We start from the raw sequence: 57,671 nt of genomic DNA on the forward strand, positions 1-57,671 counted from the left end.
AACGGGATGTTTGTCGAGGTATCCGTAAAATTGATGCTTCCGCCTACGCAGGTTGCCGTGGCAGATGCCGTAAAGTCGGCGACCGGTGGCGTAACTGGACAGCTTCCGATAACATCCAAAGCAAATCCATCATCGGCACCGCCGAAATAAGCATAGAATTGATTCGGGGTACCGCACGACACGGCCAAAAGATCATCCACGTGGGCACTGTCCTGCTCCCCGCCCATATAGGCAAAGAACGAAGGCGGTGTCCCGCAGGCAGTAGCGCTGAGTTCCTCGACACCGGCACTGTCGTTATCCCCGCCCATATAGGCAAAGAACGAAGGCGGTGGAGCGCTGCAGCTTGTATTCATCAGGATATCGACGGTCACATTATCGTCTGTGCTTCCGAAATACGCATAGAAATGCGGTGGCACGGGGCACGAAGTTATCCCAAACCGATCGGTTGATGCGCCTGCAGCGTCACCTCCATGGTATTGGGAATACGATGATGCGGCGGACAATATCAATGCCACGAATACAATTATATAATGGTTAATTGTTTTCATCATCTAATTTGAATTTAAAATTGTTGTCATTTTTAATATGATATCCATCAGGATACCGGCTCAAATTAAATGATTACCTCACGCCTCTTCCTCCGAAACTCGGGTATCTTGTAGCATCTACAGTAGTAACACTGGCCCTGTCTGAAGTACGGACCCTGACAGCAGCATCGATATAACTTCCGCCCCTGAATCCTGTTCCGGCAGCAGTTGTTGGAGAAGGCCATGTCGATTGATTGGCATCACCGTTTGGCGCAATTGTACCATCACCATTATTTCCTGTAAAAGTTACGCCTGAGGTGGTGGTATTCACAATATGCTCCCATACATTTCCACCCATTTCCATAGCGCCATAAAAACCTGCGCCTGCAGAAGATCTTCCCGAAGTTCCGGAAGCGAAAGCCCCTACTCTTACAGGTCCGTAAACTCCATTTCCGCTTCCTACACCAAATGCACACATTCCATTAGACACCGGTGTGAAAGTTTCGTTTGGCAGGTAGTCATTGATTAATCCGCCTAAAGAACTGTAAACCTGTGTCAGATCAGTAGTTCCCCATGGATATTCTCCCGCTACGCGCGGCATGCTGCCACGGCATACCTTCTCGTATTCCAATTCTGTCATAGGACGCAAAGCAGCCCAATCAAGATAGGCTGACAAATCTCCCCAGCTTAAGTTATTGGCAACAATGCTTTGCCCGTCATCACTGTTGTTTTCGACACCTGCAGAAGCATCACAGGCATAAACCGCCGGAATGGCCGCATTATTCCCCGGAGTGGAAATGATGATTCCGTTCCTGTATGCAAAACTGCCAAACATGACGTAAGTGCCTGTTGGGCTGATCGGGTCACTGAAAGTGTGGGCTTTTTGCTGATCATAAGTCAGTGAATTCAGGTATTCAACATATTGCAATTGAGAGATTTCATTTTTCATGCAATAGAAAGAATTATAACCTGTAGGATAAGTATTTGGGATAGTCGCTGAACCACCGCCGATAGCCGCAGCCGAGATACCCGAAGCCTGTGAAGTTGAATTCACGGTGATGCTGTTGTAAGTCCCGGTGCTGGTACCGTCGCCAACCTCGAAATTTCCCTGGGGCACGTTTACCATTTCAATTCCATAAACCTTATAGTTATAGGTTCCTGCAGGAATGGTCATTTTTAAGGTAACCTGTGTTGGTGCCACTGTGCCGCCACCCAGCGAGCTTCTTCTTACGAATACACCCCTTCCGTCAGTAACGGGATCTACCTGTAAAGGTGAGGATGTCGAGTGATCTGCGCCAGCTGTGCTTAAACCTGCATGGGCCCATACACGGGTATTACAATCCTGGTATTTTATAAAAACCCAAACCGCGTCCCAGTTGGCAGGAGCTACATTGGCATTCCAGCTGTTTTCCCAGCTAATGGTAAAAGTGATGTTTGACCCAACAACCGACGTGCCGGTAATCTGTACATTATTTGCGCGGGATATTCCGACCGCAAACAGGAGCATGAAGCTCAGGGTAATTCTTGAAAATAAAGTCTTGGTTTTCATCTTATTCTTTTTTAAAGTTATAAGACAAAGCTAGGTGAGAGATGCGCGTGCTGAAATACGTACTAATTCGTATATTGAGTTGCTGATTGCTGAGTTGCTGAGTTGCTGAGTTGCTGAGTTGCTGAGTTGCTGAGTTGCTGAGTTGCTGAGTGCAAAAATAAAACATTCAGGCAACACCGGATTAAATCTGAAGTTTTTACGTCCGGATACGACAGACCGCGCGAGGGATGGAAGCGGCATCCTTTTTTAATCCCGGAGGGTTAAAAAAGATAGAGCGGACAGCCCGGCCCGCAGGGACGCGCCATAATCTGTATTCCCTGAGCAGTGGTAAGGGTGGTGATTTGTTAGATCAGTTTATTGTTTTTAGCCTTCTCGACCGCTTCCAATTTATTGTGGACCTGCAATTTGGTGTAGATATTTTCTATATGCTTGCGGACCGTACTGGGCGACAAAAACAGGTTTTCTGCAATATTGTTATAATTCAACCCTTTGCTGAGCTGCTCCAAAACCTCAATTTCGCGTTGTGAGAGCTTGATGTCTTCCGTACCCGATTTTTCAAAAGGTACCGGGTCACGCAGTAATTTCAATGTCTTGAAAGCGATGGACGGATGCATGGCCGCCCCGCCGTTCATCGTTTCAATAATCCCCTGGTATAAATCCTTCGGGTTGATTTCCTTGAGCAGGTAACCGTCGGCACCGGCCTTGATGGCGTTGAAGATGTTCTCGTCATTATCAAACACGGTCAGCATGATGATCCTGATGTGCGGGTATTTTGACTTGATGATCCCTGTGGCTTCGATCCCGTTCATTTCCGGCATTTCGATATCCATGAGGATCAGGTCGATATTGCGGTTTGCCTGTAGTTTTTCCAATAAATCCTGGCCGTCGCAGGCCACGCACCTCACGGCAAAATCGTCGAAGAACGAAAGTTTCTCCTGGACGGTCCTGATCAGGAACGAATTGTCATCGGCTATGGCTATCTTAATCATACTAGGTGTTTAATGCTTCTTTTTGCAGGTTGATGCTGACGCGCGTCCCGGTTCCGGGTGCAGAATCGATCTCTGCAGCCCCGCCGATGCTGCGGATGCGTTTTTTCATATTGTGCAATCCGTTTCCGTTGATGGCCGTTTCCATATCAAAACCGTTTCCGTCATCGATAATTTCGATGCTTATCCCGTCTTGATTTTCAGCAATCCGGACCAAAATCTCTGTAGCATTCGAGTATTTAATGGCATTGTTCACGGCTTCCTGGATGGTCCGGTAAATGTTCATCCCAACAATCGAAGAGCAAGCAAGGTGGCTGAGTTTTTCATCAATTTCAAAACGAAAATGAATGCTTTCCGCAGCGATTTTCGCTTTCTCAATAAAATTCATGATCCGCATATGCAGGTCTTCAAATGTAATGGCATCGCTGTTCATCGCCCAGATCGTGTCGCGCAGTTCGATAATTGTGGATTGTGTAAACCCGCTGATGTTGTCAAGCTTGCCGTTCAGTTTTGAATCCTTGAGATCGAAAGCAAATTTCAGGTTATCGACCGATGAAATGATAAAGGTCAATTGTGCCCCGATATTGTCATGTAAATCGCGGGAGATGCTCAGGCGTTGTTCCTGCAACTTATTCTGCATTTCAATTTTCGCAATCGCTTTTTCAAGACGGTGTTCCTGTTCCTGCTGCTTGTTGCGCAATTTCTGCTGCCTGTAAATCAATGCTGCGCCGGCAATGGTGGTGATTACTAAAAACCCTAAAATCATCAGCCAGAGGTTCCGCTGCTTGGCTTCAACTTCCTTCAGGAGCAGTAATTTTTCTTTTTTCTCGGTCTGGTATTTGGCATCGAGTTCAAAAATCGCTTTGGTTTTTTCCTTTCTGAAAAGGCTGTCTTTTCCGATACTGTAAAGGTTGGCATATTCATACGCTTTTTGAAAATGGCCTCCTTTGGCATAGGCTTTCGCCAGATTCTCATTGGCCATAGTTTCCACCAGTTCCGCATCTGATTTTTTCGCGGATGCTTTGGCTTTTTCTGAAACCGCTATACTTTCCGCAAATCTCTTTTGCTTGATAAGGCATTGGGCATAAGCATTTCCGGTGTTGGCGACTTCAAACCAGTTTTCGAATTTCTCGTGCTGCGCAATTGATTGCTTATAATATTTATCTGCGATATCGAATTGGTGCAGGCTGTCATACACCATCGCCATATTCCCTATCGGATAAGCGGTGTAACGGTCATACCCTAATTTCTGGTAGCCTTTGCGGGCCATTTCGGAATATTTCAGCGATTCCTTATACCGGGAAAAATTGATCAGGATCGATCCCAGGTTTCCCGACGACACCGTAATCCCGAATTCGTCTTTTGCCTTGACATAAAAATCATAAGCCTTGCGGTAGTACGTCAGCGCTTTCTTATAATCCTCATGCGTTTTATACACAATGCCGATGTTCGTATAGGTCATCGCCTGCTTGCTGATGTCGTTCTTCTTGTCGTAATAATACAGCGCCTTGAAATAATTGTTCAGCGCCTGCTGGAAATCGCCTTTAGTATCAAAAGCAATCCCGATATTGTTGTAAGAATCGGCGATGCCAAGGGAATCCCTGATCTTCATGCGGGATTGCAAAGATTTTCGGTGGTAGACTACGGCAGAATCCAGTTCGCTCCGGAACTGGAACGTGTTGGCGATCGCATTATACGCCATCGCGATACAGGAATCACTCTTGATTTTCTTAGCCATTGCCAATGCCTGTTTCCCATACGAGAGCGCCTGGTCGAGATCGCTGTAACTGTACTCGTCGGACAAATAGCAGAGCGTATGGAATTTCTGCTGCCCGGTTTGCTTTTTCAATGCAATCTTCAGGCTGTCGGTTTTGGAAGTTTGGGGATTTTGCGGATGCATCCATGATGCCGTGAGGAACAGCACCAGTGCAAATAATGATTTCATGTGAAATGTTTTGGCTTTCCCCATAAAAGTATTAAAAAATTCTCAACGCAAAAGTTTCCTGCCTCATTCTATCAGATTGTTTTTGGCTAAAGTGTCCAGCAGTTGGTATTGGAGCGAAAGGATCTCTGCTCCTATCCGTTTTTGCGAAGTACGCAGCGTTTCCTTTAAATCATCGGCCATTTGTATACGCCCATCCTGGCTCGCCTGGTTTTCGAGTAATGTAACAATCATCGATTCATAAGCGGCGGTCTTAAGCTGGTGCGCTTTTTTTGATTTCCTGAAATCAGCAAACACAAGCCCGATAAGCACGAGATTGACCAACAGCAAGGTAAGAAGGAAAGGTGTCATAAGCTGAAAATTAAATAATCAATCAGGAAAAAATGTCCTCTTCAAAGCAGGAATGTCATTCCGTTTGAAAAGGACAAATCACACAAAACAAGTAGCTTGATTCCGGAGCGGCCATGCCATTACACAAAGCACGGCAGTCCGGGAAAAGTATTTTTAGAATTCTAAGTTGAACGCACCATTGGTAATTGCTTTAGTAGCACCCGCGTCACTTGTTCCGGTAAAATTAAAAGTACCTACAATCTTAGCGTCAGTCAATTCTGAAACGGTGATAGAACCCATCACGGCGTTTCCTTCAGTTGGAGCCACATAAGTGACAGAAGCTTGTGGATTCTGGATGTTGGTATCAACATAAGATCCAATAATAGAAATCAGATTTTCACCACCAATTTGGTAAGTACCTGTGGCTGAAACGCCATGCAATGTCAGGCTGATTGCCTTACCCGAGGCGTCAGCACCAAGCATCGTAATCGTGGTAGTTCCACCGGCAGTTATCTGGCTTACCTGCGTTCCCTGCGTCATTGATGTAAAAGAACTACCGCCAACTTTTGCGGTGATAGTACCAACCGAAGCTGTTCCGCCTCCGCCGCCATCACTGTCGCTGCTGCATGACAATGCCAGGAACATTACGGCAATAAGGCTCATTTTTGAGATCATTTTGAGTGTTTTCATGATAAATGAATTTTGTTAGTTATAAGGCAAAATTGCATTTATCCGGAAGGTGAATCAATACGGCATATGTCGTATTTTTAGTTTTCGGTCTCAGTCTCAGTTGGCAGTTCATGACAAGGTCAATAAAAAAATTACTAATAGACACTTTTTATTTACTCCTATTAGCACTGCCTACCGCGACTGAGACTGAAAACTAAATAAGCTTATTGCTCTTCGCCTTCTGAATCGCCTCCAGCTTATTATGCACCTGGAGCTTGGTGTAAATATTCTCGACATGCTTGCGGACCGTTCCTAACGAAAGGATCAGGTTGTCCGCAATATTGTTGTATTTAAGGCCTTTGCTGAGTTGTTCCAAAACCTCGATTTCGCGTGCGGTGAGCTTGATTTCCTCAGCGTCCGATGGGGTATCGAACTCGATCGGATTGCGGAAAAGCTTCAGCGTTTTCAGCGCGATGGAAGGTGTCATCGTGGCACCGCCGTTCAGGGTTTCAACAATGCCCTGGTTCAGGTCGGCGGGCGTGACATCCTTGAGCAGGTAGCCATCGGCACCGGCTTTGATCGATTTGAAGATGTTTTCATCATTGTCAAAAATCGTGAGCATGATGATTTTAATGTGCGGGTATTTGTTCTTAACGATTCCTGTAGCTTCGATACCGTCCATTTTTGGCATTTCGATGTCCATCAATATCAGGTCGATGTTGTGGTTGTTCTCGAGCTTTTCCAAAAGTTCGATCCCGTTTACCGCAGTATATTTACAGGACAGGTCTTCAAAGAAGGACAGTTTCTCGGCGACCGCCTTCTGCAAAAAGATATTATCATCCACAATGACTATTTTAACCATGATCTTAAATTTTAACTGTTTTTGTTTTTGAGTAAAATACTGATTGTTGTTCCTTCAGAAACGGCGGTCCTGATTTCAAAAGTGCCGCCAATATCCTCGATCCGCTTGCGCATGTTATGCAGGCCGTTGCCATTGCTGATGTTTTCCGGATCGAATCCTGTTCCGTTATCGGTGATGGTGATCGATATGTTTCCGTTTTCTGCGGAAGCGTCAATGGCAATATTTTCGGCACCCGCATATTTAATGGCGTTGTTCACCGCCTCCTGGATCGTGCGGTAAATGTTCATGCCCTCGATGGAACTGAGTGTGAGGGTGTTTAATTTTTCATCGATATCGAATGAAAAATGAATGTCCTCTTTGGCCATTTTCGCCTTTTCGATAAAGTTCAGGATGCGCACCTTCAAATCCTCAAACGCAATCGCACTGTTGTTCATCGCCCAGATCGTATCTCGAAGCTCGACAATAGTGGACTTCGTAAACTCGCTGATGCTGCGCAGTTTGTCACTAAGCCTGATGTTCTGGATGTCAAAACCATGCTTGATGTTATCGACCGAGGAAATGATGAAGGTGAGTTGCGCCCCGATGTTGTCGTGCAGGTCGCGGGAAATGCTCAGGCGCTGTTCCTGCAGTTTATTCTGCGTCTCGATTTGCGCAATGGCGGTCTTGAGGCGGAATTCCTGTTTTTGCTGCTTGTTCTTCAATTTCTGCTGCCTGTAAATCAGCAACGATATGATGATTACAAAAAAAGTAAGGATGGAAATCCCGATCAGCAGTGTGGTTTTCCGGCGTGTTTCCGCGCGTTCCTCTGCCAGGAGCTTTTCCTTTTTCGCGGTCTGGTATTTGGTTTCAAGTTCAGCCGTGTGCTTTAAAGTGCTCAGGCGCGTAAGGTGCTCGCTGAGTTTTTTATTGATTTCCTGATAATATAACACGCTGTCGGGCTGTTTCAGGTAAGCGAAAGTCGGAATCAGTATATCGAGTGTGTAATACAGGCTTTCATCTTTTTTCTCGCGCAGGAATTTTGCCTTGATTTCGGTCAGTAATTTCAACGCTTCCTGGTATTTTCCGGATTTCAGGTAACTCCTTGCAATGCTGATTTTGAGGTTGTCCTGATCGTGGTCCGAGTTTACGGTTTTGGCTACGGCTTTTGATTTCTCATACAGCGCCGTGGCGCCGGCTGCATTTTGCTGACGGGTTTTCAGCAGGCCCATATTCTGATAAAGGGTCGATATCGCTTTCTGGTTGCCTGAGATTTTGCAGTTTTTCAGGCTCTTTTCAAACGCCACCCTGGCTTTGATCGTGTCGTTCAATCCCATATAGGCTTTCCCGAGGTTCCCATAAAATTCACAAAGGCGGTCGGGCAGCTTGTTTTTCTCTGCGTAAGCGATCGCGGGATTCAGGTATTGGAGCGCTTTGGAATAATCACTCAAACGCACCATCAGCAGGCCGATGTTGCTTTGGGCGACAGCCTTATTCTTATCATCTTTTACACTTTCAAAATAGGCCAGCGCTTCGAGGAAAGCCTTCATCGACTTGGTATATTCCTGCTTGTCGCGGTAGACATTTCCCAGATTATTACTGATTTTAGCCACACCGAACGCATCTTTACGGTGTTTGCGTATGGTGTAAGACCGCAGGTAATTTTTCTGCGAATTGTCGAGGTCGCCGTTGTTGAAATATACCGACCCGATATCGCTGTAAATTTGCCCGAGCAATGTCGAATCGGCTAATTTCTGCGCTTCATATTCCGCTTTTTTACCATAAGCCAATGCCGAATCCACTGAAACGGTCGAATAGTACCACGTGAGGTCAGAATAAACCGAAGCTGTTTTCTTCGCATCCGGATTGTCCTTCAGCGAAGCTTTCAATTTATCGATCATGACTTGCGCGTTCTGGGCTTTACATGGAATAAAGCACCAAATGAAGAAAATAAAAAAGTATTTTTTAAGCATTGTCGTCTTTGTTTTGTAAAGAAATCATTACTGTCGTTCCGGCATCTTTAGCTGATTTTATATCAAATTCCGCCCCGATTTCCTTCATGCGTTTTTTCATATTCCCCAAACCGTTGCCGCGGTCGGTGGCCTTTGTATCAAAGCCGATGCCGTTGTCGCGGATTTGGATCACGATCCTGTCTTTTTCCGATTTTGCCTCAATGACAATTTTCGTGGCTTCGGCATATTTGATCGCGTTGTTCACCGCTTCCTGTATCGTACGGTACATGTTGATGCCCTGCAATGAGGACAGTTTCATTTCGTTGATCGACTCGTCAAGATGGAATGTATAAGCGATGCTTCCTTTTGCGGTTTTTGCCTTTTCCAAAAAGTTGAAGATCCGCGAGCGCAATTCCTCAAAACTGATTTCAGCATGGTTCATCGCCCAGATGGTATCGCGCAGTTCGAGGATTGTCGACTTTGTAAAATCACTGATGTTGTCCAGCTTGTCATTGAGTTTCGTATTCTGCAGGTTGAACCCGAACTTCACATTATCCACCGAAGAAATGATGAAAGTAAGCTGCGCTCCGATATTGTCATGCAAATCGCGCGAGATGCTCAGACGCTGTTCCTGGAGTTTATTTTGTGTTTCAATCTGCGAGATGGCGGCTTTTAACTGGAATTCCTTTTCACGTTGCCCGGCCTTGAGTTTCTGTTGGCGATAAATCAGGTATGAGAGTACGGCCAGGAAAAAAACCAACGCAGCAAGCATGATGATCGCATTGGTTTTCTTTTTGGATTCGGATGATTTCTTAAGCAGCTCTATTTTGTTCTGGGCCAATTGTTTTTCCTTGATTGCCGTTTCGTATTTCACCTGTGCATCCTTGAAATATTTCTGCTTTTCCCTGCCCAGGATGCTGTCTTTGTGTACAACAAACAACTTATGGTTTTGTAATGCTTTTTTAAAGTCTCCGGTTTTTTCATAAGCCTGGGAGAGCTCATTGTAAATTTCGGCAATGTCGTCGCGGCGGTCAAGTTGCCGGCCTTCGTTTAAAAGTTCATTCAGCAGTGAAATCGCTTTTGCAGGTTGTCCTTCAAATAAATAAATCCGCGCGAGGCTTGCACGGATGGGGTACATTTCAGAAGTATTCTTCTTATATTTTTTGCCCAGGGCGATAGCTTCTGTCACCATTTGCTTTGCTTCCGGCATTTTATCCTGAATCACTTTGAGTGCAATCCCGGGCCGCAATATATCAAACCTGAGGCTTTCCAGCTTTGTAGAATCGGCCAGATGGATGCCTTTATTGTAATATTTTTCGGCTTCGGTATATTTGCCCTGATCCGTGAGCAGTGAGGTAAGATGTGCATATGACCGCAACAAGCCCTGCGGATTGTCGCGCTTGCCACCCAGGGCTATTGCCATTGCCGAGCGCGCCATTTGCTGGGCCTTGTGATTCTCGCCAATGGTTTCATACAATTCCGAAATGTTGTTGAATATCTCCACCTTGATGTAACGATATTGCGTCGTATCTACATTCCTGGCCGCATCGAGCAGGTTTTTGATGGCAAGGTCGTATTTGCCCTGTACCTGGTAAATATTGGCAATATTATTTTTGGAAATCACCACCCCGATACCGTCTTTCTGGCTCGCAAAAATGGAATCGGCAAGGTGGAAATATTGCATCGCATGCGCAAAATCTTCCATATTGTAGCAGGTTTCGGCATACTGACTGTAGGCACAAGGCAATTGCCCGTCAATCTTATTGTCGATGCAGTATTTTTCGGCTTTTTTAAAATCGCGGTAAGCGCCGTCATAATCCCGGATGAAGTTTTTCTGTTCGATCAGCTTGACGAGATAAGCCGCAATATGGTATTTGTCTTTACGCTTTTCGGCTTTCTTAATGCCATTCAAAATGTGCTGCAGGGCTTTTTCCGGATTTTTTTCACGGTCACGTTCATACCAATGGTAGACGCTGTCCGGATCATTGCCTTGTGAAAAAGCCATAACCGGTAACAGTAAAAAAAGTAGCAGCGTTTTCATCATAAATATAAATGTGTCCTATAAAAATAGGGAATTTAGCTTTCTGGTTTGTTTTTCAGCAAATCGTTTTTGGAAAGGATGTCGAACAATTCATAATTGAGCTTAAAAATATCCTCATTCAATACAATCCGGCTTTTCTTCAGGTTCTCATTCAGCTCGTCCGAAAGTCGGAGCTGGCCTGATTGTGCCAGTTGCTTCCGCGTAATCTGCACAATGATTTCTTCCAGAGCTGCAATCTTTTCTCCGAATTTTTTCTTTTCCCTGCGCGAATACACCGCAAGGTAGATCATGGCAAAAAATAACAGCAATATCATGGAAATCAGTAAAAAAATCATAACAAAGGGGATTGGTGGATAATTGTTTTTGTTTTAAGGTCGTAAACAAATGTCACCTTTCCTTCGCCAAAATGAAATACGCAGTTATACGTATTTTGCCCTATGACTTCATCAATTGCGCTTTCGGAAAATGCATATGGTAAATATTGGTACGCCCGTCGACGGTCCTGATGAAATACAATTCCTCGTTTTGCTCATCATACCACGGCGACCCGTCGAAGCTGCCGCTATTGATGCTGCTGCCGAGGTTTACCGGCTCAGACCAGTTCTTCCACGTATCGTCAAGGCGGTGCGTCACAAAAATATCGTAATCACCATAATTGCTGAAACCATTGCTACTGAACAACAGCGTTTTATTATCCGACAACAATCTTGGCATACTTTCATCGGCGGCGCTGTTAATGGTTTTGCCCATATTCTGCAGGAAGCCGTAAGAACCATCCTCTTTTTTGTTTGAAAAATACAAATCGGCGCCACCCTGCGTCATATCGGTTTCAATGCCCATGATGATGGTTTTGGCATCGTCTGTAATGGTCATTTCAGAAGTATCGTCGTAATTGTTGTAGGCCGTGACTTTCAGTATTCCTGACGGCTCGAAAGCATCGCCGTTGCGTTTGTAAAATGCATAACCCGTTTCACCTGTACCGCGGCTGTAGGATTTACCGCCTTTGAGCGCCCAGTCGCTTTTGATGCCATAGATATAATTAAACTGATTGTCATCGTTCAGCGCATTCATTTCCTGCACGGGTGCCGACCATTTGCCGTTGCTTCTTACACAGGAGTAAATAATTTCTTTTGTATTGGTAAAATCCGTGAAATACAATTTCTGCCCGTCGGCGGTAAGCATGGGATTGGCAGGCAGTAATTCGCCGATATCAATCTTTTCGGATTTAGCCAAAGACTGGAATTCAGGCAAAATATTGATTGGCGCCTCAATAGGCGTTTCCGAATCCGAAATCCCGATCGCATCGACCTGTTTCTGCCCAGGAACCAATGCAAAACTGAAATCCACCCTGACGGCAACAACGCCGCTTACTGCCTGTTCCAGTATCGCATGCTCTATGCCCGGATTCACATCGACTTCGGGTGCGGTCTGGATTTTCCTGCGTTTGCGGTTGTAGTAATATTTGCGGTCGGCTGGAGATTGGGAAGTATACAAGTCCCTTTTCCAATTGACCTTGCGTGACCAGACGGTTTTATATTTGCCCGATCCGTCGTCTACCGCAATCCTTACTACGCAACCGGAATTCATATTTTCGAATACGGCAACCTGCTTTACGGTTTGCGGTTTTTCAAATCCCACCTCAACCGTTTCATAACCGTCGAGTGCGTTCTTGGGCATCCAGGCGTTCGCGCTTGGGCCGGCTTGCGGAAAAGCATCGGATTTGCCGAGGATGCGCTTGATGCCGTTTTGTTTTCCACCTAAATCAGACGAAAATTTAATCAGTTTGGATGCCCATTGGACTTGCTGTGCATGCACCGAAAAAGCAGAGATTAAACTTAAAAGGAGTATTTTACTTTTCATCTTTCATTCATTTAAAAAAAGGGCTGACAAACAGAATTCATCAGCCCCCACCATAAAAAACATAACCCAAAAAACTAATTGTTGACTTTGATTTTTTCTACTTTTTTGCCTTTGAAAGCAAAAATGTATTCGCCGTCTTCTGTTATGTCTATACCGTCACCATATTGCGGGCTTCCGCCTTTTCCTTTGGACTGGACCGATCCTTTGGTCTCGCCATTGGTCATATCGATGCCGTAAATGATGTTTTTGCTGTTACGTTGGTCACGCAGGAAATAATTGTCGCCGATATGGTAGAAATAATCCACGCCTTTGATTTTTTCCGATGCATAAGCGCGGCTGCCGTCTTTTTTGTTGTAAGAAGCCAGTCCTTTTTCAGAAAGCACGACCACTTTATCCCCGAAGTCGATGACATCAGTGGCTTTACCTACTTTGGCATCATTGTGCTTCACGTCGAAAAGCTGGTTTCCTGATTTGATGTCGTAGCCGTAGAACTCATCGCCATCACCTACAAACACCGTATTTTTATCTTCGCTTAAGATCAGATCGGTAATCCTTTTATCGAAACGCTCCGAGCGCCAGGCGGTTTTTCCGGTATTGTCGTCAATCGCCAGGACACTGTTTTTTTGGTTTTTATAATCCCAGTAGATGTATGGCACCCAGGCTTTGTAGCTTCCGCCACCGAAACCGCCAAGGGCCAGACCCGCTGAAAGTCCGCTGCTGGTTTCTTCCAATCGCAATTCCTGCACCTGGAATTTTCCACCCACCTGTACCATCAGCTTATCGCCCGCCAGGTAAATGTGCGGCATACAGAATGCACCTGTGATTTTCTCAGATGCCCAAAGTAGTTTCCCTGATTCCAGGTCGTGTTTCTCGACATATTTCGTCTTGTCCCTGTTCCCAAGGATGACAAGATATACCGCATTTTGTGTAAACAACGGCTCGGCAATCAGATGGTAATACTGTGATTTCTTTTTGTTCCCGAACAAAGCGTTGCCGCTTGAACCGCCCATATCGTCATCGTAAATTGCAGCCCACAATTGCTGGCCCGTACTGTAATCATAAACCGTCAATCCATTGAGGTGGAGGTATAATTTACCGCCTTTGATCCACATGTCCACAATCGGCTTGCGGGTTACCAATTCCTTCTGGACAACACCTGTAAAAGTAGCATCCCAAAGCACTTCACCATTCGACGCATTGATGCGCACCAATTGGTTTTTGTACCCTGCAAACAAAGCACCAAGGGCCGTCGGCTTGAAGTTCAGCATGACGATTTCATTCTTATCCTTATTGTAAATGTAAGTCCCTACACCGCCTTTAAAACGGTTCGTTTCCCAGATTTTCTCGCCCGTATCGGCTTTCACAAGGATTACCGAAGCCTTTTGCGAAATCAGGAACGCATCGAGTTCATAAATATATTTTACGGTATCCAGTTCGCCATCCCCGGCACTTTCGCCTTTAGGGATCAGGTTTTGGTATACTTCAGAGTTCCACAATTCCTTTCCGGTCGGGATATCGATTACTGCTACACGGTCGGTCCCCAATTTCCTTTCATCAAAAAGGAACAGGTAACCGCCTTTATCGGTCCAGACCGTATATTGGTATTCGCATTTGTTGGTCTTATTGGTCGTGATTTTTTTATAATCGCCACTCCAGATTACCTTACCTTCAGCATTCAGGACCGTAGCCGAGTTGTCATCGGTGCCGATGATGTATTTTCCGCTGCCGTCGGTAACGGCAAGCCTTGTGGCCTTGTTGTCAAATTCGCCTTCCCATACGGTAGTAAAATCTCCCGTTTTCTTTCCGGCTTTTCCGCCACCACCGAGCAATTTGCCGAGCTGTGCGCTTGCTGTTCCGGTAATCACCAGCGACAGCATGATTAATGTTATTTTTTTCATGGTTATTGTTGTTTAGGTTATTCGAATGTTGCGGTGTAACGTATTTTGTATCGTTGCTGTTTCTGCAGCTTAAAGAAGAATTTATGTTTCAGGATGTAATCCGACATCCAGTTGATGAAGTCGATGTTTTTGATGTCGCTGTCCACTTTAAAGAAGGTCGAAACCTTTCCGTTTTGTACTACGCCCACGTCGAAAACCATGGTTCCCTTTACGTCGGCATATTTTTTGGCTTTTATTTTCAGGAAATCTTTTGATGTGAAAAGTTCGTCAATTTCTTTAGTTACGGCTTCCTGCACTTGTTCCTCATCGGTCAGTGTCTGTTTTTTCTGTGCCTGCACGTTGACTGAAAACAGTACCAGCAAAGCGATGCCCCACAATACTTTTTTAGTTTTCATATAATTGTTTTTTTGGTGTTTAATACTTTTACGAAACTGCAATTATTTGGCAGCTGTTACAATACGACATATGACGTATTTTGCTTTCGGCATGCAAATGCTGCCTATACTCTGGTGTAAAAAAACGCACGGCAGCCAGGTTGCCTGCCGTGCGGGAATCAATAAAGGATGGGAAATTAAAACGATTGGAAGGTACCGCGGAATTTTCCGTTGGTAACCGTTTTCTGTGAACTGCATGCATCTTCCTTAGAACCTGTGAAGGTGAAAGTACCCTCAATTTTGGTATCGCTTATCGAAGTTACAGTAATGCTTCCCGTAGCGTTCTCGCAATCTCCGGTATCCCACGTAACGTCATTGTCACCGGCTGTCTCTGTGTAACCCAATGTGTTGTTGGTCGTTGAGTTTACCTGATAAGTCGTACCGGCAGTTATAGGACCCACAAGCGCAATATAAATGGCTTTATAATCCTGATCAGTAATCGTAGTCTGGTCGCCACAGGAGATCGTAATAAGCTGCATGTCTCCGGTGCCCTGCTTCATTGCAACGCCTACAGACTGTCCCTGGATGGAAGCGGTCTCAAATGAAGTACCGTCTACTTTAGCAGAGATATACGTAGAAAGGCTTGAGCTTCCGCCGCCATCACTGTCGCTGCTGCATGAGTTAAACACTAACGCTAATGCCATTAAGGCTGTTAATCCGATTTTTTTGAATGTTTTCATGATGTAATAGATTTGTTAATTATTTATTTGACAAATCTGCAACAATCAAAAAGGGGATTCAATACGTAGAAATTCGTATTTTATTGAAAAGCTGGAAAAGTTGGGAAAGTCCGGAAGTCAGAAAGAAAGAAAGAAAGAAAGAAAGAAAGAAAAACAGGAAGATAGGAAACTGCTTATTTAAAGGGAATATCATTAAAATTACTCTTTATGCGCTTACCAACTTCCGGTCTTCCGGACTTCCGGTCTTCCGGTCTTTACTGACTTTCCTGACTAAATACCATATGTGGGAAACGGGACTGCAATTTGGCAACCTGCTCCTGTAATTTCTCCTGAAAAGCCAGGTGTTGCGAGGTATCAGGATTGAAAGGGCGGTGTGCGAGGCTTTTTTGTATCGAGCCTACTTTGTTCATCACGGCATACGCACTTTCCTTAATATGCGTATCTACAAACCTTTGCCAGATGTAGTCTACGGCGGTCTGGTTCGGGTGCAGCATATCTTCGGCGTAAAAACGGTAATCGCGCAGTTCATCCATCATAATTTCATATGAAGGGAAATAGGCCGCATCGGAGGAGGCGAGTGTATTATGCAAAGCCGAAATCAGGTTTGCCTTACTCTGCTGATTTTCTACAAAACCATCCTTGATATGCCGGACCGGCGATACCGTAAAAATAATATGGCAATCGGGGTTGATGGCATAAACCGAGTTGATGAGCTGCTTCAGGCTGTCGGCAATCGCATCAACCGACAAGAGTTGTTTTGAAAAATAGCGCTGGGGTACTTTATGGCAGTTGGCCACATATTCATTGGTTTGATCATGCTTATAGACCCACGCTGTCCCTAAAGTGACGATCAGGTGGGTGGCATTTTCGAGTCCGCGGTACAATTGTGCTGTGGAAGCATTCAGGCTATCGATCAAATCATCACGGTACACGTTGCTCAATGCCGAATGTGCATCAAAGCAATGCCAGGTATCGTTGCTGTGGAATACATCTGCTTCTGTAAACTTTTTCTGGACCGCGGCAAAGCGGATGATTTTGGCCAAAGCCAATGGCTGGAAAATGATCCCGAAAGGATTGACCGTATTCCTGAATTGGTAATACCCGAACTTTTCGGCCATGCTTTCTGCAAAGCAGGACCCTAAAGACACTATGCTTGATTTATAATCAAGTTTGTGGCTGCTTTCGGCTATGGGTATTTCAGTCCGGAATTGCATTTGTTTACTTTATTATTATATGATGGACAATAAACCATCATTTTACCCCATTGATGGCGTTATGAGCTTCATTAATGACGCTTTTTGCCGCGTTTACGACGTTGCCTGCTCCATTATTGGGGTCCTGAATCCCGTTAATGGCGTTCAAAGCTCCATTAATGGGGCTCGGAACGGGATTAATGGCGTCATGCAACGTGGTAAATGGCGTTCGGTACCCCATTAACGGGGTTGTCAACGCCACTAATGGGGCTGCATGACGTGGTAAATGAGGTTCGGAGCGCCACTCACGGGGTATGCAACGTGGTAAACGGAGCACGGAACGCCATTCATGGGACAATGCACGTGGTAAACGGCGGTGATAACCCCTTCAACGATTATTTTATATAATCAACCGCTTTTTCCAACGCTTCAGGAATCCCTAACACATCCTTACCGCCTGCTGTAGCGAAAAATGGCTGGCCGCCGCCGCCGCCTTCGATATATTTTCCTAATTCGCGTACGATTTTACCCGCATTCAGGCCTTTCGAATCGACAAGCTCTTTGGAGATGTAACACGTCAGCATCGGTTTTCCTTCATCTGCAGTAGCGAAAACCAGGAAAATATTATTGTCTTCCCCACCCACTTCATAAGCAAGGTCTTTCGCACCTGATGCATCAAGATCGACCTGTGTGGCAAGGAATCTTACACCGTTGATTTCTTCCAGTTTTGAGACGAAAGCCCCTTTCATATTCTTGATCTTGTCCTTCATCAGGAATTCGACCTGGCGGGCCAGTTTGGCATTTTCCTCTTGTAAAGACACTACGGCTTTCAGGGAATCCTGTGGGTTTTTCAACGCCGATTTAATGTCATCCAAAGCTTTTTCCTGAGCGGCGAAGAAACGTTGTACCGCTTCACCCGTAATGGCTTCGATACGACGGATTCCGGCTGCTACGGCACTTTCACTGATGATCTTGAAATACCAGATATCAGCAGTATTCTGAACGTGGATGCCTCCGCAAAGCTCCATGCTGTCACCAAAACGGATGGCACGTACCGAATCTCCGTATTTCTCTCCGAATAATGCCATGGCGCCTTCTGCAACGGCATCGTTAAACGGCATATTTCTTTTTTCTATTAATGGTAAATGCTCCTGGATCCGTGCATTGACGAAGTTTTCGACTTCTTTAAGCTGCTCGTCAGTGACTTTAGAGAAATGCGAAAAGTCGAAACGCAGGTAATCCGGACTTACCAATGAACCTTTTTGCTCTACATGTGTCCCTAATATTGTACGCAATGCCTGATGCATCAGGTGTGTCGCCGAGTGGTTTCCGGCAGTTTCAGCACGCAGTTCCCTGTTTACTTTGGCAATAAACGCTCCGTCAAGATTTTCAGGCAATGTACGCGTGAAGTGCAGGATTAAGTTGTTTTCTTTTTTAGTGTCGATGATGTCGATGCTTTCATTCGCATTTGACAAAGTACCCTTGTCACCTACCTGCCCCCCTCCTTCGGGATAAAATGGCGTATGGTCTAAAACCAATTGGTATAACTGTCCGTCTTTCTTGGAATCGACTTTGCGGTAACGGGTGATCCTGACTTCGTTGACCAATAAATCATAGCCGACAAAAGTTTCTGTGTTACCTTCTGTCAGGATTGTCCAGTCATCAGTTGATACTTCTGAAGCGGCGCGGGAACGGGTTTTCTGTTCGAACATCGCCTTATCGAAATCAGCTTCGTTATAAGCCATCCCTTTTTCTTTGAGGATCAGCGCGGTCAGGTCTTTTGGGAAACCGAAAGTATCATATAATTCGAATGCTTTGTTTCCGGAAACTTCACTGCCTTCGGTACCTTTGATGACATTATCGAGCAATTGCAGTCCCTGGTCCAAAGTCCTTAAGAATGAATTTTCTTCTTCCTTAATCACATTCATTACAAAGCTTTTCTGCGACACGATTTCGGGGAATGATTGTCCCATCTGGCTTGCCAAAGTTTCTATCAATTGGTAAATGAATGCTTCTTTCGTATCCAGAAACGTAAAGCCGTAACGGATCGCGCGGCGTAAAATCCTGCGGATCACATAACCGGCACCGGTGTTTGACGGCAACTGACCATCAGCAATAGCAAAAGCGACGGCACGCACGTGGTCTGCAATCACGCGGATGGCGATATTTGTTTTTTCTTCGGCATCATTGGCCGCTTTCATCGTATATTTTTTACCTGTGACGCTTTCGATCTTTTGGATCAAAGGCATGAATACATCGGTATCATAATTGGATTGTACGCCTTGTAACACCATACAAAGACGTTCGAAGCCCATACCTGTATCGACGTGCTGTGCAGGTAGCTTTTCTAAAGAACCATCAGCTTTGCGGTTGAACTCCATGAACACGTTGTTCCAGATCTCCACGACATGCGGATGGTCGGCATTGACGAGTTCCTTACCCGGTGTTTTTGCTTTTTCTTCAGCGGAACGGATGTCTACGTGGATTTCAGAGCAAGGTCCGCACGGTCCCTGGTCGCCCATTTCCCAAAAATTGTCTTTCTTGTTTCCCAATAAAATACGGTCTTCCGAAATCAGTGTTTTCCAGATATCCCAGGCTTCCTGGTCAAAAGGCACATTTTCTTCTTTTGAACCTTCGAAAACCGTGACGTAAAGGATGTCTTTGTCGATTTTATACACTTCGGTCAGCAATTCCCATGCCCAGTGGATGGCTTCTTTCTTAAAGTAATCACCAAAGCTCCAGTTGCCCAGCATCTCAAACATCGTATGGTGGTAGGTATCGATTCCCACTTCTTCCAGGTCGTTGTGTTTTCCGGAAACGCGCAGGCATTTCTGGGTATCGGCGATGCGCTTGCTCTTTGGGACGGCATTGCCGAGGAAATATTCCTTGAACTGCGCCATACCGGAGTTGTTGAACATCAACGTGGGATCGTCTTTTAAGACAATCGGTGCTGACGGCACAATCAGGTGGCTTTTACTTTGGAAAAAATCGAGAAACTGTTGTCTTACTTCTTGTGACTTCATATCTTTTAATGAGATAATTTGAAAATGAGATAATGAGATAATTACTTTGCGACTGTAAATACCGATGGATAAGTTGGGTTTTTATAAGCTCCAATGAGCATTTTCTAATTATCTAATTACCCAATTATCTAATTAACTTTTCGTAATATTGTTATCCTTAATTTTTACAAGGTGCAAAAATAGCATATTTTAGATGAAGAAGGTAAAATATTATTTTGATTCCGAAAGCCTGGCTTATAAAAAGATCAGCCCGAAAAAGCGCCGGAGTTTTGCCTATATTTCTTTGTTCTTGTTGTCCTCGGGGCTGTTTGGGACCCTAGCATTCGTGGTGCTGCTCAATACCCCTTATTTTGAAACACCTAAGGACCGCCTTCAGGCGCGTGAGATTGACAATTTGAAAATCCGTTATTCGATCCTGAACAAGAAAATGGACCAGATCGACGAGGTGTTGGCGGGGATTGAAGAGCGCGACAATAATATTTACAGGATTTATTTTAATACCTCAGCGATTCCTGATGAACAGCGAAAGGCCGGTTTCGGGGGTGTAAACCGATATAAGGAGTTGGAAGGTTACAACAATTCGGAGTTGGTGATCAATACCTCTAAACGCGTGGATGTATTGTCAAAGGAACTGGTGGTACAGTCGAAATCACTCGATGAAATCATGAAGCTGGCGAAGGAAAAGAACAAGCTCTTATCGGCCATTCCTGCCATACAACCTGTAAGGAATGAGAATTTACGCGCCGTAGCATCCGGTTTCGGCTACCGCAGCGATCCTTTTACGAAAGTACGGAAGTTCCATGCAGGCATGGATTTTTCATCCAAAACCGGCACGCCCATTTATGCGACCGGCGATGGGATTGTCGAAAATGCAGACAATACGGCATCAGGTTACGGAAACCATATTGTCATCCGCCATGGTTATGGTTATGAAACGCTTTACGGGCATTTGAGTAAATATAAAGTACGTGCCGGGCAACATGTAAAGCGCGGCGACATCATCGGATATGTAGGCAGCACCGGCCGCTCGGAAGCGCCGCACCTGCATTATGAAGTACATAAAAACGGGGAAGTCGTAAACCCATTGAATTTCTATTACGGCAATATCTCGGCGGCAGAATATGTGGCCATTTCAAAATTAGCGAACCAGGAAAACCAATCTCTCGATTAATGCATATAGACTTACCACCGGGAAAACGATATTACAGCATAGGCGAAGTGTCTAAGGCTTTTGATGTGAATGCGTCACTGATACGTTTTTGGGACAAGGAATTCGACATCCTTAAACCCAAGAAAAACGCCAAGGGCAACCGGATGTTTACACCGGAAGATGTAAAAAACATCCAGCTGATTTACCATTTAGTGAAAGAACGCGGTTTTACGCTGGAAGGCGCGCGGACCCATTTGAAGGAAGGCCAGAAAAAGACGTTGGATAAATTTGAAATCGTCAGCAAATTGGAAGGAATTAAGGCACAGTTGCTGAGTATAAAAAATGAATTGTAACTTTTTGGAGCCGACTTCCGTCTAATAAGCACAATTTAAAACAAATTAAACAATGAGAAAATTTTTGCCTTGGATTATCGTGATCGGTGTCATTTTAATCCTTTTTGTATGGATCAAGGGAATTAATAATAACGCCGTAAAACTCAATGAAAATATCGGGGAATCATGGGGTAACGTGGAAACTGCTTACCAAAGGAGGTCAGACCTGATCCCAAATCTTGTCAATACCGTAAAAGGCGTTGCCAATTTCGAGAAAAGCACTTTAGTTGAAGTGACACAAGCCCGTGCCAATGCTACGAAAGTGACTGTAGATCCATCAAACATCACTCCTGAGCAATTCAACCAGTTCCAACAGGCACAATCAGGTGTATCTTCTGCTTTGGGAAGATTATTGGTCACTGTAGAAAAATATCCTGAACTGAAAGCAAACCAAAGCTTTCTGAAATTACAGGATGAACTTGCGAGTACCGAAAACCAGATCCTGACTGCAAGGACCCGTTTCAACGAAGCTGTGAAGCCTTATAACAATCATGTAAAAACATTCCCAAACAATCTTTTTGCGGGCATGTTCGGGTTTAAGGAAAAAGCTTATTTCGTTGCCGATAAAGGTGCCAGTGCCGCTCCTAAAGTAAATTTCTAAACCATGCTGAACCTCGAAAATTTTCTTACCAAAGAAGAAGAGCAGCAGATTGTTGAAGCGATTCAAAAAGCTGAAAAGGAAACTTCCGGAGAAATCAGGGTTCATATAGAAAAAACAACTTCCATCGCTGCGCTTGACCGTGCGGTGGAAGTTTTTAATTTATTGAACATGCACCAGACGGCGCTCAAGAATGGCGTGCTTTTTTACCTGGCAGTCGACGACAAGGCCTTTGCCATATGCGGCGATAAAGGCATTGATGAAGTAGTTCCATCGGATTTTTGGGATTCTACCAAAGAAGTTATGATGTCGCATTTCAAAAACGGTGACTTTAAGCAGGGACTGATTGACGGCATACACAAAGCAGGAAAACAACTGCAATCGCACTTTCCTTGTGCGGAAGACGACAAAGACGAACTTTCCAATGAAATATCCAGAGGTTAAATGAAAAGATACATCAATATATTGACAGTATTCGTGTGCTTTCTATTGGCACAGACCGGGTTGGCACAGTTCGACATTCCGGAAAAACCGGATTTCCAGACCAGCGTTTATGACTATGCGCATTTGCTGAATGACGCAGATAAGAAACAACTCGAAGAAAAACTGGTCCGTTATTCGGATTCGACATCGACACAAATGGTGGTCATCATCATCGAAAGCCTTAAAGGGGAAGACGTGGATCAATTGGCCACAAACTGGGGGCATACATGGGGTGTCGGTCAGGCTAAAGAAGATAATGGCGTGCTGATCCTTGTCGCAAAAAATGACAGGAAGGTGGCCATCCATCCCGGATATGGCGTTGAGGACAGGCTTACGGCCGGCATCGGTGGAGAAATTATCCGTAATGTGATTGTCCCGGAGTTCAAGGCTGAAAACTATTATGGCGGCCTCGATAAAGGCGCCGATGAAATCATCAAAGTACTCAAAGGAAAATACAAAGGGGAACGGAAGGAGAAAAAATCCGGAAAATCATTCCCGTTCGGTGCTATAATTATCGTCATCGTCATTATCCTTGCGGCTGCCAAAAGAAAAGGCGGCGGCGGTGGACGCGGCGGCGGCGGCATCGGGCTTGGCGAAATTATACTACTGAGCAGCCTTGGGCGTGGCGGCTCCGGATTTGGAGGTGGCGGCGGCTTCGGCGGTGGCTCTTCAGGCGGCGGTGGAGGATTCGGCGGAGGATTCGGTGGCGGAGGCTTCTCCGGCGGCGGATCGAGCGGAAGCTGGTAATTTTAATTATGAATTGAGAATTAGGAATTACGTTTTAAACTTTATAACCAAAAAGCCGGAAATAATACTTCCGGCTTTTTTTTAGCGCCACGTTGTCGTAATTCGTAATTCTAAATTCCTGATTCAAGCACATTTAAACCGTATGTGAACTGCCAACTGAGACTGCCCACTGCGACTCTCTCCTCCCTCTTGTGTAAAATATTTATATTAGCGTACCCAAACCATTTCATTATGAAAAAATTTCTTGCCTTACTACTTCTCACGACACTCTCCTACGGCCAGTCCTGGCAATGGGGCAAACGCGGAGGCAGCAATGATGTGCTTGATACACAGAACATCCAGCGACAGGAAGAAACATATGGCATCGCCACAGATAGCGAGAAGAACATCTACGCCGTGTCGAAGGTTGGCATCACGGGTCTCGATGTGGATGGCCATCCCAAGACCAACTACGGTGATTCGACAACCAAGACGGATGTCTGCATCTCCAGTTTCAGCTGTGACGGGACGTATCGTTGGTCAAAAATATTCGGCGGTGGCGGGCAGGACAACCTGCATCCGCTTCAGGTGGATAGTCAGGACAACATCTATGCAGCGGGAGCATTCGGCGAAGGTTCGGGACCCGACTATGCCCAGCATATTGATGAAGATATGGTATTCCCCACCAATCCTGTGAATTACCAATCCCTTACACTAATCAAATATAACAAAGATGGGGTGCTGCAATGGTACCGAAAACCGCAGCCTGCCAATGTTACCCAGTCGGAATCTTTCGGACAGGCAGCCTCAAGAGGTATGGCTACAGACGGCGACGGGACAACATATTGGTTCGTGGTGATCCCTCCCGGAACCTATGCGAATGGCGCTTTTGTAAACACCCTGCCCGGCTCCAATTACTTTATACTTAAGTATGATACGAACGGAAATTTCCTCGGCGCAATACCGCTCGATATACAAACAGTTACAACCTTTGGGCTTTATATACAGTTCTACCGCAACCCCAACAATGGCTATTTTTATATTACGTCGAGAAAAGGGGGTACCTCTGCTTCTGCTATTGTAGGGGGCCAGCAAATTACACATGCCTTATTCCTTGCATGTTTTAACAATCAGGGACAATTTCAATGGGTTCGGGAAAATACAAATACTTCTACAGGAAGTCTAACCTTGTATAACCTTGTTTTTGATTCCGATAACAATATCTATATTGGCGGAAGGATGACCGGTTTTAATAATGATTCTTTCATGGGACTTTCTATTCCCGAAAGCATTATTCCGGGTTTCGTTATGAAAGTCAACCCTACAGCGGAGAATTTAATCTGGAGTTCCTACAATAATAAAGGGACAAATAGTTACGGTGCTATCGCGTTGAACGGTAATGAACTTGGATTTACAAGTCATTGTTTTGACCCGGATTTTACGTGGGGTAGCCAGGTGCTGAATGCCAATGCGGGAGGCGTGGGTCAGGATGTACTACTCGCCCGCTTCAACAAAGAAACAGGCGCCTGTATCAGTTTAGCAAAAATCCCAGGCGATCCTGGCTATGACGACCGCGGCACGGCGCTGGCCGTGGATGTCTCCGGAGACTATATCTTAGGCGGTGCGATGGGGCATAACCTAACCTTCGGCAACGGGACCATTACCAATGCTGGTTCTCAATCAGATTTCTTTATTGCGAAATACGCCACTTCTGCCTGCTCTCCACTACAGGTAGAGGCTATCGAGACTGGAAGCATTAAAGTCTACCCGAATCCTGTAGGGAATAAAATCAATGTGATGGTTTCGCAAACGATGTCGTATACTTTGTTCAACATCAGCGGTACCGCAGTGTTAAGAGGAAATGTCAGCAATAACAACAATAGCATCGATGTAAGCGCACTAGCTTCGGGGAATTATGTGTTGCAGCTTACGGATGGCAAAGGAGATGTCAGAACAGCAAAAATTGTGAAGCGATAAACTATAAAAAAAGCCGGAAATAATACTCCGGCTTTTTTTTAGCGCCACGTTGGCGTAATTCCTAATTGCTATTCCAATCACATTTAAACCGTATGTGAACTGCCAACTGAGACTGATCACTGCGACTGTCTACTCCTCCATCTCCCATTCATTCTTCTTCTTGCCGCCAAACTTTTCAATCTTGTAGGTTAATGAAAACATCACGTAGCGCTTTAAAACGGTGTTCTGCATATCGGAAATAAATTCAGGTGTAATGGTTCGGGAAGTATTCGTATTCTGGTTTAAGATGTCATACACTTTCACTTTTGCAAGCAGTTTATCACCCATGAAATTGTAACCGAAGCTGGTATTTAAAAGGTAAAAATCCTTCCTGAAACCATCGGCGATATTTGAGTTGTAGGTATATCCGAAATCGGTCCCGAAGATAAAATGCTTAGGCCATTTCACCGTATTTTCCATTTTAAATACATGCCTGAATGTCGATGATTTGTCAATCGAATAGTTGTCATAATCGGTTTGGTTGAATTCATAACGATATGACGGCTGGATTGTCAGGATTTCGCCATATTCATAAGAAAGCGATGCTTCGGGATTCAGCGCATACCCAAACGCCTTGTACAATTTATTATTCGTAAAACCTTTGTTGTAGTTGTAATTGGCATTGAAGCCAATACTTGGCCTGAACTTATGCGCACCCCTTTTTATCGATTTATCTACACTCGCGCCCATGTAACCCGAATAAGCAAAATCGACATTGGCGTAAGACAGCGTGCTCGTTAAACTTTGGGCATCAAAAACATTGGTCGAAACAATATCGTCGGTTTTGTAATTGATTCCTGAATAAACGTACAAGCCTGAACGTTTTGCATAGTCATAATCATTGTAATTGAAGTAGATGTTGTGCGTCTTGGAAGGATTCAGGTTTTCATTTCCGACGATGGTGGTGATCGGCGACGAAAAATCCTGCAGCAATAATTGCTCTGCAGTAGGCAGCTGCACTTCATAACTGTAATACATGTATACCGATTTCGATTTCGTCATGCGGTAATTGAACCAGCCGTTCGCACTGGCAAAAACATAATCCTTACTAAGTTCGCGGCGGGTGCCTAAATAATCCCTTCCATTCTCATAGGCCGTGAATTGCGGACCTACTGAAAATCCAGCGCTGTATTTGTTTTTCCTGACATATATCGATGCGGTCGGCGTAAAATGCTTTGTGCTCGATTGCAGCCCGTAGGAAAGTAAGTCGCTGTAATTATTGTAGTCACCGGTCAAATTATTACGGTTGAAGGTATTTTTTGAAGTCCCGGAATCTTTCCAGTTGTAGCTTGCGCGGATGGTCACGCCGATGGAATCCGTAATGGGCTCAGTAAATCCAATCCGGGTGTAATAATCATCGGAACGCGTGTGGCTGATTTCCCGTTGATGGCGAATGTCGCTCGTTTTACTGGGATCCTGGTAGTAAAATGTTTCAGAGTCATTAAAGCCATCCGATTCATTGCTCTTGTTGGTATTGTTGAATGTGAAGCCTAACGTCCTGCCTTTTTTCTTAAAGTTTTTACCGAAATACAGGTCGTTCCCAATTTCGCCATCATTGTTCGAAGACGTGTTTGAGCCGCTGTTATCGTTAACCAGGCCTGAGTCATTATAGGATTTTTGCGCAAAGAAACTTTTATTATTGTCAAAGTTTTTCTTTATCCTCGGACGTACGGACAAAGTGGTTAATGAATCGATCTTATATTCGAATTCCATGTTCATATTATGCCCTTCATGCAGCCTGTCTGAACTTCCCGTAGATTCCCGAAGGAAGGACTTGCTTTCTCCCGTATCGGCATCCGGAAGCAATGTTTCGGTCCTGCTTTTATAATCATTCCTGGTCTTGGCATTGGTATACATATAGCTGCCCCCTGCTTCAAGCTTCTTAAAATATTTGTCGGCATAATTGATACCTGCCAGCCCGGATTGCGTTATTCCGCTGCCCCCGCCATATTGCTGCCCGTCGATGTTGAAACTCCCGTCACCGCTCATATACACATTGCGCCCGCCGCCCATCGAATCAAAAACCTCGTCCATCGAAAAGCCTATGGAATTGATGTTATTCGATGATCCGAGGAAACTGAACTTTTGCTCATCTTTAAAATAATTGATCAATCCGCTGGATTCATAGCGGTCATCCGAGCCTTTACCGGCACTGAATTTCCCGAAAAGCCCTTTATTCTTATCTTTTTGTATGGTAAGGTTAATGGTTTTTTCATCTGTGCTTGCTGCCTGGCCGGAAAGTTCTTCTTCCTTGGTCTTGGTATCGGTAACCTGCACCTTGTCGATGATTTCGGCCGGAAGGTTTTCAGTGGCCACCTTTCCATCCTTGCCAAAGAACGGTTTGCCGTTGACAAGGATGTTGTTGACTTCCTTGCCATTCACGGTAATCTTCCCATTCGCATCAATCTCGACCCCCGGCAATTGCTTGAGCAGGGATTCGACGTTGGCGTCCGGGCTGACTTTAAACGATGACGCGTTGAATTCCAAAGTGTCTTTCTTGATCCGTACCGGCGGTGCCTGCGACTTCACGACGACTTCGCTGAGGCTCCGCGGCAATTCTTCGATGGCCATGTCGCCGAAATCCTTGTCCGCCAGCAATTCGTCAAGCTGCTGGGTGTAATCTGTAAAACCGATGAATGAGACTTTGAGGAATGCAGGCTGCTTTATTTTTTTGGTTGTCAGTGAAAAATGGCCTGTTTTGTCGGAAATCGTGTAATCGATAATGGTGGAATCCTTCACTGTCGTGAGATACACTGTGGCCGATTCCATGGGAAGGTTGGTGCTTTTTTCTAGAATCCTGCCGCGGATGGTGATGTTCTGGGCGTGAGAAATGAAACAAAAGAGCATGAGGGAGAGGCAAAACAATAGTCTCTTCATTTGTGATCTGGTTTTTGGTTAAGGTTTGGCGAATTAAAGAAATCTCCATGAAAGGAAGTATTCCGTTAAAGAACATTTAACACACAAATCCGGATTTTATTGTTTTGACAGATCGCCAAAACTACGAGAAGCCGCGCGAGGGATGGCAGCGGCATCCTTTTATTTTTAACCCTGAGCGCAGCGGAAGGGTTACAAAATAAAAGATAGAGCGTACAGCCCGACCCGCAGGGACGCGCCATAACTACTATGCAGTGGCAGTTTGCGGTGAGTTACAGTCGCATCCTGAATACTGCGACTGCCTACTATTTCTCGCGGATGTAAATATCAATCGGGACGCCTGCAAAATCCCATTTCTCGCGTATTTTGTTTTCAAGGAAACGCTTGTACGGGTCTTTCACATATTGCGGAAGGTTGGCAAAAAACACAAATTGCGGCGTATTGGTGGGCAATTGCATGCAGTATTTGATCTTTACATATTTTCCTTTGAGCGCCGGCGGTGGGTAACTTTCAATCACCTTAAGCATGTGCTCATTGAATTTTGACGTGGGGATGCGCTGCTTGCGGTTTTCAAAAACCTGGACGGAGGATTCGAGCGCTTTGAGCAAACGTTGCTTGGTCAGGGCCGATACGAATAAAATAGGCACATCCGTGAATGGCTCGATTTCCTTACGGATTTTAGCCTCGTAATCGCGCGTCGACATGGTATCCTTTTCTACCAGATCCCATTTATTGACGAGAATCACAACGCCTTTCCTGTTCTTTTCGGCAAGCCAGAAAATACTTTGGTCCTGTCCTTCGAAACCTCTTGTGGCATCGATAATGAGGATGCAGATATCGGCGTGTTCGATTGCGCGCACAGAACGCATTACCGAATAAAATTCGAGATCTTCCTTCACCTTCGCTTTCCTGCGGATCCCTGCTGTGTCCATAAGATTGAACTCGAACCCGAAGCGGTTGAATTTAGTATCAATGGCGTCACGGGTCGTTCCCGCAATATCAGTGACAATATAACGATCTTCCCCGATAAGTGCATTGATGAAGCTTGATTTTCCGGCATTCGGGCGGCCTACGACGGCAAAGCGGGGCAACTCGGTTTCTTCCTGCACCGGTTCCGGCCTAACGGGGAAAGCGTCGATAAGCGCATCGAGCAATTCTCCGGTACCGCTTCCGGAAATACTGGCAAAAGTATAGTATTCGCCCAGGCCGAGGTTGTAAAATTCGACGGCATCTTTTTCACGCATGGCGTTGTCGACTTTGTTTACGGCAAGCAGTACGGGTTTGGTGACTTTACGCAATAGTTTCGCTACGGCATCATCCATCGGCGTAATGCCTTCCTCGACATCGACAACGAAGATAATGACATCGGATTCGTCAATGGCAAGTTCGACCTGTTTGCGGATTTCGCCTTCAAATACATCGTCTGATCCGCGAACATAACCTCCGGTATCGATTACCGAGAACTCTTTACCGTTCCATTCGCTCTTGCCATAATTACGGTCACGGGTTACCCCGGCAACCGAATCGACAATCGCTTCCCTTCTCTTAATCAGACGATTAAATAAAGTTGATTTTCCTACGTTTGGCCTTCCTACTATTGCGACGATATTGCTCATGGTCTTTTTTGAAATATTTTGCAAAGGTAGTGTTTTTAATTGGTAAATTTTGAAATCAAAAAACCCGCCCCTGAAACCAGAAGCGGGATTAACAAAACAGCTCGTTAATTTATTTTATAGGGGGGCCGGTAGGCTGTGGTGTCTGGTCATTTTTTGTATATGGATTTCCGTCGTGGTTTTCTGCATCGGTACCATCTTTGGTACGCGTGATGAGGATATCCGGATCTTCATTGCTTTTGGATTTACCGGATTTCACAGTAGATTTGGAAGTTTGCTTCACTGTAGCCGATTTAGCATTCGGGGCAGTGCCTGCTGGATTCGCCGTGTTTGCAGCATCCTGATCAGCAGTGTCAATCGTTGTGGTTTCTGTAACTACCGTGGTACTGGTATTGGTTTCTGTGACAGGGACGGGCTTTCTGTCGTCATTACATTTACAGGAGACCAGGAGGCTTGTGGCAAAAATCGCAGCCAACCCTATTGATAGTGGCGTTTTCATAACAGTCATTTTAGGAATTTATATATCGTAAATTTCTAAAAACACCGTAAAAATCATTTATGGAATTGTAGGAAAATGTTACTCAATTCCGACTAGATGCGTGAGGGATGGAAGCGGCATCCTTTTATGGCCGAAGTGCAACGAAGGCTGGAAAAGATATAGCGGACAGCCCGACCCGCAGGGGCACGCCCAAAAATTAATTATACCCGAAACGCCTTAATTGCCGTGCATCGCTGCGCCAGTTCTTGTTGACTTTTACATACAATTCAATGTGGATTTGCTTGCCGAAAAATTTCTCAAGATCGGCCCTGGATTCCATTCCTACTTTCTTCAGTGCAGCTCCCTTATGACCGATGATGATGCCCTTTTGCGTATCGCGCTCTACCATAATTACGGCACGGATGCGGATGATATCGTCGTCTTCGAGGAATTCCTCGGTTTCAATTTCTACGGCGTATGGGATTTCCTTGCTGTAGTTTAAAAGGATTTTCTCGCGTATGGTTTCGTTTACGAAGAAACGCTCCGGCTTGTCGGTCAACGCATCTTTTGGGTAATAGGGAGGTGATTCCGGAAGCAGTTCCAAAATGCGGCTGAACACTTCGGGCACGTTAAAATTCTTCAATGCCGATATGGGGAAAATCTCGGCATTCGGTACTTTCTCTTTCCAGAAACCAACCTGTTCCTCGAGTTGCTCCTGGTGGGAGTTGTCGATTTTATTCAGCAGCAGAAGCACCGGGATTTTGGCATAAATGATTTTGTTGAAAAAAGCATCATCTTTAAGCTCCTTCTCCCCTATTTCTACCATATAAATCAGCACATCCGCATCTTCAAAAGCCGATTTCACGAAGTTCATCATGGATTCCTGCATCTCATATGCCGGTTTGATGATTCCGGGCGTATCAGACAAAACCACCTGAAAATCCTCGCCATTCACAATTCCCAAAATGCGGTGCCGGGTGGTTTGCGCCTTCGAAGTGATGATAGACAGCCGTTCGCCGACAAAGGCATTCATTAATGTTGATTTGCCTACATTTGGATTTCCGATAATATTGACGAAGCCTGCTTTGTGTGCCATGGAATTTTGATTTTTGATTTCAGATTTGATGGAATAATGGAATCTGAAAATCTGGATTGAGTAGAGAAAACGCTGCTGTCTTAGGTAACTTGGCCGCCAAATTCTTTTACTTATGCTGACAAAGATACGACAAGGAATTTTGTAACCAAATTCAAACTTATATATGCTGCAAACTTTGGTCAATTCCGAATTATGGAATATTTTTGCCACGTGCAGAAAACACTAATCATATTGGCTTTTTTTATCCTGTTCAAGCCTTTGTTCCCGATAGTGGAGTATTTTGCCAATTACAATTACATTGCCACAGTCCTTTGCGAAAACAAGGACAAACCCCAGATGAAATGTAACGGGAAATGCCATCTTATGAAGGAAATGGCAAAAGCGGCCGACGGCGATAAGCCAGCCGATAAAAAGGCAGCTGCAAAAGAAGCGGAATTATTGTTTTTCCAGGAAATTAAGACGGTAATTTTCGCACCGGCACAAATCATCCAAAACCCGGGCGTTTGCATTGAATATTCCAATCTGTATTCGCACCTGGATAGCTGCGCTACTTTCCATCCGCCCAACCTTTCGGTGTAAATTTTCAATTATCTATTTTAAGGCTTCGTTGTTTTTTGAGCCTAATGAACCTATGTCCATAATTGTTTGGGGCGCGATGCCCTGAACCAAACTTTCCAACCTTTAAAAATGAAATTTCAATTAAAAAATAGTCTTGCCATAACGGCAATAGCCATTGCTTTGGCTTCCTGCGCCAATGATGACGATAACCATTCCACGTCTGGCCAGGGAAAAATCGATGTCGAATTTGACAATGTATTCGGCAGCGCAAACTTAATCCTCAACGCACAAGGGAATGCAACTTCCCAAGGCGAAACACTAAACATCTCGGATGTGAAGTATATCATCAGCAACATCGAACTGATCAGGGAAGACGGAACCGTTTTCATATATCCAAAATCAGAAAGCTATTTTATCGTCAGTGAAGCTAACGAAGCCACGCATGTCCTGGAACTGGAGCACATTCCTGCGGGTAATTACACAAAGATAAAATTTGGCATAGGTGTCGATGAAAGCCAATACAACCTGGGTGAAACGGCTCAGGGTGACTTCTTCGCTGCAGCCCAAAGTGAAGGCATGGCCTTGTCATGGAACGCAGGTTATAAGCATTTGCTTTTTGAAGGGATGTTTACTTCGGCAACCGTTATTACTCCGACTCCTTTTATGATCCAAACCGCGAAATCAGATTCAAATTACAACTATACCGATGTAACGCTGGATTTTCCCGATATGGCGCTGGTAAGGACGACAATCACCCCTGATGTCCACATCTTTGCAGACGTTGAGAAAGTTATCGACGGAACCCATAAAATCAAACTGACTGACAACAACGTAAGCGGAATGGGTGCGATGATTACGAGCGGTGAAAACCTGTCACTGATTACGGCTAATCTTTCCGGTATGTTTGCTGTTGACCATGTTCACAACGACTAATACAATTATAAGCAGTTGGCTACGGTCAACTGCTTTTAAACCTCTTTAACTTAAATGAAGAAATATATATTATTGGTCCTGCTGGCTTTCCAATTTGCAAACGCAACGGAAAAGGACAGTGTTACAGGACCAGGCATTTTCAGGGAATACTACAGACATGTTATTACAGCAAAGGGTATGTGTGATGCCTGTGGCTGCTCTGCAAGCGGCGGCAGTATGGGATTTGCATCAATGCTGAATTCCAATTTCGTGGGCATCCGTTATTTCAATCAAAATTATAAAAGCTCGGATGGGCTCTACAGCAATTCACCGTGGTACAATGAAGATTTCAATACGCTGCAGGTATGGGCAAGGATTCCTGTTTACAAGAAGATCCAGATTTCTGCCTTGCTGCCGTATCATTTTCATAACAGGGAAACCGCAACGGGGATCCAGAACATCAACGGCATCGGGGATATTACTGTTTTGGCGATGTACCGCTTATATCAGACCCATAGGGACAGTACTTTGTTTGTTCATACGCTGCAACTGGGAGGTGGTATAAAAGCACCCACCGGGAAATTTGACGAAGCCAATGCGGGTGCCGTAAATCCAAGCTTTCAGGTTGGCACAGGAAGCTGGGATTATCTTTTTGCGACGGAGTACATCGTTAAAAGAAAAAGGTTTGGGTTGAATACCATGCTTAACTATACCGTCAAGGCTGAAAACGACAAACAATATCGTTTCGGCAATCAGTTCAATTATGCAGGAACTTTTTTTTACCTGTACGAAAAGCAGCAATTTTCCATCGCTCCGCAGGCGGGTTTTGCAGGTGAAGTTTACGGAAGCAATTACCAACATGGGGTATTGGTAAGAAAAACCTCTGGTGATATTCTTTTAGGTAAGGTTGGTGTGGAGATAGGCAAAAAGAAATTTTCCGCAGGAGCAAATGTGATGTTGCCTATCACCCAGAACCTGGCAGGCGGACGTGTAGAAGCCAATTACAGATGGAGCTTAAACTTAAATTACAGCTTATAATAACTGAGATGCAGAAAGCAAAAAACCCACCGACAATGTCGATGGGTCTTGCTTAGTAGCGGGAACAGGACTCGAACCTGTGACCTTCGGGTTATGAGCCCGACGAGCTGCCTACTGCTCTATCCCGCGCTGTTTCGGGTGCAAATATACAACCATTATTTGTATTTGCAACAACTATTTACGAAAATGTTCAAAATCTAAATTATCGGCATAAAAAAGTCCGGCTGATAAACCGGACTTTTTTTAATTGGCAGTTATTTAGTTTATTACCAGTTTCTTAATAACCCTTAGCTTGGATGCTGTTTGGATTTCAACCATATAAACACCTTTAGCCAAACCGGACACATCAACAGCAATTTGCCCTGGATGACTTGCTTTTACCTGCTTTACAGCTTTACCCAAAACATCATAAAGCGTAACCTGGTCCAGAATTTCTGTTGTATGATGAAGATTAATGTTCACCAAAGTATTTGTCGGATTCGGATATAACACTACATTTAAATCACTGTACTCTTCGGTACTAAGCGGCGCTGAAACCTGTGTCTGCACGGTGTTGGTCACGATCGCTGGATTAGAATCAAAATAAATACTGGCTTCATTTGAAATGACATCTCCAATAACGTAACCCGGTTTAGGTTTTACCTTAAAAGCAACATAACCGTGACTTTCCTCCTCATTATTAGCAGCAGCAGGAAGATCGATATTTGTAAATTCCCATGTCAGGTGATTCCCCGTACGCAACAGATCATAATTGTGGCTTGCCGATACGACACGCAGGCTGCTTTCATCCAGCATATCATCCAGAACATCCTCAAGCCTTACATTGGTGGCCTGGTAGGTACCGGTGTTCTGGAAGCGGATGGTGTAATAAAGATATCCGCCATTGTCCAAATCATTGATATCCACTTCACCGCCATGCAATTCCGTTTTATCGTTAGGATCGAATGAGCCAAATATGGTCTGGGTTATTGATGCCGAATTGTCAAGTTGATGGACATCGGCCAAAGTACTCGTAATTGATGCTGTATTGTTGAGCAACTGGCCTAAGCTCACTTCAGGTATTGAAGGTACGGCCATCGTTACATTAATAATCCTTGTTTCGTACGGCAATAATCCTGAAAAATTATAGGTAAAGCCATTCGGAGTCATTGTGACCCCGCTTTGACTCACAGCAGTCACCGTAACCGCCTCATCCTTTGTAAAGGTAATCGTTCCTGATGCCGGTTGAAGCCCCTTGTTTTTGTACACAATCATATTGTGGTAATTAGATCCCGGCAACGGTACATCGACAGAAACAAAATTCACAGACACATCATCATATGGCTGGATCGGGGTCAATGGGAAATACAGCAATTGGCTTCCACTGCCTTCGGACACGCTGATATTGCTGAAACCCGTCGAAGCGGCTGTATAATAAGGTGCAAATTCAGGGAAAATCTGGTATGTGAAGTCATAACTATCAGATGGATCACTACTGTACAAATCGTAATTGCCCGTTTGCGAAGAAATATTCATGAACGGCCCTGAGTCATTTTTCTGGTAAATGAAGTTGCCTTCTGTAAAGTTCAGTTCGCCATCATCCTTCACACCATTGTTATTCGCATCGACGTAAGCGATCAGGCGTACCTTGTCTGCACAAACCGTGCTTCCGGCTCCTGGCTCCCCGGCGTTGGTTTGTGAAATCCGGATATACCCGTCATTCCCGTTAAAGTTTGTGATCAGTACCACATAGTACTGTCCTGCAACTGCATTCGGAATGGTCATGGTTTCTGCGAATGAAGCATCATAGCTGCAATCTACAATATTCCCAAAAGGATAAAATGACTGACCGTTTGTATTATTCGGGCAACTTGGACAGTCAACAAAAGCGATATCACTACAAAAAGAAGCATTATCCTCAAACGGACCCCAGGCTGCAAAATCCACATCAAGGTACGTGCCTGTCGGTTCCCCGTTGATGCCAAACTCGGTATTCTGCAATATATTGAAAGCCAAAGTACCTGATTCACTTATCTTCAAAACGTAGTAAGTCGGATTAGGAATCGACCCCAGGCAAGCTACCTGGTCAGAATTTGGTACGCCCGAAGTATTCCTGAAAATGTAAGGGTCATCCGACGAAGAGCCACAAAAAGACTGGGCATTTTCACATGAGGATACCGATTTCACGCAAACATCGAAGACCACTACCTGGCTCGTCGCAGCATTTGACCACACGCGGAGATAGTAAGTCTCTCCAATAACAAAATTCAAAGCATGACTGGTGAGTTCATTAGCCGTACTGCAATATTTCAATACCATGCTTCCACAGGTTCCTGAATACACCGCATGGTTAAGGTTTACTGTGGTGCCATAAACATTTAATAATGAAATAACCTGATGGGCCGATACGGCCGTAAATTTAAACCACACATCGTCATCCTGCCCGGTGAGGCATGAAGTGACTGACATAGTGGATTGGGTCGCGCCTATAAGGCTACCGTGTGTAAGCGTATTACATTCATAGGTCGGGCTGGCATCGATATCTATAGCTGTGGCGCACTCATCGTTATTAAACGGCGGCGGCGGCGTACTCACACAAACATGGAATGAAGCTGATGCACCCGCATTAGTTCCGGAAGTATACACCCTGATATAGTATGTCGCGCCGATTGTCAGTCCTTGTGCCACACTTTCATTAAATGAACTGCAATATATTTTAACAAGATCCCCAGGCACCCCTGAAAAAAGCGTATGATTCACTGCAACATTGGTATTGGTAGTAATAATATCATTAATAGCGATAATATTGATGTTGCTTGTTGCCACAAAGCTAAACCAGACGTCATCATCAGAGCCACCGCATCCTGCACCCGTAACATTTGGGAGCGAAGCAGTTGCCCCTAAAGTATTCCCCACTACATTCAGCGACGGATTGCATGCCCAAACCGGACTTACCGATACCGGCGCCGCATCCTCAACCTCATCGTTAGCTGGTGGGGCAGTGATGCACAAGTCAAAGTTTACATACTGTTCCGGATCAGATCCAGGAGTATACACCCTGATGTAATACATCTGCCCAACAATCAGGTTCTTGGCCGTAGTGTTGGCCGTACTACTGCAATATAGTTTTGTAAATGCCCCGCATGTCCCTGAATATAAAGTATGGCTGACCTTAACCGAAGCCGGGGTCCCCACCATGTTATAGAAGTTGATGCTAAGCGAAGGAGCCGTTGCTGTAAATTTAAACCATACGTCGTCATCCGTGGTAAAGCAGCCTGACGCTGTACCCGCTGGCGCATCCGCACTGGCTGTAGCGCCGTAAGTATTGCCGTGTACGTTATTTGTCGCAACGCACTGCTGGGTGTTGTTTATAGTAACCGGAATGGCATCAGCGCAATTGTCATTCAGCGGTGCAGTTATGAATGTCACAGGAGATAATATCGACCATGTACTCTCCACTGAAGCGGAGCATAATGATTTCACATAAAATGTATACGATGTTGAAGGTGACAACGCATAGCCTGTAGCAGCACTCACTGTAAATGGATTTGTAACCTGGGTAATTGTAGCTGCCGTTGGCGGGTTATTTGATGGTCCAGGCCCTCCTGTCGGAACGATATACAATGCATATCCAGGAGCTGCCGGCACGGAGGTGTCTGTCCATTGCAATGTAGCGGAACCTGATGTGATGTTTGATACAGTTATGTTTGTAGGTTTAGCACAAGCCGGCTGGATACAATCGCCTACAGCGGCAAACAGCACCGTATTGGGAGTGCCGGTTCCAGGGAGTTTAGTATACAGGATGTCAAGGAATGGGTTCTGGATCGATACCCCGATATTTTCAGGCGTGGTCCCTGCAACGCTCCAAAAAACGTCAAAAGGAACCCCATTGCACAAAGGAACAGTGATCCCAGCTGGTGTATTAATTTGGGTTTCACCTAATATCGCAACGATAATGCCGTTTTGCTTGATTTGTATTTTGGCACCATTCCAGCTATTGCCTGCGGGGCTTGTCAACAGAAACTTGTACCCGCACTTTTCCTGGTCGTTACAGGTTAAGGTATTGAATACAGGAAATGGCGTGCATTTACTTACGCCTGTCGGCGTACAACTCGATCTTATAAAGGCATAATATGTAGTAGCAGGATTGAGGTCGGTAGCTGTAAAAATATACGGGCCTCCCACCGGGACGCTAAATACGTAAGTCGCAGGAGTATCTGTTCCTGGCAGTGTGGGGGCATTTGGCCCTGCTATCAATACCAACTCAAATTGGGTGTCGGCAGTATCGCCGGGATTCCAGGTGAATGTAGCCGAAGTATTCGTTATACTTGCTGCTATTACACCAGCATCTATAGGCTTAGGGCATAATGGCACAGTACAGAAAACCGAATTTGCAGTCGATACGGACCAGGCCGAAGGTTCCGGCGTACAGTTTACCCGCACATAAACCTTATAACACTCATCTGCCGGCAATGGCAGTGTTGTCGTAAATGACGTTGTTGCCGGAGCAACATCATCATAAGTGGGTACCGTATCTGCTGTGGGTGCCGGGCTTCCTGCCGGAAGGATACAGATATCCCACGATGTGGTAGCCGCGGCTGACCAGTTGATTGTAGCGCCTGAATGGGTTACATTTTCGACAGTCACATCAGTCGGAGTAAGGTCGCACCTCGGCGCATCACACGCGACAACATCGTCATAAAGCACCCCATTTAAAGAAACCAATCCTGCTGGTTTTGTATAAATTGTCTGCCCAAATGAATTTAATATTGAAATGTTCTTTTGTGCCATATTGCTTCCAAGGGCATTCCAGTATAAATCAAACGGAACACCATCACACAGCGGAACGCCCACATCAACCGGACCGGTCCCGGTTACCAATTGTGATCCTAAGGTAGCCACTACCAGACCATTCTGACGCACCTGCATTCTGGCAGTTCCCCAACCTGACGCACTTGTGTTGCTGATCCTGAAGGTATAATTACACGTTTGAGAAGCATCGCATACCATCGTATCAAATGCAAATGGCCCTGCCCATGCTGTCCACACGCCAGTACCTGCTGTACATTCCCCACGCACCCAATACTCATATTGCGTACCCGAAACCAAACCGGACGCATTGTACTCCGGAGTATTAACCTGTATACCTGCCCCGGACGGCACTAAAGAGCCTAAAGGCTGCACGGCGACTTCCCAGGAAGAATAACCCTGTGCATCCCAAAAAAGATGGGCCGTATTTAAAGTAACACCATCGATGTTCCCATTTGTTGGTATAGGAAGACAATCTTCTGTCTGGATTAAGAGATTGTAGGAAAACGTTTGTGTTGGCAGGCCTGAAGAAACCAATACGATGTAATCATGGCCCTCAAGCACTGACACGGTAACATTCCTGACGCCCGCATTGGCATTGGAAGCCCCGCCAATACAACTCACTCCTACGTTGGCGCAACCATCATATACAAACACTGAAGAACGCGTAACCGAGTTGAGTGGCTTCAGCTTGATATTGACCAACCTATCCGCGGTAGCGTGGAAGCTGTAAAACACGTCCTTCCCCCCGACACAATTTGCATTAGGCGGATTAACGCCGCAGGATGTCCCCTGCAATGCATCAAAAGTGTCTAAGAAATTAGCCGTATCGTTAATATCCTGGTATGGAAGCGCAATTGAAATAGGGTTCTCACATGTAGTGCCCGGTTGTGCAAAAACCGAAACAGACAGCAGCAAAAAGAAACCCAGAAACGTTTTGAGTAATTGTTTTTTCATGATCGGGAGATAGATTTTTACCAAATGTAATAGTTTTAGACAATTTATTATCAACAAAATACATTATTTGTTAATTTACCTAAAACAAAAAACCAGGCATATAAACCTGGTTTCCATTACTGATTAATCCATTTAATCAACTATCAATTTCTTAATGAGCCTTGAATGCGACATTGTTGAGACTTCCAGGAGGTACACCCCTTTAGCCAAACCAGAAATATCAATAGATAAACTTCCGTTGTGATTCGCTTCCACCTTTTTTACTGTATTTCCCAAAACATCATAAAGGGCAACCTGCCCGAGATTTTCTGCGGTATGCTGAAGACTTACATATACCATAGTATTCGCCGGATTCGGGTAAACATGAATATTTGACAAATCAAAAGTCTGGATACCCAAAAATGCCGAGATTTCTGTCTGCACGGTATTGGTTTCAATTGCAGGATTGGAATCAAAATAAATTCCGGCAGTATTTGAAATGACATCTGCGACAGCAAATCCTGTTTTAGGCCTGACCTTAAACGTAACATAGCCATGGCTTGCATCGGCATCTGCAATCTCAGGCGACAGTCCGATGTTATCAAAATGCCATGTCAAATGATTGCCGGAACCCTCGAGAACATAGGGGTGGCTTGCAGAAACCATACGCAGGCTGTTTGCGTCAAGTTGTGAATCGAGCGTATCTTCCAGCCTTATATTTTTAGCAATCGCCGTTCCGGTATTCTGGAAACGGATGGTGTAAAATAAATACCCATCATTATTTAATTCGGCAATATCGACAATCCCGCCATGCGATTCGGTTTTATCATTCGGATCAAAAGATGCTGAAACAGCCTGTGTAACTGTCGCAGTGTTATCAGGCAGGTTGACATCTGCAGCAGCGCCAGAAATACTTACTGCATTGGACAGCATATCATTGATATTCACCACCGGCAAAGGCGGAACGTTCATCACGACGTTGAATGAGCGTGTTTCCGATGGTTCCAATGCTGTAAACGCGTAGGTGAATCCGCTGGCTGTTGCAATTGTTCCCGCCTGTGCAATGCTGTTGATTACCACGTGTACATCTTTCGTGAAGGTGAGCGTTCCAGAGATGGTGCTTGTCCCTTCATTTTTATATATGATTTTATTGACATAAGTATCTCCTGCCAGGGGTTGGCTCTCCGGAGTGATGCTTACTGATAAGTCTTCATAAGCCTGCATCAAAGTCACCGGGAAATATAAGGTATTGACCCCACTGCCTGCCGGAATACTGATATTGCTGAAATCAGTCGCGGCTACTGCATAATACCCTGCAAATTCAGGAAAAACATGGAAATTGAAATCGTAGGTATTCGCCGCATTGAAATCATAAAGATTGTATTGACCGTTTGAAGTGGCTATATTGACTGCTGGATCGAGGCCATTTTTCTGATAGGTGAAGTTGCCTTTGGTGAAGTTCACTTCCGCATTGTCTTTGATGCCATTGCCATTCTCATCAAGGAATGCGACAAGTTGTATCTTGTCTCCACACACTGTTGAACCGGCCCCGGACTGCCCGAAATTGCTTTGTCTCATGCTCACATATCCCGGATCTCCGTTATAATTTGTGATGAGCAGCACATAATATTCCCCTGCAACTGCATTGGGGATATGCAATGTTTCGGTAAAGCTTGAAGCATAGCTGCAATCCACGATATTCCCGTAAGGATAAAAGGCAGGGTCATTGGTATTGTTAGGGCAAGTGGCACATTCCGCCATCAGGATCTGGTCACAACTTTCCCCGTCGGCAAACGGACCCCAGGCCACATAATCAACATCAAGATATTGGCCTATCGGGTTTCCTGATGAATCAAAAAGTTCATTCTGTACGATATCAAATGTAATTGGTCCCGATTGCCCTATCCTTAACTTATAAAAAGTAGGGTTGGGTATCGATCCAAGACACGCGACCTGCTGGTCATTAGGAGTTCCCGACGTATTGGCAAAAATAAATGGTTCGCCTGTTGCTGATCCACAATAAGATTCCGCATTCTCACAAGTCGATAATGACTTGATGCAGATGTTAAAATTACACGTTGGTACCGATTGCGACGATGCTGAAATCCTGAGGTAGTAAGTTTGCCCTACGATATAATTGTCCCTTTTGGAATACTCCCGAGTATTAGAACAGTAGAACAACTGCATATTTCCGCACGATCCGGTATATATGGCGTGTTTAACATCAGTTCCCGAACCATAAAAATCCAGAAGTGAAATGATTTGCGAATTGGATATCGCCGTAAACTTGAACCATACGTCATAAGTATTACCGCCGCCGCAGGTAGATGTAAAAGGAGACGTTGTAGCGTTGATCATTGAGCCAAATACAACCGTGTCACATACGCCATTATTTACCGGAATCTCAATGGCATCGCTGCATAAATCATTTGTTGCAGGATTTGGCGTGGTCACAATGACATTAAAGGAAGCGGGCGTAAGAGGCAGCCCCGATGAAGTGTATACCCTTATCTTATAGGTATTCCCTATCACAAAGTTGGATGCAAAACTTGTATTGCCATTCCCGCAAAATAGAGGCTGCAGGTTCTGGCAATCACTTCCTGAATAGACTGAAAAAAAGACGGTCTGTGTACTTGGGTCTACGTTGCTGATCTTCACGAAATGCGTTTTGGACGTTGCTACAAAGCTAAACCACACGTCTAATGCCGTAACAACCTGACATGCTGACGACGAAGATTGTGATGATGTTGAAGCGCCTTCAGTAGATCCGGAAGCATACAGGATTTCATTCATCGTGGGATTTACAGGTACCACTATGGCATCCGCACATTCATCATTAGCCGGTTTTGTTGTAAAAAGCAATGGATTTACCAAAGTCCAGTTGCCTGTGTCATTTGATGAACATACGGCCCTGACATAAGCTACATAATCCGTTAATGGCAAAAGTCCGGCAGCATTATACGAAGCCGTATCCACGACATGGTAAAATCCACCGCTGTTCAACGGATTGCCATTTACCGGCAACGTTGATCCCACAGGCGCTACGAAGATTTCCCATTGTGATGCCGTTCCGGTTTCGGTCCAGGTGAAATGGGCAGTTGTCGCTGCAATGGCATCGGCTGCCAGCGCAGTCGGCTTAGGGCAGGTTGGTGGGGTGCAATCGGCAACGCCGCTGTATAGTACAGTCAGCGGCGTTTCATGGCCGGATGTAAAAAGGGAATCATTGTAAGCATTCCTGATTTCGACACCAATATCCAAAGGATGGGTTCCGGCGACACTCCATAACAGGTCAAACGGCACGCCATTGCAAAGCGGCACGGTAATTTCAGGATTGGTGAAAGCATTTGCCAATGTCGCCACAACAATCCCGTTCTGCCTGACCTGCATTTCCGCACCATACCAGCTTGGGTACGGCTGTTTGCAGGTCAATTCAAACTTATAATTGCATTTTTCCGACGCATCGCAGGTCACGGTATTGAAAATGTAAGGCCCTGCCCAGCTGCTCTTGTCTTCTGAAGAACAAACTGTCCTGATAAAATAAAAATAACGTGTGGCATTTGTCAGGGTTCCGGCAGGAAGCACATAAGGTGAGGCATCCGGGCTCAAAAGCAGCCATCCGGGTTGAAGTACCGGATTATCCGGGGGGACAGGAATATTAACCCCATCCGACGGGATCAGTAATATTTCCCACGCATTGTCTGTAGGTGTGCCGTACTGCCACGTCAGCGTTGCAGATGTTGTTGTCGCATTTCCGGCACCAAGCACGAAAGGCTTAAGACAACTTTCATGGGTAAGAAAAGCTGTTTTGACCCACGGCGCCTCGACATCACAGCTGTTCCTCACATAAGCGTAATAGTATGTGCTTTCCACCAAATCAGTTATAGTGAAAAAATCTTCAGTCACATCATTGTATGTAGGAACGGTAGACAGTGAAGGTATTTCATTCGGATTGGTCGTCACGAAAATATCCCAGGAATCCGTTGCCGGAGAACCCCAAATTAACACTGCATTGGTAGCTGTAACTTGCGTGACATGGAAATTTTGTGGAATACTATTACACACCGGGCTGCAATTTGCCATACCCGTATAAACGATATCGCCTGCATTTCCTGCACCTTGCGGCATCACATAAATACACTGTTGAGAAGCGTTCAAAATCGATATTTTACACTGGTACGGATCGGACCCTTCGGTCAGCCAATACACATCAAAAGGCTCATTATTGCACAATGAAACATTCACGAAGGCAGATGAACTGAAATAATTATTGCCTAATGTCGCAATTACGATGCCATTTTGCCTCACCTGCATCCTCGCTCCATTCCATCCATCATTTCCGGATTCAAAAAGCATAAATCTGTATGTGCACGCATTTGACGGATTGCAGGAAGAAGAATTGAATGCCACCGGCCCCGACCATGCAGTAAAAGCATCAGTATTATCGGTACATTTTGCCCTGACCCAATATTCATATGATGTGTGAGGCTGCAATTCCGGCGCATAATTATTCGTATTTACCGGAATTCCGGCTCCTGACGGCAACATGCCACCCGCAGGCTGTACTGCGACTTCCCAGGAAGAAAACGTACCGGCATTCCAGGTGAGGTTTGCAGAAACGTCCGTGATTGCAGACACTGACGGATTAGCGGGTTTAGGACCACAGGCTTCATCCTGCAACAACAGGTTATACGTTATTCCGGGCGTATTGGCACTCGATGAAATCAGGATGATGTAAGTTGTCCCGGCTGTCAGCGAAAGCGTTACAGACCGCGCGTTGGTGTTCGGAGATGCTGCGCCTCCAATACAGCTTACCCCTACATTGGAACAGCCTTCATATATGAACATAGACGAATAAGTCGACCCGATCGGCGTCATGATAAAACTCACATTGCCCGATACCGAAGGGATGTATTTGTAAAACACATCATTGCCTTGAAGATAATTGGTAGCAGCAGGCGTGTTTCCGCAGGAGTTACCCTGAGGGCCAGATATGGTGTTGGAGAAATTTCCGGTGCTCTGGACATCCTGGAACGGCAGCGAACCTATCATCAATGCATTATCACAGGTCGTGCCGGGCTGCGCAAACGCAGCAAGACTTATCAAATACGTTGCAATCAGGGAGAGTAATTGTTTTTTCATTGTCTTGGGAATAACCGCGCAAAAATATGCGATTTCCCCAAACAAACAACTATCTATTTCCCTGATTGTCAAAAACTGTTAAACATTTCCACTGACTATCATCACGGATTGAATGATAACATTATAGTGGCATTTGTAGTATCCTTATTCGGTATACAATAAATGCGCCAGCCTGTTGTCTCGCTGGTACACATCATCATAAAAACTCACATTGCCATTCTCATCAGCCCTTGCCGTAAAATAGGCGATGTATACCGGAATTTTATGCTTCAGCGAATAATGGCTTTCCTTGCCTGCATGCATGGCTTCGTCTATCTTTTCCGGACTCCAGTTTTTGTCGCTGTCCAGAATTTTGACGGCAAGGTCACGCGCTTTCTCTACCCTTACGCAGCCATGGCTGAATGCACGCGTATCTTTTGAAAACAGGCTTTTCGCAGGGGTATCATGCAGGTAAATGTTGTTCGAATTCGGAAACATGAATTTCACCAACCCCAAAGAGTTCTCATTACCCGGTTTCTGCCTGACCTGCCCGTTATTCCATTCCATGTTGTGTTTTTCAAGATAATCAGGATCGGCATCAATGCCAGGCTGTATTTCCTTTTTGATAATGCTCGGCGGGATATTCCAATACGGACTGAATACCAGATAACTCATTTTCCCGCTGAAAACCACCGTTTTATTGAGTTCCTTACCCACAACGACATTCGACTCCAGGACCGGCTTGCCTTCTCGGAAATACACGAGCCTGTACGACGGGATATTTACGGCAATCAGCTCTTTCGATTCGGTGATATCGGGATCAATCCAGCGGCAGCGCTCCATATTTACCACGATGGTCTTGATGCGCTCCTGCACCGGCACGTTCATTTCCTTGACCAAAGCAGGCGTGATGATATTATCGGGTGCACGGCCCTGCCTCTGCTCATACCTTGCTAACCCGGCCTTCAGTTCGTCATCAAACACAGTGCTTTTCGAATCGGCTGCCAGGTCACCCACTATAGCCAGCCTGGTCCTGATTTGCGCAATCCCGGGATCATTATCGCCGGGCTTGAGCGACTTCTTCCCTTCAGGCCAGGTAATGCTTCCCCAACCGCCTTTTTTCTGGATTTCGCGGTAACGCTGCAGTCCTTTGCGTAGATTGTAATATTGCCCGATAAGTTCCTTTTCATCTTTTTTAATCAGGTCAGGATCTTTCATCAGCGCATCAAGGTAATCAACATAAGCACCTTTTTCCCTTGGAAGGTACCAGCCCGTTTGCTTGCTTTTATCGGCATCGAGGCCTTCCAGCACTTTGCTGGTATAAAAAAAGTACATCCCGCTGATCAGCAAATCATTATCGGTTTCGGGTTTTTTCTTTTCGTCGATGTCATAAATGGCTGCAATCTTGTCGCGGTAAGGCAGTTTTGTCACTACCCCTTCAGCGCCAATCTGGCTCGCCCTGTTGTACAGTACTTCAGCAAATTCGACCCTTCCGCCATCATCATACCAGATAAAATGGTTCTGGTGTTTTTCATACAATTCCGTCATTTGCTCTTCAAAATCTGCAAATTCAGGATATCTTTCGAAAAAAGTTTCAAATTTGGCATCATCAATAGACATCTTGTCGACATCGAATTTCTTTTTACAGGAGACAACGCCAAATAACATCAGGCAGGAAAGGGCAAACAAACGTATGGTCCTCATGGTAATTGTTTTTAGGATTTAAAACTTTTACTACAAAAGTATCGCCATCGCCGCAGTTTAGGCTTATATAATTTTTGGATTAGGTTACAGGTTTTGGATGCCTATTTTACGTATTTTAGTGCTGCTTAAAAACTTGCCGTGAAAGACCAAAAAAAACCAGGAATCATGCAGCTGCTGACACCTTATAAAGGGATGTTGGCCCTGCTGTTGATTTTTACTTTATTTAGCAACGCCATCAACCTGTGGCTGCCGAAAATCATTTCCAAAAGCATTGACTCGTTTGAAAAAGGGCACTTTGCTTTCCGCCCGATCATCATCGAATTTACGATTGCCGTCGTGGCCATATTTATTTTCGGTTACCTCCAGAGCATTATCCAGACCTACGCTTCAGAAAAAGTGGCACGCGACCTGCGCAACCGTCTTTCCGACACCATTTCGCGGCAAAGCTATGCCTGGATTGAAGATGCCAACCCGTCAAAACTGCTCACAAACCTCACCGCCGATGTCGATTCGATCAAGATGTTCGTTTCCCAGGCCATCGTGGCCGTCGTGTCGTCGTTGTTTGTGATCATTGGCGCGAGTATCCTGTTATTCAGCATCAACTGGAAACTGGCACTTTGCGTCATTGCCATCATCCCGATAATAGGGATTACTTTTTTTATGGTGTTGCGAAAGGTACGCGCCTTGTTTATACAAAGCCGCGCCGTAACGGACCGGCTCAATAAGGTCATCAGCGAAAGTGTTCTCGGATCGGCCATCATCCGTGTGGTCAATTCGCAGATTCCCGAATACCGGAAATTCCTTGAACTCAATACCAAAGCGCGTGATTTCGGGCTTTCCATTTTAGGGCTTTTCGCCGGGCTGATTCCAGTGATTACCTTTACGGCAAACATGGCCGGGCTTTCCATTTTAGCTTTAGGAGGGCATTTCGTCATCACCGGAAGCATGAGCATCGGGGATTTTGCAGCATTCAACAGTTATCTTGCGATGTTGATTTTTCCGATACTTGTCATCGGTTTTATGAGCAACGTCATTGCGCAGGCTACGGCTTCCTATGCCCGGATTTCGAATATCATCGAGACCCCCGAAGTCGCTGAAACAGGCTTCCTATCCAATGATTTAAGCGGCGCCATTGTGCTGTCAGATGTGAACGTATCTTATGCACAGGTTCCGGTATTGAAAGACATTTCCTTATCGATAAAGCCTGGTTCGAAAACGGCCATCATCGGCCCGACAGCTGCCGGAAAAACCCAACTGCTCTACCTGCTTACCGGACTGATTCCCGCAGACAGTGGAACGGTTTTGTTTGATGGCCATCCGATAAACGGTTATAAAAGTGATATTTTCCACAGCCAGATCGGGTTTGTATTCCAGGACAGCATCATCTTCAACATGAGCATCCGCGAAAATATTGCGTTCAGCGATGCCGTTACCGACGGGTCTTTGGCAAAAGCCATACAAACCGCCGAGCTAAGCGATTTCATTGATTCGCTTCCGCAGAAATTAAACACCGTAGTTTCCGAAAGGGGTTCGAGCCTTTCCGGAGGGCAGAAACAGCGCATCATGCTCGCAAGGGCATTGGCAGTAAACCCTTCCATATTATTACTGGATGATTTTACCGCGCGCGTCGACCCGCAGACAGAAGCCAAAATCCTCGAAAACATCAGCAGGAATTATCCTGACCTGACATTGATATCGGTCACGCAGAAAATCGCCGCCGTCGAAAATTTCGACCAGATTATCCTCATGATGCAGGGCGAAGTCATCGCATCCGGCATCCACAGCGAACTGATGGAGTCGAGCCCGGAATATGTTCAATTATCAAATTCCCAAAAAAGCACCAGCCATTATGAAATATAATCTGAACGCACTTTCGGGAGACGGTAAAAAAGCCTCCACCTTTTCAGGACTGCGGAGCCTGCTGAAGCTGATTGCGCACGAACGTAAAAACTTATTGCTTGCCATGATGGCGATCCTGCTGAATTCGACACTGAACTTACTCGGGCCTTACCTCATCGGCCACACCATTGATGTATACATCCAAAATAAGGAATATCATGGCGTTTTGGTCTATTCGACAATTTTGCTGGCCATGTACCTCACCGGTTTATTCACCAGTTATTTCCAGACGAAACTGATGGGTGGTGTTGGGCAACGGATGCTGTTTACGCTACGCAATACGATTTTCAACAAACTGCAATCGCTGCCCGTGGCCTTCTTTAATTCGAATAAAGCCGGGGATCTGATCTCACGCGTCAATAATGATACCGATAAGATCAATACGTTCTTCTCACAATCACTCATGCAGTTCATCGGAAGCATCGCCACGATGACAGGCGCGGGGATATTCCTGCTGGTCATCAACCCGAAACTTGGTGCGGCGACGCTCGTACCGGGATTGCTGATTTTGCTTTTCACGCAGGTGATTTCACCCTGGGTAAAACGGAAAAATGCCGCAAACCTGAAAAGTACCGGCGGACTAAGCAGCGAAATCCAGGAAAGCCTGGCGAATTTCCGTGTCATTATTGCCTTCAACCGCAGGGATTATTTCAGGAAAAGGTTCGCGAATGTGAGTCAGGAAAATTACAACACCGCAGTAGGCGCAGGACTGGCGAATAATTTGTTCCTGCCGGTGTCTACGTTATTTTCAAGCCTGGCACAGCTTATCGTATTGTCCTATGGCATCTACCTGATTTCAAACCATGAATTCACCATCGGTTTGCTGGTGAGTTACCTCGCTTATGCGGTGAACTTTTACAACCCTTTGCGGCAATTGGCAACGCTATGGACGAGCTTTCAGGTGGCTATGGCGGGCTGGGACCGTGTAAACCAGATTTTGTCACTGGAGAATGATTTGCACACACAACCCGATGCCGAAACCGATGAAAAGCCTACGGCCTTTATCGAATTCAGGAATGTGCATTTCGGTTATGAGGAAGGGCGGGAAATACTGCACGATGTTTCGCTTCAAATCGAACGGGGCAAAACCTATGCCTTCGTTGGCCCCACAGGCGGCGGAAAATCGACAACGGCTTCCCTGATTGCAAGGCTTTATGATCCGCGGAAGGGAAAAGTGTTTTTGGACGGAAAAAACATAAAGACGTATACTGCCGAAGAACGGGCAGAAAAAATCGGTTTTATACTTCAGGATCCCTTCCTGTTTTCGGGCACTGTGAAAGAAAACATATTATATGGTAACGAAAAGTACAAGGATTTTACTGATGCTGCACTCGAAAAAGTGATGCATGATAACAATTTACAGAAGCTGACATCCATTTTTGAAAACGGATTAGAGACTTTGGTTTCCTCATCCGGTGAAAGCATCAGCCTTGGTCAAAAACAACTGATTGCCTTTATACGTGCCGTATTGCGCAATCCTGATGTACTGATCCTGGATGAAGCCACCGCCAATATCGATACCGTGACCGAGCAGCTTTTGCAGGAAATCCTGAGCGGGCTTCCTGAAAAGACGACGCGCATCATCATCGCCCATAGGTTAAATACCATCAAAGATGCGGATGTGATTTACTTTGTCAATTCCGGCGAAATTGTACGCGCAGGGTCATTTTCAGAGGCACTCGAGCTGCTGATGAAAGGCAAAAGGGCACGCTGATAACTTTCTTTTAACATTTGTTTTGCGCAATAAGAAGGTCATAATGGCTAACTTTATTCGCTTATGCGCATATTTAAATGTATATTAGAATCATAAATTGGATCAATGGGCGATAAACCTTTACGAATAATCCTTGCGGAAGATGATGGTGATGACCGCTTGCTTTTTGGAGAAGCGCTGCATGAACTAGGCAAAAATGTCCATCTTGTAGTAGCTGATAATGGCATCAAATTAATGGAAATCCTGAACGGCATGGACGAACTGCCTTTAATGGTATTCACCGATCTGAATATGCCTCTCAAAGATGGCATCGATGCTGTGCGGGATATTCGCAACGAGGAACGATTCAAAACTTTGCCGGTGGTTGTTTTTTCCACCTCGTATGATGTTGCCGTTGCGGAAAAGCTACGCCAACTGGGTGCCACAAATTATTTCCTGAAGCCCAATGCATTCAATGACCTGAAATCTGTAATAGGATTGGCAATTGATATTGTCACCGATCCTGAAACTTCCACATCAACATCGTTCGTACTGAACGCCTAGGCCCATGACAAACACTACGAAAAATGCTTACAGTTTCCTTTCCGGCAATGGCGAAATGGCCAGGCTCACCAGGGAAAAAGATTGGGAGAACACTGCCGTCGGCGCAATAGAAAACTGGCCGCAAAGCCTTCGCACCACCTTAGGCTTATTATTGAAATCCAAATTCCCGATGTTCCTGTTTTGGGGCCCGGATTTGGTATGCTTTTATAATGATGCGTATCGCCCAAGCTTGGGTCAGAATGGCAAACATCCTAATATTTTAGGACAAAAAGGCGAAATTGCCTGGCCTGAAATATGGGATATCATCAAGCCCCTTATGGACCAGGTTATCAATGGCGATGAAGCGACCTGGGCAGAAGACCAGCTGATTCCCATCTTCAGAAACGGAAAAATTGAAGATGTATACTGGACGTTCAGCTACAGTCCGGTGATTGACGAATCGGGGAACGTCGGCGGTGTTTTTGTGACCTGCACGGAAAGTACCGAAAAAGTAAATCTGATTGCTGATCTTAAAAAAACGGAGCGATCACTTACGGCAGCATTAAGTCAATTGGAAATTACGGACAAGCGTTTCCGAAATACCGTGCAGCAGGCACCGTTAGGCATTACTATACTGCGCGGCCCTGAATTCATACCTGAAATGGCAAATGACAATTATCTGCAGTTGGTTGACAGGACTTTATCGGAATTTGTGGGCAGGCCGTTATTTGATTCCCTTCCCAGTGTAAAATCAGTAGTGGAGCCGCTGCTTAAAAATGTCCTTGAAACCGGTGAAGCTTTCCATGCATCAGAACTTTCGGTGATGTTAAATCGTTATGGTAAAGAAGAGCTCGGCTATTTCAACCTTGTATACCATCCGTTGCGGGAAGATGACAACAGTATTTCAGGCATTATGGTTGTCGCTACAGAGGTGACTGAAGCGGTTTATGGGAAACACGCACTGATGGAAAGTGAGAAGCAATTCCGGAACCTCGTGATGCAATCGCCGATCGCCATGACAATATTCAGGGGACCAGATTACATTGTGGAAATTGCAAATGATATCCTGATCAAAAATATCTGGCGTAAAAACAGCGAAGATGTCATCGGCAAGAGCATCCTTGATGTCTTTCCTGAACTGAATGAACAAAAATACCCTGCCTTGCTTGAGGAAGTCCTCATTACAGGCAAAATCCATAAAGAAAGTGAATCGATCGCGTTCGTACAGGGAGATGATGGCATGCGTAAATTTTATCTCGATTACCAATATGCCCCCTTGCATGAAGCTGACGGCAGTATTTCAGGCATTATGGTTACCGTAAATGATGTTACCGAACGTGTCGAGGCGCGCAAAAAACTGGAGGATGCAGAAGAAAGGCTGCGATTGGCTACCGAAGCGGCAGAAATGTCTACATGGGACCTGGATTTATCCACGAAGGAAATCATCCATTCTGAAAGGCTGGCAGAAATATTCGGTCATGACAAAACCAGGAAAATTTCACATGCCGACATGCGTCTGCAAATCCATCCCGACGACCGTTCTGAAATTGTCGAAAAAGCTTTCGCAGAAGCCCTGCACACCGGTGTCTATAAGTATGAAGCGCGGGTAATCAAACCCACTGGCCAGACAATCTGGATCAGGACACAAGGCAAAGTATTTTTTGACGAGGAAAATAAGCCCTTAAAAATGCTGGGGACCTTACGCGACATCAATGAAGAAAAACTCTGGCAGCAGGAATTGCTGGAGAGTGAAACAAAATTCAGGCTGCTCGCCGATTCGCTGCCGCAGCATATCTGGACTACGAACCAACATGGCGAGATTACTTATTTCAATAAATCCGTACAGGAATATTCAGGCTTAAGTCCGAAGACTTTGAAAGAAGTCGGCTGGGTCGATATCGTGCATCCGGATGAAATAGCCCATACGGTCCAAAGCTGGCAGGATTCCATAAACACAGGAAAGGATTACATCTTCCAGCACCGTTTCAGGCGTTACGATGGCATTTACCGCTGGCATCTTTGCCGTGCCACTGCACAACGTGACCCTTCCGGAGAAATTCAGATGTGGGTGGGTACAAGCACCGATATCCATGAGCAGCAGGAATTCGTGAATGAGCTTGAGAAAAAGGTCATGGAACGAACCCGCGAACTGGAACGGAAAAACAACGATTTGGAAAAGATGAATGCCGAATTGCAGTCATTTGCTTATGTTTCCAGCCATGATCTCCAGGAACCGTTGCGCAAGATACAAACATTCGCAAGTCGCCTGATTGAAAAGGAATATGAGGCTTTATCGGACAATGCCAAGGATTATTTCAATCGTATGCAATTGGCAGCCAACCGTATGCAAACGCTCATTCTTGACCTCCTCGCCTATTCGAGAACCAGTAGTTCGGATCTGAAATTCATTAGAACCGACCTCCGGAAAATCGTTGATGAAGTCGGGAAAGAGCTTAAGGAAACTATAGAAGAGAAAAAAGCCATCATCCATATTGGCCATCTTGATACCATATCCGTCGTGCCATTCCAGTTTGTCCAGCTGATGCACAACCTGATCGGAAATGCACTAAAATTCAGCAAACCTGGCACCAGTCCTGAAATTACAATCAAAAGTAAAATCATCCACGGCAATCAAACCAAAATCGCTTCGTTACGACAGGATGAATCGTATTGCCATATCTCCGTCTCCGACAATGGCATCGGTTTCGATCCGCAATATGGCGAGCGCATTTTTGAAGTATTTCAACGCCTGCATGCTAAAAATGAGTTCTCGGGGACCGGCATCGGATTAGCCATTGTCAAGAAGATTGTGCTGAACCATCACGGCGCGATTACCGCAACGGGCATCCCCGATAATGGCACGACTTTCGATATCTATATCCCTGCGTAAGCGCTTTGTACCTGGGCATTTGATAATATTGTAATCTATCCTTAAAATTCCGTAAGCAGTTCCATTGCTATAATTGCAAACTTTGTAAGAGACGCTAAAATCATGCTTATGAAGGCTTTATGGAAGGGCGGCATCAGCTTCGGCCTGGTCAATATTCCGGTTCGTTTGTACAGCGGGTCTGTTACCCACCGCATTGACCTGGACATGATCCGTAAAAAGGACCATTGTGCCATCGAATATGTGCGTGTCTGCAAAAAAGACGGGAAGGAAGTGCCGTGGGACGAAATCGAAAAAGGTTACCGCCGTGACGATGGCGATTATGTTGTACTGGACAAAGCCGATTTTGCGAAAGCGATGCCCGAAAAAACACAAACCATAGACATTTTCGAATTCGTACTGGAAGATGAAATCCCTTCACAATATCTCGAAAAGCCTTACATCGTAGAGCCTGAGAAATCAGCCATGAAAACGTACGCCTTATTGCGTGCAGCGCTAAAAAAATCGGGTAAAGTCGGTCTGGCAAAATTCATCATACGCAGCGCAGAGCATTTAGGCATCCTGAAAGTGGAAGATGATGCGATTTTGTTGATTCAGATACGCTTCGACCAGGATCTGCGCGATCCATCAGAAGCAAAAATCCCAGGAGAGATTTCAATCCAGAAAAAAGAACTCGACATGGCCATGACGATTATCGATCAGATGACCGACAAATTTGAGCCTGAAAAATATAAAGACACTTACAAAGACGAGCTCTTGAAAATGATTAAGAAAAAACTCGCCGAACCCAAAGGAAAGAAATCAGCCAAAAAAGAAGCTCCCGAAACCAAAGCCAAAAAAACGGACACTGATGATTTATTGTCACAGCTCAAAGCCAGTCTCGAAGCAATGAAAAACTAATTGTTATGCCACTCGAAAAATACAATCAGAAACGGGACTTCTCTAAGACCAAAGAGCCAAAAGGAATCAGGAAAACTTCAAAAGGTGCCCTGCAATTTGTTGTGCAAAAACATGCCGCATCACATTTGCATTATGATTTCAGGCTCGAAATCGATGGTGTACTGGTAAGCTGGGCCGTACCAAAAGGACCTTCCGCAGACCATGATGTAAAGCGCCTCGCGATGCACGTCGAGGACCATCCGATGGATTATATTGATTTCGAAGGCATCATTCCGGAAGGGGAATATGGGGGTGGCACGGTAATGGTTTGGGATATCGGGACATACCATGCAGAAGGAAACGATGATGCCTCGAAAGACAATGCATTGATGAAAAAGCAACTGAAAGAAGGTTCTATAAAAATTGTCCTGCAGGGCAGTAAGCTCAAAGGTTCCTACCATCTTTTCAGCATAAAAGATGACGATAAACAATGGTTGCTGATGAAAGGCAATGATGAATTCGCGGATGGAAAAGCCTTTAATGAACTTTCCATTATAACCAAAAGGGATTTTAACGCTATTGCGAAAGGGAACGATGTTTGGGAAAGCAACCGGAAATCGGCTACAAAAAAAATTGTCCCGACAAAGAAAACAGAGCGCAGGGAAGAAGAAAAAATGGCACATGCTGCAAAGTCGGATGGTGCATTTTCAGGTGATGATTTAGCAGATGCGAAAAAAATAACGCATTTTCCTGAAAACTGGCGTCCGCAGTTGGCTACGCTCACTGATGCGGCATTCGACCACGGGGATTGGATTTTTGAAAATAAATTTGATGGTTACCGTGCCTTGATACAAATCCAAAATAAGAAGGCCACAATAATATCACGGAATGGCATTAAATTCAATGGCAAATATCCGGAGATTGCGAAAAGTTTTGACGGCACGCCACAAGATATGATTCTCGACGGTGAAATCGTCGTAGAGGATTCGAAAGGCAAAAGTCATTTCCAATGGTTGCAGAAATACGAAGACCATCCCGGAAAAGGAAAATTGAAATTCTATGCATTCGACATTCTTTATTTTCAGGGATTTGATTTACGGAACCTCGGACTTTTACTGCGCAAGAAAATACTGAAAGCAGTATTGCCAAAAGCTGCCAATATTATTTATTCTGAACATCAAATAGGCACTGGAATCAAGGCTTTTGAAGCAGTTGCAGCGAAAGGTGGCGAAGGAATCATCGCGAAAAAAAGCGATTCAAGATATCAAACGGACAAACGTTCACGCGACTGGCTTAAAATCAAGACCGACAAACAACAGGAAATGGTTATCGGCGGTTTTACAGAACCACAAGGCGGCAGGAAAGGCATCGGCGCTTTGTTGTGCGGCTATTATGACGGGAAAGATTTGATTTATTCAGGTAAAGTCGGTAGCGGATTCACAGAACATATATTGGAAGATTTACGTAAAAAATTAGACCGGATCGAGCGTAAAGCATCTCCATTTACAACAATCCCTAAAGAAAAAAACGTGCATTGGGTTAGCCCGAAACTTATTGCCCAACTCAAATTTTCTGAATTTACCGAAACCGGCAGTATGCGCCACCCTGTATTCCTCGGACTGCGTTCAGACAAAGATCCCAAAGACATTACCATTGAAAAACCTGGTGTTGTCGCTGAAAAGAGTTCAGATACTTTGACTGCTGTAAAAGAGCCACAAAAGAACAGGACTAAAAGCCGTATCGAATTCAGTAACCTCGATAAAGTTTTCTGGCCAAAGGAAAAAATTACGAAAGGCGATGTAATTGACTATTATAAATCAGTTGCAGCATATATACTACCTTACCTCAAAGAACGCCCGCAATCACTACGCCGTACACCCGATGGCATTAAAAGTGAGGGGTTTTTCCAGAAAGACGTTGCCGGTAAAGTCCCTAAATGGATCAAGACTAGAAAAATAAAATCCGACAGCGCCGGGGAAAGCATAGAATGGCTCATTTGCAACGACGAGGAAACACTGCTTTTCCTTGCGAATTGGGGCTGCATAGAAATGAATCCGTGGAGCAGTCGTGTGGGTTCATTGAACAATCCTGACTATATCATTTTCGACCTGGATCCGAAAGGCGTTCCGATGAAAAACATCATTGCCACAGCGACGAAGTTAAAGGAAGTTTTGGATTTGCTGAAAGTTCCTGCGTATATAAAGACTTCGGGCGGTAACGGACTGCATGTTTTCATTCCCGTTTTGCCGAAATACACTTATGAACATACAAGGCAATTTTCACACCTTGTCAGCCAGATGGTGCATCGTGACCTGCCGGAAATTACCAGCCTGGAGCGTATGCCTGCAAAAAGGAAAGGAAAAGTTTACCTGGATTTCCTGCAGAACGGGCGCGGAAAAACCATGGCTAGCGTTTACTCATTACGCCCGCGTGAAGGTGCCGGCGTGAGCACGCCACTGGAGTGGGATGAAGTCAACGATTCATTGGATTTAAAAGCTTACAATATCAACACTATTCCGAAACGGCTTCAGGAAAAAGGTGATTTGTGGGCTAATTTTTTTGATGATGCCATCGACCTGAAATCTATTTTAAATAAAATCTGAAAACTATTATCAACCTTAAATACAACATCATGGGAAATTACAAAGACCTGAACAATCAGGAAGCCATTGCAAAACTGAAAAAACTTGCTGAAGACATTAAAATCTGCCTTTTCTGTACAGAATTGACCCAATTGCCTATAAAATCAAGGCCAATGAGCGTTTTGGAAGTAGATGAAAGCGGCAATCTGTGGTTTATGAGTTCTTCGGAAAGCAATAAGAATTTTGAGATATTGGCAGACAACCGCGTCCAATTGTTCTTTTCCAAATCAGCTGATAATGAATATCTGTCTGTTTTCGGAACGGCAACGATTTTTAGCGACCGAGCCCACATTGAAGAAGTCTGGACACCCATTGCCAAGGCATGGTTCGAAGAAGGAAAGGATGACCCGAAAGTAAGGGTTATTAAAGTCACCCCTTCGGACGCGTATTATTGGGACACGAAAGACGGAAAACTCATTGCTTTATTGAAATGGGCAACAGCTGCAGCCGGATTGAAGGATGCCAAATCCGACGATGGCGGCATTGAAGGTAAAATTAATATTTAATTTCAAAGCCATGAAGAAAAAATATCCAGTGAAAACACCAGCTGAAGCGGGCTATGAGAAACACTTGCGGAAGCAAATACGCCTTGCGAAAACACAATTTTACATTCATAATATGATGATTACGAACAAGAGTTTGCTGGCTGGCAATAACATTAATAATTTAATCCTTTTTTGAAATGGAAACAAATGACAATCAAGATCGACATGATCACAGCGGAAA

Annotated in this window: 41 protein-coding genes and 1 tRNA gene (2 of these 42 running past the window's edge); 17 read left to right on the forward strand and 25 right to left on the reverse strand. The window is 45.0% G+C overall.

Annotated features, from left to right (window positions below):
- From HYN49_RS00875 to alaS, 17 genes are all read right to left on the reverse strand, one after another.
- Positions 1-551, reverse strand: the 5' portion of a protein-coding gene (locus HYN49_RS00875) for an Ig-like domain-containing protein (RefSeq protein WP_108902358.1). The gene continues 4,465 nt to the left of window position 1, outside the view; the window shows 551 of its 5,016 coding nt (coding positions 1-551); it begins with the start codon at positions 549-551; the stop codon falls past the left edge of the window.
- Between the two features lie 70 nt (positions 552-621).
- Positions 622-2,076 carry an SUMF1/EgtB/PvdO family nonheme iron enzyme gene (locus HYN49_RS00880; protein ID WP_108902359.1) on the reverse strand — a complete coding sequence of 485 codons (1,455 nt, stop codon included), beginning with the start codon at positions 2,074-2,076 and terminating at the stop codon, positions 622-624.
- 344 nt (positions 2,077-2,420) lie between these two features.
- Complete coding sequence (locus HYN49_RS00885) at positions 2,421-3,065, reverse strand: response regulator (protein WP_108902360.1); 645 nt, start codon at positions 3,063-3,065, stop codon at positions 2,421-2,423.
- Between the two features lies 1 nt (position 3,066).
- Positions 3,067-5,007: a tetratricopeptide repeat-containing sensor histidine kinase gene (locus HYN49_RS00890; RefSeq protein WP_181368987.1), complete on the reverse strand. Its 1,941-nt coding sequence runs from the start codon at positions 5,005-5,007 to the stop codon at positions 3,067-3,069.
- Between the two features lie 63 nt (positions 5,008-5,070).
- Complete coding sequence (locus tag HYN49_RS00895; protein ID WP_108902362.1) at positions 5,071-5,355, reverse strand: hypothetical protein; 285 nt, start codon at positions 5,353-5,355, stop codon at positions 5,071-5,073.
- Positions 5,356-5,508: 153 nt separating this feature from the next.
- Positions 5,509-6,024, reverse strand: a complete 516-nt coding sequence (locus HYN49_RS00900) for a DUF6252 family protein (protein WP_108902363.1) — start codon at positions 6,022-6,024, stop codon at positions 5,509-5,511.
- A gap of 193 nt (positions 6,025-6,217) precedes the next feature.
- Positions 6,218-6,868 (reverse strand): response regulator, encoded by a 651-nt coding sequence (locus tag HYN49_RS00905; protein WP_108902364.1) that lies wholly within the window; start codon positions 6,866-6,868, stop codon positions 6,218-6,220.
- 8 nt (positions 6,869-6,876) lie between these two features.
- Positions 6,877-8,742, reverse strand: a complete 1,866-nt coding sequence (locus HYN49_RS00910) for a tetratricopeptide repeat-containing sensor histidine kinase (RefSeq protein ID WP_181368988.1) — start codon at positions 8,740-8,742, stop codon at positions 6,877-6,879.
- Positions 8,743-8,806: 64 nt separating this feature from the next.
- Positions 8,807-10,798 (reverse strand): tetratricopeptide repeat protein, encoded by a 1,992-nt coding sequence (locus HYN49_RS00915; protein ID WP_219928756.1) that lies wholly within the window; start codon positions 10,796-10,798, stop codon positions 8,807-8,809.
- Between the two features lie 71 nt (positions 10,799-10,869).
- Positions 10,870-11,169: a hypothetical protein gene (locus HYN49_RS00920; protein WP_108902367.1), complete on the reverse strand. Its 300-nt coding sequence runs from the start codon at positions 11,167-11,169 to the stop codon at positions 10,870-10,872.
- Between the two features lie 100 nt (positions 11,170-11,269).
- Positions 11,270-12,694 carry a PD40 domain-containing protein gene (locus tag HYN49_RS00925; protein ID WP_108902368.1) on the reverse strand — a complete coding sequence of 475 codons (1,425 nt, stop codon included), beginning with the start codon at positions 12,692-12,694 and terminating at the stop codon, positions 11,270-11,272.
- Positions 12,695-12,768: 74 nt separating this feature from the next.
- Positions 12,769-14,592 (reverse strand): outer membrane protein assembly factor BamB family protein, encoded by a 1,824-nt coding sequence (locus HYN49_RS00930; protein ID WP_108902369.1) that lies wholly within the window; start codon positions 14,590-14,592, stop codon positions 12,769-12,771.
- Between the two features lie 17 nt (positions 14,593-14,609).
- Entirely contained in the window at positions 14,610-14,987 is a 378-nt protein-coding gene (locus HYN49_RS00935; protein WP_146185024.1) for a hypothetical protein, read from the reverse strand.
- Between the two features lie 176 nt (positions 14,988-15,163).
- Complete coding sequence (locus tag HYN49_RS00940) at positions 15,164-15,706, reverse strand: DUF6252 family protein (RefSeq protein WP_108902371.1); 543 nt, start codon at positions 15,704-15,706, stop codon at positions 15,164-15,166.
- A gap of 254 nt (positions 15,707-15,960) precedes the next feature.
- Complete coding sequence (locus tag HYN49_RS00945) at positions 15,961-16,920, reverse strand: GSCFA domain-containing protein (protein WP_108902372.1); 960 nt, start codon at positions 16,918-16,920, stop codon at positions 15,961-15,963.
- A gap of 37 nt (positions 16,921-16,957) precedes the next feature.
- Positions 16,958-17,140: a hypothetical protein gene (locus HYN49_RS15065; protein WP_146185025.1), complete on the reverse strand. Its 183-nt coding sequence runs from the start codon at positions 17,138-17,140 to the stop codon at positions 16,958-16,960.
- Positions 17,141-17,294: 154 nt separating this feature from the next.
- The gene (gene alaS / locus HYN49_RS00950; protein WP_108902373.1) at positions 17,295-19,922 is read right to left on the reverse strand and encodes an alanine--tRNA ligase; all 2,628 of its coding nucleotides are present in this window, start codon (positions 19,920-19,922) and stop codon (positions 17,295-17,297) included.
- 193 nt (positions 19,923-20,115) lie between these two features.
- On the opposite strand from alaS, the gene HYN49_RS00955 reads away from it, so the two are divergent.
- The 6 genes from HYN49_RS00955 to HYN49_RS00980 all read left to right on the forward strand — a co-directional run bounded on the left by HYN49_RS00955 (position 20,116) and on the right by HYN49_RS00980 (position 25,248).
- Positions 20,116-21,093, forward strand: a complete 978-nt coding sequence (locus HYN49_RS00955) for a M23 family metallopeptidase (protein ID WP_108902374.1) — start codon at positions 20,116-20,118, stop codon at positions 21,091-21,093.
- On the forward strand, positions 21,093-21,425 hold the full coding sequence (locus HYN49_RS00960; protein ID WP_108902375.1) for a MerR family transcriptional regulator: 333 nt from the start codon (positions 21,093-21,095) through the stop codon (positions 21,423-21,425). The genes HYN49_RS00955 and HYN49_RS00960 overlap by 1 nt, the downstream gene beginning before the upstream one ends.
- Before the next feature lie 52 nt (positions 21,426-21,477).
- Positions 21,478-22,065, forward strand: a complete 588-nt coding sequence (locus HYN49_RS00965; RefSeq protein ID WP_108902376.1) for a LemA family protein — start codon at positions 21,478-21,480, stop codon at positions 22,063-22,065.
- A gap of 3 nt (positions 22,066-22,068) precedes the next feature.
- On the forward strand, positions 22,069-22,506 hold the full coding sequence (locus HYN49_RS00970; protein ID WP_108902377.1) for a TPM domain-containing protein: 438 nt from the start codon (positions 22,069-22,071) through the stop codon (positions 22,504-22,506).
- Positions 22,507-23,292, forward strand: coding sequence for a TPM domain-containing protein (locus HYN49_RS00975; RefSeq protein ID WP_108902378.1), 786 nt, complete (start codon positions 22,507-22,509; stop codon positions 23,290-23,292).
- A 231-nt stretch (positions 23,293-23,523) separates the two neighbouring features.
- Positions 23,524-25,248 (forward strand): T9SS type A sorting domain-containing protein, encoded by a 1,725-nt coding sequence (locus tag HYN49_RS00980; RefSeq protein WP_108902379.1) that lies wholly within the window; start codon positions 23,524-23,526, stop codon positions 25,246-25,248.
- 129 nt (positions 25,249-25,377) lie between these two features.
- Here the strand turns inward: HYN49_RS00980 and HYN49_RS00985 are convergent, their stop codons facing one another.
- The 4 genes from HYN49_RS00985 to era all read right to left on the reverse strand — a co-directional run bounded on the left by HYN49_RS00985 (position 25,378) and on the right by era (position 31,348).
- On the reverse strand, positions 25,378-28,164 hold the full coding sequence (locus tag HYN49_RS00985; protein ID WP_108902380.1) for an outer membrane beta-barrel protein: 2,787 nt from the start codon (positions 28,162-28,164) through the stop codon (positions 25,378-25,380).
- Between the two features lie 302 nt (positions 28,165-28,466).
- A complete protein-coding gene (gene der, locus HYN49_RS00990; protein WP_108902381.1) occupies positions 28,467-29,777 on the reverse strand; it encodes a ribosome biogenesis GTPase Der in 1,311 nt (436 codons plus the stop codon).
- A 109-nt stretch (positions 29,778-29,886) separates the two neighbouring features.
- A complete protein-coding gene (locus tag HYN49_RS00995; protein WP_146185026.1) occupies positions 29,887-30,273 on the reverse strand; it encodes a hypothetical protein in 387 nt (128 codons plus the stop codon).
- Positions 30,274-30,469: 196 nt separating this feature from the next.
- The gene (era, locus tag HYN49_RS01000; protein WP_108904898.1) at positions 30,470-31,348 is read right to left on the reverse strand and encodes a GTPase Era; all 879 of its coding nucleotides are present in this window, start codon (positions 31,346-31,348) and stop codon (positions 30,470-30,472) included.
- A gap of 192 nt (positions 31,349-31,540) precedes the next feature.
- Between era and HYN49_RS01005 the strand changes: the two genes are divergently transcribed.
- The 3 genes from HYN49_RS01005 to HYN49_RS01015 all read left to right on the forward strand — a co-directional run bounded on the left by HYN49_RS01005 (position 31,541) and on the right by HYN49_RS01015 (position 33,856).
- Entirely contained in the window at positions 31,541-31,927 is a 387-nt protein-coding gene (locus HYN49_RS01005; protein ID WP_245892231.1) for a hypothetical protein, read from the forward strand.
- 108 nt (positions 31,928-32,035) lie between these two features.
- Positions 32,036-32,839 (forward strand): MbnP family protein, encoded by an 804-nt coding sequence (locus HYN49_RS01010; RefSeq protein ID WP_108904900.1) that lies wholly within the window; start codon positions 32,036-32,038, stop codon positions 32,837-32,839.
- A gap of 54 nt (positions 32,840-32,893) precedes the next feature.
- Positions 32,894-33,856: a transporter gene (locus HYN49_RS01015; RefSeq protein ID WP_108902383.1), complete on the forward strand. Its 963-nt coding sequence runs from the start codon at positions 32,894-32,896 to the stop codon at positions 33,854-33,856.
- A gap of 56 nt (positions 33,857-33,912) precedes the next feature.
- Here the strand turns inward: HYN49_RS01015 and HYN49_RS01020 are convergent.
- The 4 genes from HYN49_RS01020 to HYN49_RS01035 all read right to left on the reverse strand — a co-directional run bounded on the left by HYN49_RS01020 (position 33,913) and on the right by HYN49_RS01035 (position 46,402).
- Positions 33,913-33,985, reverse strand: a tRNA-Met gene (locus HYN49_RS01020).
- A 129-nt stretch (positions 33,986-34,114) separates the two neighbouring features.
- The gene (locus tag HYN49_RS01025) at positions 34,115-39,601 is read right to left on the reverse strand and encodes a DUF7619 domain-containing protein (protein WP_108902384.1); all 5,487 of its coding nucleotides are present in this window, start codon (positions 39,599-39,601) and stop codon (positions 34,115-34,117) included.
- Positions 39,602-39,733: 132 nt separating this feature from the next.
- Positions 39,734-44,719 carry a DUF7619 domain-containing protein gene (locus HYN49_RS01030; RefSeq protein ID WP_108902385.1) on the reverse strand — a complete coding sequence of 1,662 codons (4,986 nt, stop codon included), beginning with the start codon at positions 44,717-44,719 and terminating at the stop codon, positions 39,734-39,736.
- A 144-nt stretch (positions 44,720-44,863) separates the two neighbouring features.
- A complete protein-coding gene (locus HYN49_RS01035; protein WP_108902386.1) occupies positions 44,864-46,402 on the reverse strand; it encodes a L,D-transpeptidase family protein in 1,539 nt (512 codons plus the stop codon).
- Between the two features lie 138 nt (positions 46,403-46,540).
- Between HYN49_RS01035 and HYN49_RS01040 the strand changes: the two genes are divergently transcribed.
- From HYN49_RS01040 to HYN49_RS01080, 8 genes are all read left to right on the forward strand, one after another.
- Positions 46,541-48,262: an ABC transporter ATP-binding protein gene (locus HYN49_RS01040; RefSeq protein WP_219928757.1), complete on the forward strand. Its 1,722-nt coding sequence runs from the start codon at positions 46,541-46,543 to the stop codon at positions 48,260-48,262.
- Complete coding sequence (locus tag HYN49_RS01045) at positions 48,252-50,015, forward strand: ABC transporter ATP-binding protein (RefSeq protein WP_108902387.1); 1,764 nt, start codon at positions 48,252-48,254, stop codon at positions 50,013-50,015. The genes HYN49_RS01040 and HYN49_RS01045 overlap by 11 nt, the downstream gene beginning before the upstream one ends.
- Positions 50,016-50,120: 105 nt before the next feature.
- A complete protein-coding gene (locus tag HYN49_RS01050) occupies positions 50,121-50,558 on the forward strand; it encodes a response regulator (protein WP_108902388.1) in 438 nt (145 codons plus the stop codon).
- 4 nt (positions 50,559-50,562) lie between these two features.
- A complete protein-coding gene (locus HYN49_RS01055; RefSeq protein ID WP_108902389.1) occupies positions 50,563-53,427 on the forward strand; it encodes a PAS domain-containing protein in 2,865 nt (954 codons plus the stop codon).
- A gap of 108 nt (positions 53,428-53,535) precedes the next feature.
- Positions 53,536-54,324, forward strand: coding sequence for a non-homologous end joining protein Ku (gene ku, locus HYN49_RS01060; RefSeq protein ID WP_108904902.1), 789 nt, complete (start codon positions 53,536-53,538; stop codon positions 54,322-54,324).
- 5 nt (positions 54,325-54,329) lie between these two features.
- Positions 54,330-56,906 (forward strand): DNA ligase D, encoded by a 2,577-nt coding sequence (gene ligD, locus HYN49_RS01065; protein WP_108902390.1) that lies wholly within the window; start codon positions 54,330-54,332, stop codon positions 56,904-56,906.
- Positions 56,907-56,935: 29 nt separating this feature from the next.
- The gene (locus HYN49_RS01070) at positions 56,936-57,451 is read left to right on the forward strand and encodes a pyridoxamine 5'-phosphate oxidase family protein (RefSeq protein WP_108902391.1); all 516 of its coding nucleotides are present in this window, start codon (positions 56,936-56,938) and stop codon (positions 57,449-57,451) included.
- 176 nt (positions 57,452-57,627) lie between these two features.
- Positions 57,628-57,671: the start of a hypothetical protein gene (locus HYN49_RS01080; protein WP_108902393.1), read on the forward strand. 322 nt of this gene lie beyond the right edge of the window; 44 of the gene's 366 nt are visible here — the first part of the coding sequence; the start codon lies at positions 57,628-57,630; its stop codon lies beyond the right edge, outside the window.

The organism is Flavobacterium pallidum (assembly GCF_003097535.1).
In the GTDB taxonomy this organism is placed as follows: Bacteria; Bacteroidota; Bacteroidia; order Flavobacteriales; family Flavobacteriaceae; genus Flavobacterium; species Flavobacterium pallidum.

Bases quoted from the DNA above. Each gene is read 5' to 3' on its own strand.
- HYN49_RS00940 (WP_108902371.1), bottom strand. From the start codon at position 15,706: ATGAAAACATTCAAAAAAATCGGATTAACAGCCTTAATGGCATTAGCG.
- HYN49_RS01045 (WP_108902387.1), top strand. From the start codon at position 48,252: ATGAAATATAATCTGAACGCACTTTCGGGAGACGGTAAAAAAGCCTCC.
- HYN49_RS00915 (WP_219928756.1), bottom strand. From the start codon at position 10,798: ATGGCTTTTTCACAAGGCAATGATCCGGACAGCGTCTACCATTGGTAT.
- ku (WP_108904902.1), top strand. From the start codon at position 53,536: ATGAAGGCTTTATGGAAGGGCGGCATCAGCTTCGGCCTGGTCAATATT.
- HYN49_RS00985 (WP_108902380.1), bottom strand. From the start codon at position 28,164: ATGAAGAGACTATTGTTTTGCCTCTCCCTCATGCTCTTTTGTTTCATT.
- HYN49_RS00930 (WP_108902369.1), bottom strand. From the start codon at position 14,592: ATGAAAAAAATAACATTAATCATGCTGTCGCTGGTGATTACCGGAACA.
- HYN49_RS15065 (WP_146185025.1), bottom strand. From the start codon at position 17,140: ATGGGGTACCGAACGCCATTTACCACGTTGCATGACGCCATTAATCCC.
- HYN49_RS00935 (WP_146185024.1), bottom strand. From the start codon at position 14,987: ATGAAAACTAAAAAAGTATTGTGGGGCATCGCTTTGCTGGTACTGTTT.
- HYN49_RS00880 (WP_108902359.1), bottom strand. From the start codon at position 2,076: ATGAAAACCAAGACTTTATTTTCAAGAATTACCCTGAGCTTCATGCTC.
- HYN49_RS01005 (WP_245892231.1), top strand. From the start codon at position 31,541: ATGGAATATTTTTGCCACGTGCAGAAAACACTAATCATATTGGCTTTT.
- HYN49_RS01050 (WP_108902388.1), top strand. From the start codon at position 50,121: ATGGGCGATAAACCTTTACGAATAATCCTTGCGGAAGATGATGGTGAT.
- HYN49_RS00895 (WP_108902362.1), bottom strand. From the start codon at position 5,355: ATGACACCTTTCCTTCTTACCTTGCTGTTGGTCAATCTCGTGCTTATC.
- HYN49_RS01025 (WP_108902384.1), bottom strand. From the start codon at position 39,601: ATGAAAAAACAATTACTCAAAACGTTTCTGGGTTTCTTTTTGCTGCTG.
- HYN49_RS01030 (WP_108902385.1), bottom strand. From the start codon at position 44,719: ATGAAAAAACAATTACTCTCCCTGATTGCAACGTATTTGATAAGTCTT.
- HYN49_RS01035 (WP_108902386.1), bottom strand. From the start codon at position 46,402: ATGAGGACCATACGTTTGTTTGCCCTTTCCTGCCTGATGTTATTTGGC.
- HYN49_RS00975 (WP_108902378.1), top strand. From the start codon at position 22,507: ATGAAAAGATACATCAATATATTGACAGTATTCGTGTGCTTTCTATTG.
- HYN49_RS00885 (WP_108902360.1), bottom strand. From the start codon at position 3,065: ATGATTAAGATAGCCATAGCCGATGACAATTCGTTCCTGATCAGGACC.
- HYN49_RS00920 (WP_108902367.1), bottom strand. From the start codon at position 11,169: ATGATTTTTTTACTGATTTCCATGATATTGCTGTTATTTTTTGCCATG.
- HYN49_RS00890 (WP_181368987.1), bottom strand. From the start codon at position 5,007: ATGAAATCATTATTTGCACTGGTGCTGTTCCTCACGGCATCATGGATG.
- alaS (WP_108902373.1), bottom strand. From the start codon at position 19,922: ATGAAGTCACAAGAAGTAAGACAACAGTTTCTCGATTTTTTCCAAAGT.
- ligD (WP_108902390.1), top strand. From the start codon at position 54,330: ATGCCACTCGAAAAATACAATCAGAAACGGGACTTCTCTAAGACCAAA.
- HYN49_RS00925 (WP_108902368.1), bottom strand. From the start codon at position 12,694: ATGAAAAGTAAAATACTCCTTTTAAGTTTAATCTCTGCTTTTTCGGTG.
- HYN49_RS00965 (WP_108902376.1), top strand. From the start codon at position 21,478: ATGAGAAAATTTTTGCCTTGGATTATCGTGATCGGTGTCATTTTAATC.
- HYN49_RS00955 (WP_108902374.1), top strand. From the start codon at position 20,116: ATGAAGAAGGTAAAATATTATTTTGATTCCGAAAGCCTGGCTTATAAA.
- HYN49_RS00900 (WP_108902363.1), bottom strand. From the start codon at position 6,024: ATGAAAACACTCAAAATGATCTCAAAAATGAGCCTTATTGCCGTAATG.
- HYN49_RS00970 (WP_108902377.1), top strand. From the start codon at position 22,069: ATGCTGAACCTCGAAAATTTTCTTACCAAAGAAGAAGAGCAGCAGATT.
- HYN49_RS01070 (WP_108902391.1), top strand. From the start codon at position 56,936: ATGGGAAATTACAAAGACCTGAACAATCAGGAAGCCATTGCAAAACTG.
- HYN49_RS00960 (WP_108902375.1), top strand. From the start codon at position 21,093: ATGCATATAGACTTACCACCGGGAAAACGATATTACAGCATAGGCGAA.
- HYN49_RS01010 (WP_108904900.1), top strand. From the start codon at position 32,036: ATGAAATTTCAATTAAAAAATAGTCTTGCCATAACGGCAATAGCCATT.
- HYN49_RS00995 (WP_146185026.1), bottom strand. From the start codon at position 30,273: ATGAAAACGCCACTATCAATAGGGTTGGCTGCGATTTTTGCCACAAGC.
- HYN49_RS01055 (WP_108902389.1), top strand. From the start codon at position 50,563: ATGACAAACACTACGAAAAATGCTTACAGTTTCCTTTCCGGCAATGGC.
- HYN49_RS00945 (WP_108902372.1), bottom strand. From the start codon at position 16,920: ATGCAATTCCGGACTGAAATACCCATAGCCGAAAGCAGCCACAAACTT.
- HYN49_RS00980 (WP_108902379.1), top strand. From the start codon at position 23,524: ATGAAAAAATTTCTTGCCTTACTACTTCTCACGACACTCTCCTACGGC.
- HYN49_RS01015 (WP_108902383.1), top strand. From the start codon at position 32,894: ATGAAGAAATATATATTATTGGTCCTGCTGGCTTTCCAATTTGCAAAC.
- HYN49_RS00910 (WP_181368988.1), bottom strand. From the start codon at position 8,742: ATGATCGATAAATTGAAAGCTTCGCTGAAGGACAATCCGGATGCGAAG.
- der (WP_108902381.1), bottom strand. From the start codon at position 29,777: ATGAGCAATATCGTCGCAATAGTAGGAAGGCCAAACGTAGGAAAATCA.
- era (WP_108904898.1), bottom strand. From the start codon at position 31,348: ATGGCACACAAAGCAGGCTTCGTCAATATTATCGGAAATCCAAATGTA.